Source organism: Streptomyces spectabilis (assembly GCF_008704795.1).
Taxonomy (GTDB): Bacteria; Actinomycetota; Actinomycetes; order Streptomycetales; family Streptomycetaceae; genus Streptomyces; species Streptomyces spectabilis.
In genome coordinates this window covers 6,839,846-6,897,516 of record NZ_CP023690.1, presented here as the reverse complement: position 1 = coordinate 6,897,516, position 57,671 = coordinate 6,839,846, and the positions used below count along the sequence as shown (strand labels likewise).

Annotated in this window: 41 protein-coding genes and 2 rRNA genes (2 of these 43 running past the window's edge); 13 read left to right on the top strand and 30 right to left on the bottom strand. The window is 71.6% G+C overall.

Annotation, left to right across the window (positions count from 1 at the left end):
- The 4 genes from CP982_RS30385 to dapA all read right to left on the bottom strand — a co-directional run.
- Positions 1 to 1,042 (bottom strand): 23S ribosomal RNA (locus CP982_RS30385); it reaches 2,081 nt to the left of the window's first position.
- Between the two features lie 313 nt (positions 1,043 to 1,355).
- Positions 1,356 to 2,881 (bottom strand): 16S ribosomal RNA (locus CP982_RS30380).
- Together the 16S and 23S rRNA genes form the textbook arrangement of a ribosomal RNA operon.
- 627 nt (positions 2,882 to 3,508) lie before the next feature.
- On the bottom strand, positions 3,509 to 5,194 hold the full coding sequence (locus CP982_RS30370; protein ID WP_150513385.1) for a ribonuclease J: 1,686 nt from the start codon (positions 5,192 to 5,194) through the stop codon (positions 3,509 to 3,511).
- Between the two features lie 129 nt (positions 5,195 to 5,323).
- Positions 5,324 to 6,223, bottom strand: a complete 900-nt coding sequence (gene dapA, locus CP982_RS30365; RefSeq protein WP_144321263.1) for a 4-hydroxy-tetrahydrodipicolinate synthase — start codon at positions 6,221 to 6,223, stop codon at positions 5,324 to 5,326.
- A 399-nt stretch (positions 6,224 to 6,622) separates the two neighbouring features.
- On the opposite strand from dapA, the gene CP982_RS30360 reads away from it, so the two are divergent.
- Both CP982_RS30360 and CP982_RS30355 read left to right on the top strand, forming a co-directional pair.
- Positions 6,623 to 6,862 (top strand): hypothetical protein, encoded by a 240-nt coding sequence (locus CP982_RS30360; protein ID WP_150513384.1) that lies wholly within the window; start codon positions 6,623 to 6,625, stop codon positions 6,860 to 6,862.
- A 144-nt stretch (positions 6,863 to 7,006) separates the two neighbouring features.
- The gene (locus CP982_RS30355; RefSeq protein ID WP_150513383.1) at positions 7,007 to 7,567 is read left to right on the top strand and encodes a hypothetical protein; all 561 of its coding nucleotides are present in this window, start codon (positions 7,007 to 7,009) and stop codon (positions 7,565 to 7,567) included.
- Here the strand turns inward: CP982_RS30355 and CP982_RS30350 are convergent.
- The 6 genes from CP982_RS30350 to CP982_RS30325 all read right to left on the bottom strand — a co-directional run bounded on the left by CP982_RS30350 (position 7,564) and on the right by CP982_RS30325 (position 15,042).
- Entirely contained in the window at positions 7,564 to 8,016 is a 453-nt protein-coding gene (locus CP982_RS30350) for a tetratricopeptide repeat protein (RefSeq protein ID WP_144321260.1), read from the bottom strand. The two genes, CP982_RS30355 and CP982_RS30350, sit on opposite strands and share 4 nt — an antisense overlap.
- A gap of 14 nt (positions 8,017 to 8,030) precedes the next feature.
- Entirely contained in the window at positions 8,031 to 8,783 is a 753-nt protein-coding gene (gene dapB, locus CP982_RS30345; RefSeq protein WP_150513382.1) for a 4-hydroxy-tetrahydrodipicolinate reductase, read from the bottom strand.
- Between the two features lie 61 nt (positions 8,784 to 8,844).
- Positions 8,845 to 10,224 carry a M16 family metallopeptidase gene (locus tag CP982_RS30340; protein ID WP_150513381.1) on the bottom strand — a complete coding sequence of 460 codons (1,380 nt, stop codon included), beginning with the start codon at positions 10,222 to 10,224 and terminating at the stop codon, positions 8,845 to 8,847.
- On the bottom strand, positions 10,221 to 12,440 hold the full coding sequence (locus tag CP982_RS30335; RefSeq protein ID WP_150513380.1) for a polyribonucleotide nucleotidyltransferase: 2,220 nt from the start codon (positions 12,438 to 12,440) through the stop codon (positions 10,221 to 10,223). The genes CP982_RS30340 and CP982_RS30335 overlap by 4 nt, the downstream gene beginning before the upstream one ends.
- 381 nt (positions 12,441 to 12,821) lie before the next feature.
- A complete protein-coding gene (gene rpsO / locus CP982_RS30330; RefSeq protein ID WP_150513379.1) occupies positions 12,822 to 13,112 on the bottom strand; it encodes a 30S ribosomal protein S15 in 291 nt (96 codons plus the stop codon).
- A gap of 274 nt (positions 13,113 to 13,386) precedes the next feature.
- The gene (locus tag CP982_RS30325) at positions 13,387 to 15,042 is read right to left on the bottom strand and encodes an outer membrane protein assembly factor BamB family protein (RefSeq protein WP_150513378.1); all 1,656 of its coding nucleotides are present in this window, start codon (positions 15,040 to 15,042) and stop codon (positions 13,387 to 13,389) included.
- A gap of 209 nt (positions 15,043 to 15,251) precedes the next feature.
- Here CP982_RS30325 and CP982_RS30320 point away from each other — a divergent pair, with 209 nt between their 5' ends.
- From CP982_RS30320 to CP982_RS30285, 8 genes are all read left to right on the top strand, one after another.
- Positions 15,252 to 16,100 (top strand): hypothetical protein, encoded by an 849-nt coding sequence (locus CP982_RS30320; RefSeq protein WP_150513377.1) that lies wholly within the window; start codon positions 15,252 to 15,254, stop codon positions 16,098 to 16,100.
- Positions 16,101 to 16,211: 111 nt separating this feature from the next.
- The gene (locus tag CP982_RS30315; RefSeq protein ID WP_150513376.1) at positions 16,212 to 16,520 is read left to right on the top strand and encodes a DUF397 domain-containing protein; all 309 of its coding nucleotides are present in this window, start codon (positions 16,212 to 16,214) and stop codon (positions 16,518 to 16,520) included.
- Between the two features lie 371 nt (positions 16,521 to 16,891).
- Entirely contained in the window at positions 16,892 to 19,582 is a 2,691-nt protein-coding gene (locus CP982_RS30310; protein WP_150513375.1) for an SCO5717 family growth-regulating ATPase, read from the top strand.
- Between the two features lie 372 nt (positions 19,583 to 19,954).
- A complete protein-coding gene (locus tag CP982_RS30305) occupies positions 19,955 to 21,835 on the top strand; it encodes an ABC transporter substrate-binding protein (protein ID WP_150513374.1) in 1,881 nt (626 codons plus the stop codon).
- 41 nt (positions 21,836 to 21,876) lie between these two features.
- Entirely contained in the window at positions 21,877 to 22,971 is a 1,095-nt protein-coding gene (locus tag CP982_RS30300) for an ABC transporter permease (RefSeq protein WP_150513373.1), read from the top strand.
- The gene (locus tag CP982_RS30295; RefSeq protein WP_150513372.1) at positions 22,968 to 23,894 is read left to right on the top strand and encodes an ABC transporter permease; all 927 of its coding nucleotides are present in this window, start codon (positions 22,968 to 22,970) and stop codon (positions 23,892 to 23,894) included. The genes CP982_RS30300 and CP982_RS30295 overlap by 4 nt, the downstream gene beginning before the upstream one ends.
- The gene (locus tag CP982_RS30290) at positions 23,783 to 24,967 is read left to right on the top strand and encodes an ABC transporter ATP-binding protein (RefSeq protein ID WP_372503438.1); all 1,185 of its coding nucleotides are present in this window, start codon (positions 23,783 to 23,785) and stop codon (positions 24,965 to 24,967) included. The genes CP982_RS30295 and CP982_RS30290 overlap by 112 nt, the downstream gene beginning before the upstream one ends.
- 55 nt (positions 24,968 to 25,022) lie before the next feature.
- Positions 25,023 to 26,063 carry an ABC transporter ATP-binding protein gene (locus CP982_RS30285; protein ID WP_150513371.1) on the top strand — a complete coding sequence of 347 codons (1,041 nt, stop codon included), beginning with the start codon at positions 25,023 to 25,025 and terminating at the stop codon, positions 26,061 to 26,063.
- Positions 26,064 to 26,088: 25 nt separating this feature from the next.
- On the opposite strand, the gene CP982_RS30280 is transcribed toward CP982_RS30285, so the two are convergent.
- From CP982_RS30280 to rimP, 9 genes are all read right to left on the bottom strand, one after another.
- Positions 26,089 to 27,048 (bottom strand): bifunctional riboflavin kinase/FAD synthetase, encoded by a 960-nt coding sequence (locus CP982_RS30280; RefSeq protein ID WP_150513370.1) that lies wholly within the window; start codon positions 27,046 to 27,048, stop codon positions 26,089 to 26,091.
- Between the two features lie 141 nt (positions 27,049 to 27,189).
- A complete protein-coding gene (locus tag CP982_RS30275) occupies positions 27,190 to 30,711 on the bottom strand; it encodes a serine protease (protein ID WP_229879759.1) in 3,522 nt (1,173 codons plus the stop codon).
- 291 nt (positions 30,712 to 31,002) lie between these two features.
- The gene (truB, locus tag CP982_RS30270; protein WP_150513369.1) at positions 31,003 to 31,911 is read right to left on the bottom strand and encodes a tRNA pseudouridine(55) synthase TruB; all 909 of its coding nucleotides are present in this window, start codon (positions 31,909 to 31,911) and stop codon (positions 31,003 to 31,005) included.
- A complete protein-coding gene (rbfA, locus tag CP982_RS30265) occupies positions 31,908 to 32,363 on the bottom strand; it encodes a 30S ribosome-binding factor RbfA (RefSeq protein WP_030686059.1) in 456 nt (151 codons plus the stop codon). The genes truB and rbfA overlap by 4 nt, the downstream gene beginning before the upstream one ends.
- Before the next feature lie 48 nt (positions 32,364 to 32,411).
- Positions 32,412 to 32,708 (bottom strand): DUF503 domain-containing protein, encoded by a 297-nt coding sequence (locus CP982_RS30260; RefSeq protein WP_150515774.1) that lies wholly within the window; start codon positions 32,706 to 32,708, stop codon positions 32,412 to 32,414.
- A 260-nt stretch (positions 32,709 to 32,968) separates the two neighbouring features.
- Positions 32,969 to 36,064, bottom strand: coding sequence for a translation initiation factor IF-2 (infB, locus tag CP982_RS30255; RefSeq protein WP_150513368.1), 3,096 nt, complete (start codon positions 36,062 to 36,064; stop codon positions 32,969 to 32,971).
- Between the two features lie 147 nt (positions 36,065 to 36,211).
- Positions 36,212 to 36,511: a YlxR family protein gene (locus CP982_RS30250; RefSeq protein WP_150513367.1), complete on the bottom strand. Its 300-nt coding sequence runs from the start codon at positions 36,509 to 36,511 to the stop codon at positions 36,212 to 36,214.
- A 141-nt stretch (positions 36,512 to 36,652) separates the two neighbouring features.
- A complete protein-coding gene (gene nusA / locus CP982_RS30245) occupies positions 36,653 to 37,651 on the bottom strand; it encodes a transcription termination factor NusA (RefSeq protein ID WP_150513366.1) in 999 nt (332 codons plus the stop codon).
- Positions 37,652 to 37,653: 2 nt separating this feature from the next.
- Positions 37,654 to 38,163, bottom strand: a complete 510-nt coding sequence (rimP, locus tag CP982_RS30240) for a ribosome maturation factor RimP (RefSeq protein WP_144321242.1) — start codon at positions 38,161 to 38,163, stop codon at positions 37,654 to 37,656.
- A 274-nt stretch (positions 38,164 to 38,437) separates the two neighbouring features.
- Here rimP and CP982_RS30235 point away from each other — a divergent pair, with 274 nt between their 5' ends.
- The 3 genes from CP982_RS30235 (at position 38,438) to CP982_RS30225 (ending at position 40,401) form a co-directional block, all read left to right on the top strand.
- Entirely contained in the window at positions 38,438 to 38,974 is a 537-nt protein-coding gene (locus CP982_RS30235; RefSeq protein ID WP_150513365.1) for a hypothetical protein, read from the top strand.
- Positions 38,971 to 39,435, top strand: a complete 465-nt coding sequence (locus CP982_RS30230; protein ID WP_150513364.1) for a DUF4439 domain-containing protein — start codon at positions 38,971 to 38,973, stop codon at positions 39,433 to 39,435. Before CP982_RS30235 ends, CP982_RS30230 begins: the two co-directional genes overlap by 4 nt.
- Before the next feature lie 63 nt (positions 39,436 to 39,498).
- Positions 39,499 to 40,401 carry an aminoglycoside phosphotransferase family protein gene (locus CP982_RS30225; protein ID WP_150513363.1) on the top strand — a complete coding sequence of 301 codons (903 nt, stop codon included), beginning with the start codon at positions 39,499 to 39,501 and terminating at the stop codon, positions 40,399 to 40,401.
- An 83-nt stretch (positions 40,402 to 40,484) separates the two neighbouring features.
- On the opposite strand, the gene CP982_RS30220 is transcribed toward CP982_RS30225, so the two are convergent.
- The 11 genes from CP982_RS30220 to CP982_RS30170 form a co-directional block, all read right to left on the bottom strand.
- The gene (locus CP982_RS30220) at positions 40,485 to 42,179 is read right to left on the bottom strand and encodes a proline--tRNA ligase (protein ID WP_150513362.1); all 1,695 of its coding nucleotides are present in this window, start codon (positions 42,177 to 42,179) and stop codon (positions 40,485 to 40,487) included.
- Positions 42,180 to 42,318: 139 nt separating this feature from the next.
- Positions 42,319 to 42,867, bottom strand: a complete 549-nt coding sequence (locus tag CP982_RS30215) for a GNAT family N-acetyltransferase (protein ID WP_150513361.1) — start codon at positions 42,865 to 42,867, stop codon at positions 42,319 to 42,321.
- A gap of 126 nt (positions 42,868 to 42,993) precedes the next feature.
- Positions 42,994 to 43,842, bottom strand: coding sequence for a GNAT family N-acetyltransferase (locus tag CP982_RS30210; protein ID WP_150513360.1), 849 nt, complete (start codon positions 43,840 to 43,842; stop codon positions 42,994 to 42,996).
- Between the two features lie 104 nt (positions 43,843 to 43,946).
- A complete protein-coding gene (locus CP982_RS30205; RefSeq protein ID WP_184926482.1) occupies positions 43,947 to 45,740 on the bottom strand; it encodes an alpha-L-fucosidase in 1,794 nt (597 codons plus the stop codon).
- A gap of 427 nt (positions 45,741 to 46,167) precedes the next feature.
- On the bottom strand, positions 46,168 to 47,322 hold the full coding sequence (ispG, locus tag CP982_RS30200) for a flavodoxin-dependent (E)-4-hydroxy-3-methylbut-2-enyl-diphosphate synthase (RefSeq protein WP_150513358.1): 1,155 nt from the start codon (positions 47,320 to 47,322) through the stop codon (positions 46,168 to 46,170).
- A gap of 219 nt (positions 47,323 to 47,541) precedes the next feature.
- Positions 47,542 to 48,843: a M50 family metallopeptidase gene (locus CP982_RS30195; RefSeq protein ID WP_150513357.1), complete on the bottom strand. Its 1,302-nt coding sequence runs from the start codon at positions 48,841 to 48,843 to the stop codon at positions 47,542 to 47,544.
- Positions 48,840 to 50,105: a 1-deoxy-D-xylulose-5-phosphate reductoisomerase gene (gene dxr, locus CP982_RS30190; protein WP_150513356.1), complete on the bottom strand. Its 1,266-nt coding sequence runs from the start codon at positions 50,103 to 50,105 to the stop codon at positions 48,840 to 48,842. The genes CP982_RS30195 and dxr overlap by 4 nt, the downstream gene beginning before the upstream one ends.
- A 121-nt stretch (positions 50,106 to 50,226) precedes the next feature.
- The gene (locus tag CP982_RS30185) at positions 50,227 to 52,185 is read right to left on the bottom strand and encodes an acyl-CoA dehydrogenase family protein (RefSeq protein ID WP_150513355.1); all 1,959 of its coding nucleotides are present in this window, start codon (positions 52,183 to 52,185) and stop codon (positions 50,227 to 50,229) included.
- A 210-nt stretch (positions 52,186 to 52,395) separates the two neighbouring features.
- Complete coding sequence (locus CP982_RS30180; RefSeq protein WP_150513354.1) at positions 52,396 to 53,841, bottom strand: aldehyde dehydrogenase family protein; 1,446 nt, start codon at positions 53,839 to 53,841, stop codon at positions 52,396 to 52,398.
- 215 nt (positions 53,842 to 54,056) lie between these two features.
- On the bottom strand, positions 54,057 to 55,631 hold the full coding sequence (locus CP982_RS30175; RefSeq protein WP_150513353.1) for a PucR family transcriptional regulator: 1,575 nt from the start codon (positions 55,629 to 55,631) through the stop codon (positions 54,057 to 54,059).
- 136 nt (positions 55,632 to 55,767) lie between these two features.
- On the bottom strand, positions 55,768 to 57,671 hold the 3' portion of the coding sequence (locus CP982_RS30170) for a type IV secretory system conjugative DNA transfer family protein (RefSeq protein ID WP_150513352.1). It continues 226 nt past the right edge of the window; only the last 1,904 of its 2,130 coding nucleotides appear in the window; the start codon falls outside the window, past its right edge — the gene reads right to left on this strand; it ends in the stop codon at positions 55,768 to 55,770.

Sequence of the window (57,671 nt, the reverse complement as noted above, 5' to 3'; positions counted from 1 at the left end):
CCGCGCTCTCACTTACCGGCATTCGGAGTTTGGCTAAGGTCAGTAACCCGGTAGGGCCCATCGCCTATCCAGTGCTCTACCTCCGGCAAGAAACACACGACGCTGCACCTAAATGCATTTCGGGGAGAACCAGCTATCACGGAGTTTGATTGGCCTTTCACCCCTAACCACAGGTCATCCCCCAGGTTTTCAACCCTGGTGGGTTCGGCCCTCCACGAAGTCTTACCTCCGCTTCAGCCTGCCCATGGCTAGATCACTCCGCTTCGGGTCTTGGGCGCGCTACTCAATCGCCCTATTCGGACTCGCTTTCGCTACGGCTTCCCCACACGGGTTAACCTCGCAACACACCGCAAACTCGCAGGCTCATTCTTCAAAAGGCACGCAGTCACGAGACACCAAGCAAGCTTGATGTCCGACGCTCCCACGGCTTGTAGGCACACGGTTTCAGGTACTATTTCACTCCGCTCCCGCGGTACTTTTCACCATTCCCTCACGGTACTATCCGCTATCGGTCACCAGGGAATATTTAGGCTTAACGGGTGGTCCCGCCAGATTCACACGGGATTTCTCGGGCCCCGTGCTACTTGGGTGTCTCTCAAACGAGCCGCTGACGTTTCGACTACGGGGGTCTTACCCTCTACGCCGGACCTTTCGCATGTCCTTCGCCTACATCAACGGTTTCTGACTCGTCTCACAGCCGGCAGACTGTGAAAGAGAGATCCCACAACCCCCAAGCGCAACCCCTGCCGGGTCTCACACGCTTGAGGTTTGGCCTCATCCAGTTTCGCTCGCCACTACTCCCGGAATCACGGTTGTTTTCTCTTCCTGCGGGTACTGAGATGTTTCACTTCCCCGCGTTCCCTCCACACCGCCTATATATTCAGCGGTGGGTGACAGCCCATGACGACTGCCGGGTTTCCCCATTCGGAAACCCCCGGATCAAAGCCTGGTTGACGACTCCCCGGGGACTATCGTGGCCTCCCACGTCCTTCATCGGTTCCTGGTGCCAAGGCATCCACCGTGCGCCCTTAAAAACTTGGCCACAGATGCTCGCGTTCACTGTGCAGTTCTCAAACAACGACCAACCACCCATCACCCCGAACCAGCGGTTCGAGTGCACTGGGGCCGGCATTGAGGTCAGGAACAAGTCCGTACCCTCAGATACCCAACAGCGTGCCCGACACCCTCACCGCTTCCCTCCGCGTTCCACACTCCGAAGAGCAGTACTAGCAGGACAAGACGGCCGAGTGTGCCGAGTAGTCAACGTTCCACCCATGAGCAACCAGTGCGAGACGTTCGCCCGCATGCTGGCCTCTGACCTCACCCCGAGGGGATCGGTAAGAAGTGCTCCTTAGAAAGGAGGTGATCCAGCCGCACCTTCCGGTACGGCTACCTTGTTACGACTTCGTCCCAATCGCCAGTCCCACCTTCGACAGCTCCCTCCCACAAGGGGTTGGGCCACCGGCTTCGGGTGTTACCGACTTTCGTGACGTGACGGGCGGTGTGTACAAGGCCCGGGAACGTATTCACCGCAGCAATGCTGATCTGCGATTACTAGCGACTCCGACTTCATGGGGTCGAGTTGCAGACCCCAATCCGAACTGAGACCGGCTTTTTGAGATTCGCTCCACCTCGCGGTATCGCAGCTCATTGTACCGGCCATTGTAGCACGTGTGCAGCCCAAGACATAAGGGGCATGATGACTTGACGTCGTCCCCACCTTCCTCCGAGTTGACCCCGGCGGTCTCCCGTGAGTCCCCAGCACCACAAGGGCCTGCTGGCAACACGGGACAAGGGTTGCGCTCGTTGCGGGACTTAACCCAACATCTCACGACACGAGCTGACGACAGCCATGCACCACCTGTACACCGACCACAAGGGGGCGACCATCTCTGGCCGTTTCCGGTGTATGTCAAGCCTTGGTAAGGTTCTTCGCGTTGCGTCGAATTAAGCCACATGCTCCGCCGCTTGTGCGGGCCCCCGTCAATTCCTTTGAGTTTTAGCCTTGCGGCCGTACTCCCCAGGCGGGGCACTTAATGCGTTAGCTGCGGCACGGACGACGTGGAATGTCGCCCACACCTAGTGCCCACCGTTTACGGCGTGGACTACCAGGGTATCTAATCCTGTTCGCTCCCCACGCTTTCGCTCCTCAGCGTCAGTATCGGCCCAGAGATCCGCCTTCGCCACCGGTGTTCCTCCTGATATCTGCGCATTTCACCGCTACACCAGGAATTCCGATCTCCCCTACCGAACTCTAGCCTGCCCGTATCGACTGCAGACCCGGGGTTAAGCCCCGGGCTTTCACAACCGACGTGACAAGCCGCCTACGAGCTCTTTACGCCCAATAATTCCGGACAACGCTCGCGCCCTACGTATTACCGCGGCTGCTGGCACGTAGTTAGCCGGCGCTTCTTCTGCAGGTACCGTCACTTTCGCTTCTTCCCTGCTGAAAGAGGTTTACAACCCGAAGGCCGTCATCCCTCACGCGGCGTCGCTGCATCAGGCTTTCGCCCATTGTGCAATATTCCCCACTGCTGCCTCCCGTAGGAGTCTGGGCCGTGTCTCAGTCCCAGTGTGGCCGGTCGCCCTCTCAGGCCGGCTACCCGTCGTCGCCTTGGTGAGCCATTACCTCACCAACTAGCTGATAGGCCGCGGGCTCATCCTGCACCGCCGGAGCTTTCCACACGGAGATCATGCGATCCCGTGTCATATCCGGTATTAGACCCCGTTTCCAGGGCTTGTCCCAGAGTGCAGGGCAGATTGCCCACGTGTTACTCACCCGTTCGCCACTAATCCACCCCGAAGGGCTTCATCGTTCGACTTGCATGTGTTAAGCACGCCGCCAGCGTTCGTCCTGAGCCAGGATCAAACTCTCCGTGAATGTGTACCCGTAATCGGGTGCAACACCACGAGAGCGGAACAACCAGGAGGAATAATCCCGGTCGTTCACAGCGTCCTCGCTGTGCGCCTCCCACTCAATGCGGGAGGACTTTTTCAAAGGAACCTCGCCACCGGACTGACGTCCGGCAGACGGGGTATCAACATATCTGGCGTTGACTTTTGGCACGCTGTTGAGTTCTCAAGGAACGGACGCTTCCTTTGTACTCACCCTCTCGGGCTTTCCTCCGGGCGCTTCCCTTCGGTATTTCGTGTTTCCGACTCTATCAGACTCTTTCCGGCTTCCCGGTCCGTTCCGACTTCCTCGGTGCTTTCCGGCCTTTCGGCCTTCCGGCGGTTCCGACTTTATCAGATCTTCTCGGCTTCCCGATCCGTTCCGATTTTCATCGGTGCCTTTCAGGTTTCCGCTTTCGCGTTTCCCTTTCCGGCGGCCCCGACTTTATCAGAGATTCTGAGTCGGGATTCCCGTCCCTTCGGAGTGACCCCGACACGTTGCCGTGTGCGGCGGGTTCCCCTCTGGCGGAGCCGTAAACATACGGGAGCGGGGCGCCTCGATGCAAATCGAGGCGCCCCGCTCCGGAGCTCGCGTCGTCAGGCCGGCCCGAGGGGCTCAGACCTCGACGACGACGGGCAGGATCATCGGGCGGCGGCGGTAGTTGTCCGACACCCACTTGCCCAGCGTGCGGCGGATGAGCTGCTGCAGCTGGTGCGGTTCGACGACGCCGTCCTGGGCCGACTTCTCCAGGACTTCCTGGATCCTCGGGACGACCTCGCCGAAGGTCCCGTCCTCGATGCCCGAGCCACGAGCCTGGATGTGCGGGCCACCGGTGATCTTGCCGGTCGTCGAGTCGACGACGACGAAGACCGAGATGATGCCCTCCTCGCCGAGGATCCGGCGGTCCTTGAGCGCCGGCTCGGTGACGTCGCCGACCGAGAGGCCGTCCACGTACACATAGCCCGCCTGGACCTTGCCGACGATCTTGGCCTTGCCCTCGACGAGGTCGACGACGACGCCGTCCTCGGCGATGACGATGCGGTCGTGCGGGACGCCGGTGAGGGCACCGAGCTCGGCGTTGGCGCGCAGGTGGCGCCATTCGCCGTGGACCGGCATCAGGTTCTTGGGCTTGCAGATGTTGTAGAAGTACAGCAGCTCGCCCGCCGATGCGTGGCCGGAGACGTGCACCTTGGCGTTGCCCTTGTGGACGACGTTCGCACCCCAGCGGGTGAGGCCGTTGATCACGCGGTAGACCGCGTTCTCGTTGCCGGGGATGAGCGACGACGCCAGGATCACCGTGTCGCCCGAGACGATGCGGATCTGGTGGTCCCGGTTGGCCATGCGGGACAGGGCCGCCATCGGCTCGCCCTGCGAACCCGTGCAGACCAGGACGACCTCGTGGTCCGGCAGGTCGTCGAGCGTCTTGACGTCCACGACCAGGCCCGGCGGCACCCGCAGATAGCCGAGGTCACGGGCGATACCCATGTTGCGGACCATCGAGCGGCCGACGAAGGCGACCCGGCGGCCGTACTCGTGGGCCGCGTCCAGAATCTGCTGGATGCGGTGGACGTGGCTGGCGAAGCTCGCCACGATGATGCGCTTGCGGGCGCCCGCGAAGACCTGACGCAGGACGTTCGAGATGTCCCGCTCGGGCGGTACGAAGCCCGGGACCTCGGCGTTCGTGGAGTCGGAGAGGAGGAGGTCGATGCCCTCCTCGCTCAGCCGCGCGAACGCGTGCAGGTCGGTCAGGCGCCGGTCGAGGGGCAGCTGGTCCATCTTGAAGTCGCCCGTGTGCACGACCATGCCCGCGGGGGTGCGGATCGCGACCGCGAGGGCGTCCGGGATGGAGTGGTTGACCGCGACGAACTCGCAGTCGAAGGGGCCGAGACGCTCCCGGTCGCCCTCGGCGACCTCGAGCGTGTACGGGCGGATGCGGTGCTCCTGGAGCTTCGCCTCGATCAGGGCGAGGGTCAGCTTGGAGCCGATCAGCGGGATGTCCGGCTTCTCGCGCAGGAGGAAGGGGACACCGCCGATGTGGTCCTCGTGGCCGTGCGTGAGCACGATGCCCTCGATGTCGTCGAGGCGGTCACGGATGGACGTGAAGTCCGGCAGGATCAGGTCGATTCCGGGCTGCTCCTCCTCAGGGAAGAGCACTCCGCAGTCGACGATCAGCAGACGCCCGTCGTACTCGAAGACCGTCATGTTCCGGCCGATCTCGCCGAGGCCGCCCAGCGGGGTGACCCGCAGGCCGCCCTTCGGGAGCTTCGGCGGGGCGCCGAGTTCAGGATGCGGATGACTCAAAAGACTCTCCTCACCACGCGCGCCACGTACCTCCGGGGCACGTGGCGCGCGTGACGTTCGTGCAGTAGCAGTTGTGGGTGCAGGCACCTGGCCTGCGATGTGTTGCGTATTGAGTTGTGAAGTCTGTGTTTAGAGCTGTACCCCGCCGGCCGCAAGATCGATCTTGAGCTGGGCCGTCTCCTCCGGAGAGAGCTCCACGAGCGGCAGGCGCAGCGGTCCCGCGGGGCGGCCCTGCAGGGCGAGCGCCGCCTTGGTGGTGATCACTCCCTGCGTACGGAACATGCCCGTGAACACCGGGAGCAGCTTCTGGTGGATCTCCGTGGCCTTCTGTACGTCGCCGTTGAGGTGCGCTTCGAGCAGGGCGCGCAGCTCGGGTGTGACGACGTGGCCGACGACGGAGACGAAGCCGCACGCGCCGACCGAGAGGAGCGGCAGGTTGAGCATGTCGTCACCGGAGTACCAGGCGAGACCGGAGCGGGCGATGGCCCAGCTGGCTCGGCCGAGGTCGCCCTTGGCGTCCTTGTTGGCGACGATACGCGGGTGCTCGGCCAGGCGCACGATCGTTTCGGTGTTGATCGGTACGCCGCTGCGGCCCGGGATGTCGTACAGCATCACCGGCAGCTCGGTGGCGTCGGCGATCGCGGTGAAGTGCCGGTAGAGGCCTTCCTGCGGGGGCTTGTTGTAGTACGGAGTGACGGTGAGCAGGCCGTGGGCGCCGGCGTCCTGGGCGGCGCGGGCCAGCTCGATGCTGTGGCGGGTGTCGTTGGTCCCGACGCCGGCGACGACGTGGGCGCGGTCTCCGACCGCCTCGAGGACGGCCCGTACGAGCTCGTTTTTCTCCGCGTCGCTGGTGGTCGGGGACTCGCCGGTGGTGCCGTTGACGATCAGGCCGTCGTTGCCTGCGTCCACCAGGTGGGCGGCGAGCTGCTGCGCGCCGTCGAGGTCGAGTGCGCCGTCCGCCGTGAAGGGCGTGACCATGGCGGTGAGGACCCGCCCGAAGGGGGTCTGCGGAGTCGAGGTCGGAGCCATGGGTAACACGCTACTCGCTGCTCAGCGCGGGGTCGCCCCTCGGGGGATGTGCTGGGTCTGACACTCATGGAGCCCGGCACTGCCTGCTCGGGGGTTCAAGCAGTGCCGGGTCCGTTTGATCAGGCTAGATGAACTTCTAGAAAAGCCGCAATACGGACACTTCCGTCGGCCCATCCGTACATCTGTGCCGTGCCGGGCCGGATGTGCCCGACTCCGGGGTTCGGCCAGCCCCTTGGGGCGCTCGGGGTCCCGCCCGGCGCGGCGCCGACAATCGGCCCTGCAGTGCCCTCTCATGGCAATCTTCGGCGAATTTGCCGAAACTGGGCACCTTTTGGTCGATTCGAGCGTCTGTCTAGGCAACAGAGTTCCGTTCGAGACTCGTGAGGAGAAGCGCGCCCCATGTTCCGTCGGCGAGAGCCCGTTCCGTTCGCCTTCATCGCCGAAGCCGACAAGTTCCGCAGCAACGTCACTCCCCCACCCCGTGAGCGCGCCACGGCCGGTCAGGTCGTCGGTCGTACGCTCATCGGGCTCACCGTGGTCGCCGGTCTCGTGGGTTCCGTGCTCTTCGGCATGCCCGCGATGTCCGCCGACCAGTCACCGGCGAAGACCCAGCAGTCCGAGGCCTCCGACGGCCGCTGACGGCCTCGTACGACACGGACGGGCGCCGAGGCACCCCCTTGGCCCCGTCGGGCACCCCCTTGGGCCCCCAACGCTGGTAGCGGGGGACACGGCTCGATAGCCTCACCGGGCACAACCCGTGCGTGGAGTGAGTGAGGACCAGCCGTGCCCCTGCCCTTCTTGACCGCGGACCGCGCATTCGACGACGCGGCCAAGGACGCCGCGCTCCCGTTCGACGACCGCGACCACTGGCGGCGGCCCTACCGTCCGGGGCCCTGGCGCGTCGCCGCATCGGCGGTCCTGCTGCTCCTCGCCTCGTACGTCCTCGTGGCCGCCGTGATCATCGCCTTCGCGGGCGCCCTGCCGGGGGCGGGCATCTGCGTGGGCGTGGCCGTCCTCGTCATCTGCGCCGCCATCCGGCTGCTGCGCGTGGGCACCTGGGTCAGCGCGCTCGGCCTGCGCCATGTGACCTTCCTGCGCACCCGGACCGTGCCGTGGGCGCGGGTCGCCTCCGTGCGCACCATCCAGCAGCCCGTGCGGTGGCTCGGCCTGCCCCGCACGGTGCAGGGGCAGGCCCTGATGCTCGTCCGCCTGGACCGGCCCGCGGACGAGCGGGCGACGCTGCTCACCGACCGCGGGGCGGACTTCCTCGCGCGCCGCACCGCCTTCGACCGGGCCGCCGACACCATCGAGGTGTGGGCCGACGAGTACCGCCGTACGGCCTAGGCGCTCAGCGGCCTTCCCTCGTGCAGGGCGATCGCCCGCTGCATGGCCTTCCGCGCGCGAGGGGTGTCCCGGGCGTCGTGGTAGGCGATGGCGAGGCGGAACCAGCAGCGCCAGTCGTCCGGGGTGTCCTCCGTCTCGGCCTTGCGCCGGGCGAAGACCTCGTCGGCCGAGTCGCGGTCGATGCGCCCGCCGGGCGTGCGCTTCAACTCGTCGACGGGCAGGCCGCCTTCGGCCTCGAGCTCGGCCGCGAGCCGGTTGGCACGCTGGACGAAGCGCGTGTTCTGCCACAGGAACCACACGCCGATGACCGGCAGGATGAGCACCGCGACCCCGAAGGTCACGGTGAGCACGGTGCCGTGCTGTATGAGCAGCACGCCACGGCTGCCGACCAGGACGAAGTAGACGACCAGGACGGCAGCCGTGACGGCGTAGGTGATCTTTGCGCGCATGGTGTCGGCTCGGCTCAGTCCAGATCCAGGAAGTGTTCCAGGCCGAAGGTAAGGCCCGGGGTCTCCACCACCCGGCGGGCGCCCAGGAGGATGCCCGGCATGAAGCTGCTGTGGTGCAGCGAGTCGTGGCGGAGCGTGAGGGTCTCGCCCTCGCCGCCGAGCAGGACCTCCTGGTGGGCCAGGAGGCCGTTCAGGCGCACCGCGTGCACCCGGACGCCGTCGACGTCCGCGCCGCGGGCGCCGTCGAGGGCGGTCTCCGTGGCGTCCGGCTGCGGGGCGCTGCCCGCGCGCTCGCGGGCGGCGGCGATGAGCTGGGCGGTGCGCGTGGCGGTGCCGCTGGGGGCGTCCGCCTTGTGCGGGTGGTGCAACTCGACGACCTCGACGGAGTCGAAGTAGGGGGCCGCGAGCTGCGCGAACTTCATGGTCAGGACCGCGCCGATGGAGAAGTTCGGCGCGATGAGCACACCGGTCTCCGGGGACGCGTCGAGCCAGGTCCGCAGCTGCGCGAGGCGCTCGTCGGTCCAGCCGGTCGTACCGACGACGGCGTGGATGCCGTGCCGGACGCAGAAGTCGAGGTTGCCCATCACGGAACCGGGCGTGGTCAGCTCGACGACGACCTGGGCGCCGGTCTCGACCAGCGCCTCCAGCTTGTCGCCGCGGCCGAGGGCCGCCACCAGTTCCATGTCGTCGGCCGCCTCGACGGCTCGTACCGCTTCCGAGCCGATCCGGCCCTTGGCGCCGATGACCGCCACGCGCAGCTTGCTCATCTGCCTGTTTCCTTAACCGAGTTATGAGTCGTACGGGGCCGGGGCCCGGGGAGTCCCGGGCCTAGGCCACCGCTTCGTGCAGGCGGGCGGCCTGCTTGTCCTTGAGCGGGCCTATCGCCGAGAGCGACGGGCGCTGCCCCAGGATGTCGCGGGCCACCTCGCGCACCTCGTCCGGGGTGACCTCCGCGATCCTGGCCAGCATGTCGTCGACCGACATCTGCTCGCCCCAGCACAGCTCGCTCTTGCCGATGCGGTTCATGATCGCGCCGGAGTCCTCGAGGCCGAGGACCGTGGAGCCCGCGAGCTGGCCCACCGCGCGCCGGACCTCGTCGTCCGTCAGACCGTGCTCGGCGACGTGGTCGAGCTCGTCGCGGCAGATCTTGAGGACGTCGTGGACCTGGCTGGGACGGCAGCCCGCGTACACGCCGAACAGGCCCGCGTCGGCGAACGCCGAGGTGTACGAGTACACGCTGTAGGCCAGGCCCCGCTTCTCGCGGACCTCCTGGAACAGGCGCGAGGACATGCCGCCGCCGAGCGCGGTGTTCAGCACGCCCATGGCCCAGCGGCGCTCGTCGGTGCGGGCCAGGCCCGGCATGCCGAGGATGACGTGGGCCTGCTCGGTCTTGCGGTCGACGACCTCGACGTGGCCCGAGGCGCGCACGCGGCGCAGGCCCGCGCGCGGGGCGATCGGCGTGGCGTCGGTGCGCGTGAGGGCGCCCGCCTTCTCGAACGCGGCCCGGACCTGGCGGACGACCTTCTGGTGGTCCACGTTGCCCGCGGCGGCGACGACCAGGTGGGTGGGGTCGTAGTGCCGCTTGTAGAACCGGCGGATGCGGTCCGCGGTGAGGGCGTTGATCGTGTCCACCGTGCCGAGGACCGGACGGCCGAGCGGGGTGTCGCCGAGCATCGTGTGCGCGAACAGGTCGTGCACGCAGTCGCCCGGGTCGTCCTCCGTCATCGCGATCTCTTCGAGGATGACGCCGCGCTCGGCGTCGACGTCCTCCTGGCGGATCAGCGAGCCGGTCAGCATGTCGCAGACCACGTCGATGGCCAGCGGCAGGTCGGTGTCGAGCACGCGCGCGTAGTAGCACGTGTACTCCTTGGCCGTGAACGCGTTCATCTCGCCGCCGACGGCGTCGATCGCGGAGGAGATGTCCAGGGCGCTGCGCTTCTCGGTGCCCTTGAAGAGGAGGTGCTCCAAGTAGTGCGTCGCGCCGTTCAGGGACGGCGTCTCGTCCCGGGAGCCGACGTTGGCCCAGATGCCGAAGGTGGCCGAGCGGACCGACGGGAGGGTCTCGGTGACGACGCGCAGCCCTCCGGGGAGGGTGGTCTTGCGGACCGTGCCGATGCCGTTCCGGCCCTTGATCAAGGTTTGGGTACGGGCGACGGCCCGCGCCTCCGAGGAGGTGCGGGCCGTCGCCTTGGAGCTACGGGACGTCACTTGGCGGCGTCGTCCTTCGCGTCCTCGGAGCCTTCCTCGCCCTCGACCACGGGGATCAGGGAGAGCTTGCCGCGGGAGTCGATCTCGGCGATCTCGACCTGGACCTTCTGGCCCACGCCGAGGACGTCCTCGACGTTCTCCACGCGCTTGCCGCCGGCGAGCTTGCGGATCTGCGAGATGTGCAGCAGACCGTCCTTGCCCGGGAGCAGCGAGACGAACGCGCCGAAGGTCGTCGTCTTCACGACGGTGCCCAGGTAGCGCTCGCCGACCTCCGGCATGGTCGGGTTGGCGATGCCGTTGATCGTGGCGCGGGCGGCCTCGGCGGCCGGGCCGTCGGCGGCACCGATGTAGATGGTGCCGTCGTCCTCGATCGTGATGTCGGCGCCGGTGTCCTCCTGGATCTGGTTGATCATCTTGCCCTTCGGGCCGATGACCTCACCGATCTTGTCCACCGGGATCTTGACGGTGATGATCCGCGGCGCGTTCGGGGACATCTCGTCCGGAACGTCGATCGCTTCCATCATCACGTCGAGGATGTGCAGGCGGGCGTCGCGAGCCTGCTTCAGGGCGGCGGCCAGGACGGAGGCCGGGATGCCGTTCAGCTTGGTGTCGAGCTGGAGGGCGGTGACGAACTCCTTGGTGCCGGCGACCTTGAAGTCCATGTCGCCGAAGGCGTCCTCGGCACCGAGGATGTCGGTGAGGGCGACGTAGTGCGTCTCGCCGTTGATCTCCTGGGAGATCAGGCCCATGGCGATGCCGGCGACCGGGGCCTTCAGGGGCACACCGGCGTTCAGCAGCGACATGGTGGAGGCGCAGACCGAGCCCATCGACGTCGAGCCGTTGGAGCCGAGGGCCTCGGACACCTGACGGATCGCGTAGGGGAACTCCTCGCGCGTCGGCAGGACCGGCATGATCGCGCGCTCGGCGAGCGCGCCGTGGCCGATCTCGCGGCGCTTCGGGGAGCCGACGCGGCCGGTCTCGCCGACGGAGTACGGCGGGAAGTTGTAGTTGTGCATGTAGCGCTTGCGCGTCACCGGGGACAGCGTGTCGAGCTGCTGCTCCATCCGGAGCATGTTCAGCGTCGTCACACCCAGGATCTGGGTCTCGCCGCGCTCGAACAGGGCGGAGCCGTGCACGCGCGGGATGGCCTCGACCTCGGCGGCCAGGGTGCGGATGTCGGTGACACCGCGGCCGTCGATGCGCTTCTTCTCCTTGATGACGCGCTCACGGACCAGGGACTTGGTCAGCGAGCGGTACGCGGCGGAGATCTCCTTCTCGCGGCCCTCGAACTCCGGGAGCAGCTTCTCGCCGGCCAGCGCCTTGACGCGGTCCAGCTCGGTCTCGCGCTCCTGCTTGCCCGCGATGGTCAGCGCCTGGGCGAGCTCGGGCTTGACGGCGGCCGTGAGGGCCTCGAGCACGTCGTCCTCGTAGTCGAGGAAGACCGGGAACTCGCCCTCGGGCTTGGCGGCCTTGGCGGCGAGGTCCGACTGGGCCTTGCACAGGACCTTGATGAAGGGCTTCGCGGCCTCGAGACCGGCGGCGACGACCTCCTCGGTCGGCGCCTCGGCGCCGCCCTTGACGAGCTCGATGGTCTTCTCGGTGGCCTCGGCCTCGACCATCATGATCGCGACGTCGCCGTCCTCCAGGACGCGACCGGCGACGACCATGTCGAAGACGGCGTCCTCGAGCTCGGTGTGCGTCGGGAAGGCGACCCACTGGCCCTTGATGAGCGCCACGCGGGTGCCGCCGATCGGGCCCGAGAAGGGCAGGCCGGCCAGCTGCGTGGAGCAGGAGGCGGCGTTGATCGCGACCACGTCGTACAGGTGGTCGGGGTTGAGCGCCATGATCGTCTCGACGATCTGGATCTCGTTGCGCAGGCCCTTCTTGAAGGACGGGCGCAGCGGGCGGTCGATCAGGCGGCAGGTGAGGATCGCGTCCTCGGAGGGCCGGCCCTCACGACGGAAGAAGCTGCCGGGGATCTTGCCGGCGGCGTACATCCGCTCCTCGACGTCCACCGTCAGGGGGAAGAAGTCGAGCTGGTCCTTGGGCTTCTTGGACGCGGTGGTGGCCGAGAGGACCATCGTGTCGTCGTCCAGGTAGGCCACGGCGGAACCGGCGGCCTGACGGGCCAGGCGGCCCGTCTCGAAGCGGATGGTGCGGGTGCCGAAGGTGCCGTTGTCGATGACGGCCTCGGCGTAGTGGGTCTCGTTCTCCACCAGCGGTTTCTCCGTTACGTAGCGTCTTTTCACCTCGGGCCCGTGTGGCCCGGGGTCCGCCCCTGCCCGTGTGGCGTGGGAGCGGTACGGAGAAGCGCGCCTTGGGTGCGGGCCGGTCTTCGATCGAAGCCCCCGGGACTCGTACTCGCGTATCCCGGAGACCACTACCGAGGACCGGCGGCGGCTGGGAGCGCTTCTCCTTATGTGGTTGTGCCCGTGGGCGTGCGTCGTGCCTGCGCGGGCGCGCTCGGCCCCGCGCACACGTCCGGGGCTGTGTCGGACGTCACCAGACTACAAAGCGTCGGTGACACCGCGCACGTACAGCAAAGGGAGCGGCCCCCTTCGAGTGCTTCGAGTGGGAACCGCTCCCTTCACGGCGTCTTACTTGGCGCCGCCGGCCGCACCGCGGCGGATGCCGAGGCGGTCGACCAGGGCACGGAAGCGCTGGATGTCCTTCTTGGCCAGGTACTGCAGCAGGCGGCGACGCTGGCCGACCAGGATCAGCAGGCCACGACGGGAGTGGTGGTCGTGCTTGTGCGTCTTCAGGTGCTCGGTCAGGTCCGAGATGCGGCGGGAGAGAAGCGCGACCTGGACCTCGGGGGAGCCGGTGTCGCCCTCCTTCTGGCCGAACTCGGTCATGATCTGCTTCTTCGTGGCGGCGTCGAGCGACACGCGTACTCCTTGTGATGTCTTGGTCGCCTCCGAGCGCCCCTGGTCTTCTTCTCAGGGGTGCTTCCGGTACTCGGGAGGCAGGGGGTCCACCTGGGAGAGGTGGGGTCCGCCTTGCGGCGGGATGCCGCGTCGCGCGGTCCACCGGCCGGGGCCTGGGGATGTGCGCAGACATGCGAGCGTTACACAGCGTACCAGCCTGGGCGTGTCGCCTCTCCGCCGTCGGTCCGACGGCGGTCCGACGGCGGACCGGCCGCTGCTCAGGGGCGGTCGCCGGTCACGCGCCCTCGACGCCGAGGGCGCCGTAGGCCGCGCCCTCCGCCCGCTCGCCCGGCTCGGCGCGGAGCTCCTTGGGGGCGATGAACACGCGGCCTCCCTCGACCAGCACGTCGGTCTCCCCCGGCTTCACGGGTCCGGCGCCTTCGGGGACGCTGAAAAGCAGGAACGGCGTCTCCCTGCCCGATTCCGGGTCCAGGCTCACCACGGCGTCCGGGGCGACGCCGTCGGCGCTCCCCCTGAAGGCGAGGAGCCTGCCGCCGCTGAGCTCCAGCGGGTACATCGCGCCGCGGCCCCGGGACTCGAACTTCCGCACGACCTTGCCCGTCGCGAGATCGAACGAGACGATCCGGTTCACCTCGGGGTCCTTGGGCTTGGTCGCGAGGAACAGCCGGTCGCGCTCCGCCACGATGGCGTCGCAGGTCTCCACGGTCCCGAAGCGCGCCGTGAAGCAGTCGTCGATGTAGCGGCCCTCCGGCATGTCGACCGTGGACCGGTAGGCGCCGAGGTCGTCGAGAGCGAGCAGCTTGTCCACTCCGGTGCCCCTGACCGCGACGGCCACCACGGCGGGCTCGGACGACACGAGGTGCACGCGCTGGACACCGCTGGCGACGCCGTACGTCCACAGCGCCTTGCCCGTACGCGGGTCGAGGCGCTGGACGCGGTACGTGCGGTCGGCGTCGGCTCCGCACTCGCGCAGGACGAGCAGCACGTTCCCGCCGGCCAGGCCCGCGTTGCCGCAGACCGAGGGGCGCGTGTCCTGCCAGAGCCGCTCGCCGCCCTTCATGTCGTACGCGGCGGAGCCCCGGCTCCAGGCGACGGTGACCGTCCCGCGGGTCATGGTCACGTTCGTGCTCGTCGGGGAGGCGTCCTTGGCGTCGGGGAGGGTGACCTGCCAGAGCTTCTTGCCGGTGTCGAGGTCGACGAGGGCGAGCTGGGTGCAAGGAGCCGGGGCGGGGGCGTCGGCGCGGTCCTTCTTGTCCTTGCCCTTGCCCTTGCCCTTATCCCTGTCCTTGCCCTTCCTCTTGTCGTCCTTCTTGCTCCCCTTCTTCTTGTTCTTGTCGTCGCCCTTCTTGCCCTTGGGCTTCTTGGCCCCCTTCTTGTCCTTCTCGCCGTCCTTCTTCTTGCCGTCCTTCTTCTTGTCGTCGTCGGGGGCCTTCACGGGCTCCTGGAAGAGGACGGCGGTGCGGCCGTCGGCGGTGACGTGGCGGGTCGTGCCGCAGACGGGGCCGCCGAGCTCGGTCGACCACACCTCCTTGGACGTACCGAACGCGAAGCCCTTGAGCGTGCCGCCCACACCGCGTACGAGCGTCTTGTCCGTCGCCCAGGTGCCGGGGGCCCGCACGGACGCGTCCCGGCCGAACCGCTGCGCGAACCTCTTCTCCTGGTAGTCGACGGCCAGGTGGCCCACGGGAGAGCTCGGGGCCGTCTCCACGGTGTTCCTGATGGCGTCCGGAGCCTGCTGGACGGCCTTGGCGCCCTGGTCCCCCGCCTCGCTGTCGTCGGCCGCGGCCCAGAGCATCCAGCCGCCCGCGCACAGCACGAGGGCGAGGAGCCCGGCCAGGCCCGCGAGCATGCGCGTGCGGCGCTGTTTGCGTGCGTTGTCCACGGCCAGCACGGACTGGGTGAACTGGGAACGGGGTGGGCCTTGGCTCACGCTGGGGCGCCTTTCTCCGGGTCGACCAAGAGGCGGGGTGACACTGGGGCGCCGCACGTCAACCGGTCGGCGCCGAAGGCAGAGTACGGAAGGGCCGCGCGACTCCGTACGCCGGTGTCCTCCTGCGGGCCGCCCACCGGTGACGCGGCGGACCGGCGGGGCCGCCGGACCGACAGGTTCCAGCACGGGTGTTGGGTACGTTGCCCACCATGTCCATACCGCCGCAGCAGCCCGGCCCGCAGCAGCCGAATCCGTACCAGCAGAATCCCTACGCCCAGCAGCCGCCGGGCCCGGTGCCCCCGAGTCCCTACGCGCAGCCCCCGGCTCCGGGGCAGCCACCGGCCTTCCCGCCGCCCGGTGCGCCCCTGGGCGCGCCACCCGCGGCGAAGAGACCCGTGCCCTCCTGGGTGTGGGGCCTCGGCGGGGCGTTGGTCGCCTCGGCGGTCTGGGCCGGGGTGCTGTTCGCCAACGGCACGCTCGGGGGCGGCGACGAGGCCGACCTCGCCGGGTACCGCTTCCAGAAGGACCTCTGTGACGCCGTCACCATCGACGCCTTCAAGGAGCGCTACGAGCCCCGCCTCGGCAGCGAACCGAACAGCCACTACGCCTCCAAGGAGCAGGCGCTCGACGCCAACAACTGCAGCTGGAGCCTCAAGGACAAGAACGCGAGCGCGAGCGACTACAGCAGCGTCTTCGTGAACAGCACGGCGCAGTGGCACAAGAAGACCGACCCGAAGGGGGAGTTCGCCTCCCTCTACAAGGGGTTCGAGGACCGGTCGGGAGACACGTACGCGTACACGACGAAGTCCGTCGGCGGCATCGGGGACGAGGCCTTCCTCATCGTGGAGAAGCGGTCCCCGACGGGCAGCAAGACGAGCCCCAAGGAGTTCGGCGGCATGACGCTGGGCGTGCGGGACGGCTGGTTCACCTTCGAGCTCCAGTGGAGTTGGTACGGGAGCAGTACGAGCGGCAGCGCCAAGGCGCCCTCCGAGCAGGAGGTCGAGAAGATGATCAAGTCCGACGCCCGGGACGCCCTGGCCGCGCTCAAGAAATCGTGACCCCGCGCGCGGGCGCGCACCCGTGACCGGTCGTATGCGCTCCGCGAGCGTCGGCCGCCAAGTAGGGTGTGCGCACAGCGCGTTCGTACGTCGGGAAGGGGCCGTTCCGCCATGGCCGAGGCACAGGACGAGGAAGTCAGGGCACGCAAGGAGCGCGAGAAGAACGAGCTCTACGCTCTCGACATCTCGGGGGTCGCATGGCAGAGCGCCCCCGGTACCGAGGCACACGAGGAGCGGGTGGAGATCGCCTATCTGCCGGAGGGCGCGGTGGCCATGCGGTCGTCGCTCGCTCCGGAGACCGTGCTGCGGTACACGAAGGCCGAGTGGGACGCCTTCGTACTGGGCGCGCGGGACGGGGAGTTCGACCTGGAGCCCGCGCCCCACAACGGCGGCGTGCCCGCCGCCGACTCGTCGGAGTGAGACCGGCCCGGCCGCGCGGCCGGGTTCGCCGGAAGCCCGGAAGGGGCGGAAGCGGTGTGGACCGCTTCCGCCCCTTCGCCGTTCCCGCAGGGGCATTTCATGGCCTTTGACGGTGTGCGACCGGTTTGCTCGTGATGCTGAGGAGTCGCTGAACGTCCTTGAATGAGACGTGGCGTGAAGGACGTCGTTCCGGGGGCGGACTTGCCTGCCGTGCTCGTGCTGTTGGTGATTAGGCTGGGACGGGGCGCGACGTCAGAACCCGCGAGTGGGGTGCACGCGTCCGTCACACGGGGAGAGCCAGGCGGATCGGACGACAGGAACGGTCGCCCCCCACCACGGCATGAGCGTGCTCGAGCACACCAGGAGGCATTGTGAGCAGCGATCGGGACAAGATCCGCGGCGGCTGGGACACACCCGTCGGCGATCAGTCCGACGCGGAGTCCGCTGCCGAGACGACGGGCGAGTTCACCATCGACTACGCGCCGCCCGCCTGGTACACGCAGAACGCCTCCGGCAGCAGCCAGGACACGTCGGCCGCGCCGCCGGTGTCGACGCCGCCTCCGCCCGTGTCCACGCCGTTCGCCGAGGGCGGGGAGCCCGATGCCGCCGCCGGTTCCGACTCCGGTGACTCCGGCAGTGCCCCCGCTCCGCTGACGGTGGTGCCCAAGCTTCCCGTCGGGAGCGGTTTCCAGCAGGACTGGACCGTGCCGCCGCCGCCCGCGGCTCCGCCCGCGACCGGCGGTGCGTCGGACTGGAGCGGGGCCGTCGCCGGGGACGGCGGTGGTGAGCTGGAGAGCGGCGCCACCATGCGCTTCTCGGCCGCCGCGCTGAAGCGGGAGATGGCTGAGCAGGAGGCCGCCCGGGCCGAGGACGAGGCTCCCGCCGCCGCGCCTGACGAGCCTGCCGACCCGGGGGTCAGCGCTGTTGCCGGTGAGGCCGAGGGGTCCACCGGTGAGGCCGGGGTCGAGGCGCAGGACGGCGACGACGCCGGGGCCGGGCCTGCGGTGGATGAGCCTTCTGCTTCGGAGGGTGATGCGCCTTCCGGTGACGTGACCCCGGCCGAGGTGGTCTCCGGTGACGTGGCTTCCGTCGACGCGCCTTCGGACGGTACGGCTTCCGAGGGGGCGGCGAGCGTTGCGGCTGGGGCCACGGAGGTGGCTGAGGCTGCCGAGGGGGCCAGGGCTGTCGAGGGGGCCGGGGCTGTCGATGCGCCTGTGGCGGCGCCTCCCGCCGTGGCGCCGGTGGATGCCACGGCGTCGACCGACGCTCCGCCGCCCACCGGCGCGCCCATCGATGTCCCGCCGCCCTCCGGCGCGGTCGCCGACGCCCCGCCGCCCACGGCCGCACCCGTCGACGCCCCGCCCCCGACCGGAACTCCGATCATCGCCCCGCCGCCCTCCGGCCCAGCCGTCGACGCCCCGCCGCCCACGGCCGCACCCATCGACGCCCCGCCCCCGACCGGAGCTCCGGTCGTCCCGCCGCCCGTGGCCGCCGCGCCCGTCACGCCAGAGGCCGACCCCCGTGGCGTACCGGACGCCGCGCCGCCCACGTGGGCCCCGCCGCCCGCGCCGCAGGGCGGGCTTCCGCCGCTGCCGCCCGCGTTCCAGCCCGCCGCGCCCACGGCCGCGCCGCAGTGGCCCGCGCAGGGCCAGGCCGCGCCCGGCGGCGAGGCCCAGCCGCCCGTCCCACCGCAGCCGCAGGCCCAGGCCCAGCCGCCGGTCGAGCCGCAGCCGCAGGCCCCCGCGCCCGTACCGCAGGCCTGGAACACGCCCGCCGTACCGCAGCAGCAGGGCTACGGCTTCCCCCAGGCCACTCCCCCGGCCCCGGCTCCCCAGCCGCTCCCGCCCGCGCAGCCCCTGCCCCCCGTCCAGGCCGCGCAGGCTCCCGTCGACCCGCGGACCGGGGCCGCCTGGCCGCAGCCCGTACAGCACGACCAGCGCGAGCGCACCAACCCGGGAGCGCCGCTCGGCTACACCGCCGCCGTGGAGCTCTCCTCCGACCGGCTGCTCAACAACAAGAAGCAGAAGACCAAGAGCAGCCGTCCCGTCGGCGGCTCCCGGTTCCGGCTCGGCGGCAAGAAGGAGGAGGCCGAGCGGCAGCGGAAGCTGGAGCTGATCCGCACCCCGGTGCTCTCCTGCTACCGCATCGCCGTCATCAGCCTCAAGGGCGGCGTCGGCAAGACGACCACGACGACCGCGCTCGGCTCCACGCTCGCCAGCGAGCGGCAGGACAAGATCCTCGCCATCGACGCCAACCCGGACGCCGGTACGCTCGGCCGGCGCGTGCGGCGCGAGACCGGGGCGACCATCCGCGACCTCGTCCAGGCCATCCCGTACCTCAACTCGTACATGGACATCCGGCGCTTCACCTCGCAGGCGTCGTCCGGGCTCGAGATCATCGCCAACGACGTCGACCCGGCCGTGTCCACGACCTTCAACGACGAGGACTACCGGCGCGCGATCGACGTCCTCGGCAAGCAGTACCCGATCATCCTGACGGACTCGGGCACGGGGCTCCTCTACAGCGCGATGCGCGGGGTGCTCGACCTCGCCGACCAGCTCATCATCATCTCCACGCCGTCCGTGGACGGGGCGTCCAGCGCCTCCACGACGCTGGACTGGCTCTCCGCGCACGGGTACGCGGATCTGGTGCAGCGGTCGATCACGGTCATCTCCGGGGTGCGCGAGACCGGGAAGATGATCAAGGTGGAGGACATCGTGTCGCACTTCGAGACGCGCTGCCGGGGGGTGGTCGTGGTGCCCTTCGACGAGCACCTCGCCGCCGGGGCCGAGGTCGATCTCGACATGATGCGGCCGAAGGTGCGGGAGGCGTACTTCACGCTCGCCGCGATGGTGGGTGAGGACTTCACCCGGGCGCAGCAGGCACAGGGGCTGTGGACGTCGGACGGGAACCCGCCGCCGCGGGTGGCTCCGCCGCTGCCGGGGCAGCAGGGGTATCCCGTGCCGGGGGCCCAGCCGTACGGCGGCGCCGCGGGCTACCCCCAGCAGCCGCAGCCGGGGGCTCCCTATCAGCCGGGGCAAGTGCCTCCGCAGCAGCCGTAGCGCTCCGTTCCCCCCCTTCGGGCCCGTGCCGATTTCGGTGCGGGCCCGACCCATTGGGGCCGATGCCAGGCTCCACGGTGACTCGGCACCCGGGGCTGTGCCCACTCGTTCCGCCCTCTGGGCGGACCAGCTGCCCACAGCGGGGACGGCCGGGTGCCCACAGCAGTTGACCTGGGCGCCACTCCCTGGCCTGGGGCGCGTCAGTGGTCTTGACCAATGCGGATGAAATCCCGGTCAACTCGTTATTTCCGCAGGCCACATGGGGTTCACCTGCCGTTGACGCGTGCAGACTGACGCTGGTACACGTACACCAGCCGTACTCAGTCGTAACCAGCCATCCCTGCGCGAGCGATGACGCGAGGTCACCGACCCATGGACACACGAGATCAGCACGGCAGAACCAGTACAGGGCGCCACTCGGCACCCCCCGCACGGACCCGGCTCCTCGTCGCGGGCGGCGCCCTCGCCGCCCTCGGCCTCACCGCCGGGCTCGCGACGCCGCTCAACCCGGCCCCGCAGCAGGCCCGGGCCGGGGACGACGGCAAGAAGACCCTCACCGTCGCGGTCGCGCAGAGCGTGGACTCGCTCAGCCCCTTCCTGGCCCAGCGGCTGCTCAGCACCAGCATCCACCGGCTGACGTACGAGTACCTCACGAACTACGACCCGAAGGACAACCACACCGTCCCCGGGTTCGCCACCAAGTGGGAGCCGTCGGCGGACAAGCTCACCTGGACGTACACCATCCGGTCCGACTCGAAGTGGTCGGACGGGAAGAAGGCCACCGCCGAGGACGCCGCCTGGACCTTCAACAAGATCATGTCCAAGGAGGGCACCGCCACCGCCAACTCGAACTTCGTCACCAACTTCAAGAAGGTGACGGCGCCCTCGCCCACCCGGCTCGTCATCGAGCTGAAGAAGCCGCAGTCGACCATGGCGGCCCTTGACGTCCCCATCGTGCCCAAGCACGTCTGGGAGAAGGTCGACGACCTCTCCGAGTTCAACAACGACAAGGACTTCCCCGTCGTCGGGAACGGCCCCTTCGTCCTCAGCGACTTCAAGGTCGACCAGTTCGTGAAGCTGAAGGCCAACAAGGACTTCTGGCGCGGCGCGCCGAAATTCGACGAGCTGGTCTTCAAGACGTACAAGGACCAGGACGCGGCCGTCGCCGCGCTCAAGAAGGGCGAGGTGTCCTTCGTCGCCGGGCAGCCCGCGCTCACGCCCGCGCAGGCCAACGGGCTCAAGGGCGAGTCCGACGTCAAGGTGAACAACGGCCCCGGACGGCGCTTCTTCGCCATCGCCACGAACCCGGGGGCGCGGACCCTGGACGGGAAGAAGTTCGGCGACGGCCATCCCGCGCTGCTCGACAAGCGGGTCCGGCAGGCCCTCTTCCTGTCCGTCGACCGCAAGACGATCGTCGACAAGGTCTTCCAGGGCAACGCCGTCGAAGGCGCCGGATACATTCCGCCGCGGTTCTCCGACTACGCCTGGCAGCCGTCCCGGAAGCAGCGGCTCGCGTACGACCCGAAGCGGGCCGCGGCCCTCCTCGACGAGGCCGGGTACAAGAAGAACAGCGACGGCAAGCGCGTCGGCAAGGACGGCAAGGCCCTCGACTTCCGCATCCTGTGCCACGCCACCGACCCCAACGACAAGGCCGTCGGGAAGTACCTCAAGGAGTGGTGGGGCGACCTCGGCATCGGGCTCAAGGTGAACTGCCTCGACGACGTCTCCGTGCCCTGGTACGCCGGTGAGTACGACCTCGCCTTCGACGGCTGGTCGGTGAATCCGGACCCGGACTTCGTCCTCGGCATCCACACCTGCGCCGCGCTCCCGGAGAAGGCGAAGGAGAGCGCCGCCACGGACAACTTCATCTGCGACAAGAAGTTCGACGAGCTGTACGACAAGCAGCTCGCCGAGTACGACCCGGCCAAGCGCGCGGCGATCGTCAAGCAGATGCAGTCCTGGCTGTACGACTCGGGCTACATGAACGTGATGGCGTACCCGAACGCCGTCGAGGCCTACCGCACGGACCAGATCAAGTCCATCACCACCATGCCGGAGGCCGCGGGCAACATTTACGGCCAGGACGGCTATTGGAGTTGGTGGTCGGCGACCCCGGCGAGTGGGAGCGGCGGTTCCGATGGCGGCGGCTCCACCGGTGTCATCATCGGTATCGCCGTCGCCGCGGCGGTGGTCGTGGGCGGCGGAGCACTGATCGCCCTGCGCCGACGCTCGACCGCAGAGGACCGCGAGTAACGGATGACGAAGAACCCCGCGACTGACATCGCGAGCAGCGCATGACCGCGGCAGACAACAACCCGGCGGCGATCCTCGCCGCCGAGGCCGAGGCCGGGGCACCCGGCGGACCGGCGGGGCCCGTCGGTCCGCGGGGCCGCGGCCCCCGGGCACGCAACACCACCGCCTATCTGACGTACGTCGCGGGCAAGCTCGGCGGCGCGCTCGTCTCCATGTTCGCCGTGCTCGTCACGAGCTTCTTCCTCTTCCGGCTCATCCCGGGCGACCCGGTGAAGCAGATGACCGGCGGACGCCGCGTGTCGAGCGAGCAACTCGCCGCGATGCGCGCGGAGTTCGGCCTGGACGACCCGGTGTGGAAGCAGTTCACGGACTACTGCGGCAACGTCCTCACCGGGGACTTCGGCACGTCGTACCAGTTCCACACGCCGGTCCTCGACAAGATCACGGACGCGCTCGGGCCGACGCTGTGGCTCACCGGGGCGGCGTACGTCCTCTACACGGTCATCGGCATCTGGCTCGGCACGCGCGCGGCGTGGCGCAACGGCGGCCTCGGGGACCGGTTCCACACCGGGCTCGCCCTGACCCTGTACTCGGTGCCGTCCTTCTGGCTCGGCCTGCTGCTCATCATCACCTTCTCGGTGGGCGCGGGCCCGCTGCCGGGCCTCTTCCCGACGGGCGGCATGGAGAGCGGTGACGAGAGCGGCGTCGCGTACGTCGTGGACGTGGCGCACCACATGGTCCTGCCGGTGCTCACGCTCGTGGCGGTCGGATACGCGCAGACGCTCCTCGTCATGCGCTCCTCGCTGCTCGACGAGATGGGCAGCGACTATCTGACGACCGCCCGCGCCAAGGGCCTCAGGGACGACCTGGTGCGCCGCCGCCACGCGGTGCCGAACGCGCTCCTGCCGACGGTCACGCTGATGTTCGTGAACCTGGGCACGGTGGTGGCGGGCGCGATCCTGGTCGAGACCGTCTTCTCCTGGCCGGGGCTCGGCAGCCTCTTCTACCAGGCGCTGAGCGTGCCGGACCTGCCGCTCGTGCAGGGCCTGTTCTTCGTCTTCGCCACCGCGGTGATCCTCATGAACACCGTCGCCGACGTGGTGTATCCGCTGCTCGACCCGAGGGTGGGCCGATGACGACCGAGACCAGCGCCGCGCAGGGCCCGGCGCCGAACCCGCGGGCGCTCACCTGGACGCGCAGACGGCACTCCGCGGCCCGCTTCTGGCGCGCGTACCGGGGGCACAGGGCCGGGCTCTTCGGCCTCGCCGTGCTCGTCCTGATCTCGCTTGCCGCGGTCTTCGCGCCGCTGCTCGTCGGCTCGGACGCGGACAGCGTCACGCACGCACCGGGGGACGCCATGGAGTCCCCGAGCACCGAATTCCCCCTCGGCACCGACCAGTTCGGCCGCGACCTGCTCGCGCTCCTGGTGTACGGGGCGCGGATCTCCCTCACCATCGGGCTGCTCGCCGCGTTCCTCTCCGTGGCGATCGGCACGGTCGTGGGCATCACGGCGGGGCACTACCGCGGCGTGTACGGGACGGTGATGATGCGCGTCACCGACTGGTTCCTGGTCATGCCCACGCTGGTGCTCGCGATCGCCCTCGCCGTCGTGATGTCCGGCTCCCTGAGCACGATCATCCTGGCCATCGGGGTGACCACCTGGCCCACCACGGCACGGCTCGTGCGCGCGCAGACGCTGGCCGTCGAGTCCCGCCCCTACATCGAGCGGGCCCGGGCCCTGGGCGGCGGGCACACCCACATCATGCTCCGCCACGTGCTGCCCAACGTCATGCCGCTTGTGCTCGCACAGACGACGCTCGTCATCTCCAGCGCCATCCTCACCGAGGCCACGCTCGCCTTCCTCGGCCTCGGCGACCCGACCGCGGTGTCCTGGGGCGGCCTCCTGCAGGACGCCCGCGAGGCGGGTGCCGTCAGCGCGGGCGACTGGTGGTACCTGGCGCCGCCCGGCATCGCCATCGCCGTGGTCGCGCTCGCGTTCACGCTGTGCGGGCGGGCCGTGGAGTCCGTGCTCAACCCCAGGCTGGGGGTGTCCCGTTGACCGCCGAACCGGAAGCCACCGTGACCACCGCGCACACCGCGACCGACGCCCCGGCCGCGGCCGGACAGGACGCCGGGCAGCCCCTGCTCGACGTCAGGAACCTCGAAGTGACGTACGCGTCCGGGGCCGCCGCCGTGCGCGGGGTCGACCTGACCGTGGGCGCCGGGCAGAAGCTCGGCGTGGCGGGCGAGTCCGGCTGCGGCAAGTCCACGCTCGCCCTCGCCCTGCTGCGCCTGCTGCCCGCGGGGACGAGGGTGACCGGGGAGGTCCTCCTCGACGGCGAGGACGTGCTCACCATGAAGTGGGGCCGGGTGCGCGCGGTCCGCTGGGCGGGCGCGTCCGTGGTCTTCCAGGGCGCCATGCACTCGCTGAACGCGGTGCACCGCATCGGCGACCAGATCGCCGAGCCGATCCTGCTGCACAAGAAGGCGACGCCCGCGGGCGCCAGGAAGAGGGCCCGCGAGCTGCTCGAACACGTGGGGCTCCCGGGCGCCCGCGCGGACGCCTACCCGCACGAACTGTCCGGCGGCCAGCGCCAGCGCGTGATGATCGCCATGGCGCTCGCCTGCGATCCGCGCCTGATCATCGCGGACGAGCCGACGACCGCGCTCGACGTGATGATCCAGGCGCAGATCCTGCGCCTGATCGAACAGCTCGTGGCCGAACAGGACCTCGGCCTGATCATGATCAGCCACGATCTGGCGGTACTCGCCGACACCTGTGACCGGCTCGCGGTGATGTACGCGGGCCGCGTCGTCGAGGAGGGCCCGGCCCGGGACGTGTACGAGCGGGCGCAGCACCCGTACGGCAAGGCCCTCTCGGCGGCGTTCCCGCGCGTCGGGGACCCCGCGTCGCGGTTCGCGCCGCGGGGGCTGCCCGGCGATCCGCCGGACCCGTCGGCGCTCCCGGAGGGCTGTACGTTCCACCCGCGCTGCCCGGTGGCGCTCGACTCCTGTGCCGCGCAGGACCAGGAGCTGCGCGCGGCGGGCCCGGCCCACCAGGCGGCCTGTGTGCACGTGGGCTCCCAGGTCCCCGCCCAGCAGGCGCCGGCGGCCGTGGACGGGGCGCCGTGACCGGGCCGCGCACCTCGATCCGCCCGTCCTGGCACCCGGCCGCGAGGAGACGCGCATGACCACTCACTCCCCCGTCACGTCGGCCGCGCCGCCCGCGGACGCGGCGCCGCTGCTCGCGGCCGAGGACCTGCACATCACGTTCCCCGGGCGGCACGGCGCGGATCCGGCGCGGGCCGTGGACGGCGTGGACCTGCACATCCGGCCGGGCGAGATCGTCGCGCTCGTCGGCGAGTCCGGCTGCGGCAAGACGACGCTCGCGCGCTCGCTGCTCGGCCTGGTGCCGCCCACGTCGGGCCGGGTCACGTTCGGCGGCAAGCCGCTCGGCTACCGGTCCCGCGCCCTCAAGGCGTATCGCAAGCGCGTCCAGCTGGTGCTCCAGGACCCGAGCGGCTCGCTCAACCCGCGCCACACGGTGTACGACGCGGTGGCCGAGGGCCTGCGCATCCACCGGTACCCGGGCGACGAGCGGGCGGCCGTCGCCCAGGCCCTGTCACGGGCGGGTCTGCGCCCGCCGGAGCGGTTCTTCCTGCGCTATCCGCACGAGCTGTCCGGCGGTCAGCGCCAGCGCGTGGTCATCGCGGGCGCGCTGGTCCTGGAGCCCGAACTCATCGTCGCCGACGAGCCGGTGGCCTCCCTCGACGCCTCCGTGCGCGGCGAGATCCTCGCCCTGCTCCTCCGGCTGCGCGACGAGCTCGGCCTCTCCGCCCTCGTGGTGACCCACGACCTGGGCCTCGCCTGGAACATCGCGGACCGCGTGGCCGTCATGTACCTGGGCCGGATCGTCGAGACGGGCGCGGTCGAGCAGGTCCTGACGGCCCCTCAGCACCCGTACACGAAGGCCCTGTTGTCGGTCCTGCCGGAGGCCGGGGGCGAGCCGGTGGTCCTCACGGGCGAGCCCCCGGACCCCTCGCGGGTACCCTCGGGCTGCCGCTTCCACGTGCGCTGCCAGGTGCTGGCGAGCGGCGACGCCGAGCGGGCCGGGGTGGCCCGGGACTGCCGGACGCGTGACCTGCCGGTGCTTTCGGGCGGCGGGGCCTCGCAGGTGGCGTGCCACTGGGCGACGGCGAGCAAGATCTCAAGCCCGTCCGGCGATTGAGGACGAGCCCGAAGGGCGATCGGCCTCAGCCCCGGTCGGCCTCGTAGCTCTCGATGAGCCCGCGGGCCTGCTTCACGTCGTCGCCGATGGCGACGAGCAGCGCGTCGATCGACTCGAACTTGGCCTGCCCCCGCACGAAGGCCAGGAAGTCCACGGCCACGTGCAGCCCGTACAGATCGAGGCCCACGCGGTCGATGGCGTAGGCCTCGACCGTGCGCTCCGTGCCGTCGAACTGCGGGTTCGTGCCGACGGAGATCGCCGCGGGCATGGCCTCGCCCTGGGCGTGCAGCCAGCCCGCGTACACGCCGTCGGCGGGGATCGCGGTGTGCGGGAGCGTCTCCACGTTGGCCGTGGGGAAGCCGAGTTCGCGGCCGCGCTGGGCGCCACGGACGACCACGCCCTCCACGCGGTGCGGGCGGCCGAGGATCTCGCGGGCGCCCGCGAGGTCGCCCTCGGCGATGAGGCGCCGGGTGAGCGTCGACGAGAACGGCTCGCCGCCGCCCGCCTCTCCGCTCACGTACAGGTCGACGACCTCGACGTCGTAGTCGTACGTCTCGCCGAGTTCGGCGAGGACCGCCACGTTGCCCGCGGCGCGGTGCCCGAAGCGGAAGTTGGGGCCTTCGACGACGGACTTGGCGTGCAGCTTGTCGACGAGGACCTTCACCACGAAGTCGGCGGGCGACAGCTTCGAGAACTCGGTCGTGAACGGCAGGATGAGCACGGCGTCCACACCGAGGTCGGCCATCAGCTCGGCGCGCCGGTGGTGCGGGGCGAGCAGCGGCGGGTGGCTGCCCGGGCGCACGACCTCGCTGGGGTGCGGGTCGAAGGTGACGACCACGGCGGGCACGCCGAGCTCGCGCGCGCGGGCCACCGCGCGGCCGATGATGAGCTGGTGACCGCGGTGCACGCCGTCGTAGGAACCAATGGTGACGACGCTGCGCCCCCAGTCCTGGGGAATGTCCTCCAAGCCACGCCAGCGCTGCACTGTCTTCGCTCCTCGCCGAACCCGTGTACGTCCCGTACGTGTGTACGTTCCCTTGCCGATTGCGCAGGTCTAAGAGTGCCATGCCGACAGGTTGTCGCTCGCATCGGCCGGGGTGGTGGTGCTCACGCCGACTTGGGGAGTTCACACCGACACAGGGACGGCGTCCGCGACCCCCTCGACGGTACGGCGGGCGCTCGGGCCGATGAGGGCCGCCCAGTCCTGCGGGGCGTCCGTCATCCAGCGGGCGAGGCGGGCGGCGAACCCCGGCGCGTGCCGCGCCAGGTCCACCAGGGCGCGGTCGAACCGGGTCGCGCCCTCCGGCGTGCGGCCGAGCAGCAGGCCCGCGCGCTGCACGAGGTGCCGGTCCCGCTCGGCGTCGCCGCCGCGCCCGGCGACCGCGCGCAGCACGGCCTCGACGACGTCCGGGTCCCGCTCCTGGGCGAGCAGCAGGTCGAGCAGCTCGGCGCGCAGCGGCCGCGAGGCCTGGCCGCCGGGCGCCGCGAGGACCGGCGCGAGGGCGCGGCGCACCTCCACGGCGCCGGTCCGCAGCAGCCCCGTGACCGTCGGGAACAGCACCGCCCGCACGCCGGGGCCGCGCTCCAGGAGCAGATCGACGTACGCGGCCACGGCGCCGGCGGACTCCGGGCACTGCTCGGCGTGCTCGCGCACCAGGGCCGCGACGCGGTGCGCCAGGGCGGGCGGGGTCACTCCCGCGAGGTCCCGCAGCAGGTCGCGGGGGGCCGTGCCGGGGCCGTGGAGGCGGGCGCGGAACGCCGCGAGCACCAGGTCGGGGTCGGTGGTCAGGGCGTCCGCGAGGGCGCTTCCCGGCAGCCACGGGTCGCCCGCCGCGAACGCCTTGAGCGCGGTCGGCAGATGCCGCGCGCGGGTCTGCGGGTCCCGCACGAGCAGGGCGAGCGCGGCGCCGTGCAGGGAGGCGTCGCCGGGCCGTGCGAGCAGCGCGTAGGCCGCGTACCGCAGGAGGGTGCGGTCGGCGTCGGCGGTGGCGTGCCGGGCCGTGCGCAGGCCCCAGACCACGGCGGCCACGCGGCGCGCCGCCCGGTCGTCGCGGGCCCAGCGGTCGACGGCGCGGCACACCGCGGACGGCTCGTCCTCGGCGAGCGCGCCGAGCAGTTCGTCGGCGCGGGTGTGCGCGCAGTCGGCCAGGGCCTCCGTGAGGTCGTCGATGGCGCGGTGCCGGTGGGTGTGCAGCAGGGCCTGCGCGGCGGAGGCGACGGTGGCGTCCGGGGTGGCCCGCAGCGGGCTCTCGTCGGTGAACCAGCGCGTCAGATGGCGCTGGACGGCGCCGGGGTCGGCGGCGAGGTCCTCGGCCACGGCGTCCAGGACGCGGCCCGCCGTGCCCGGCGGGCCGTCGTGGGGCACGACGGCCCGCAGGAGGTCGTAGCGGGTGGCGTCCGGCAGCGGGAGCGTCATCCAGAAGGCCGGGGGGAACTGCCGCCGCTCAGCGAGCGCGCGGAGCACGTCCAGATAGGGGCTGGCGTCGGGAATCCGCAGGAGGACCTCGCCCAGGAGGTGCCGGGCCCACCAGAGGGCGTCCTGCGCGCTGTCCGGCTGCTCGGCGCGGCGGGCGGCGGTCGTGTCGAGCGCCGCGAGGGCCGCCGCGAGTCGGCCCAGGCACACGGCCAGCTCCGCCGCCCCCTGCTGGCGTTCGACGAGCAGCAGGGCCTGGAGCACGGGGCCGATCCGGTGCCGGGGCACCGGCAGGGAGCGGGTGGCCGGTGCCGGGCCTTCGGCGTGGCGGTACACCAGGGACGCGAGCGCGCCCTCCACGTCCAGATGGGTGCCCTGGAGCCAGTCCGCCACCTCCTCGTGCGCGAAGCGGTACCCGGCGCCCGCGGGGACCAGCAGGCCCTCCGCGAGGACCGCCGACGCCCAGCCGGTGCAGGCGTCGTGCCCGGGCAGGGCGCCCCACGGGAAGACCTCCTCGAAGGCGGCCCGGTCGAGCTCGCCCTGGCCGGGCCCGAGGCACCGCCGCGCCGCCTCGTGGACCTGGCCCGCCACCCGCGCGGCGAGCCGCCGCACGGCCGTCCCGCGCAGCCCGTTCGCCGCCGCGAGGCGGACGGCGACGCGCAGGCTCATCAGGTCCAGATGGGCGGCGAGGATCTCCTCGCGTCCGGGCCGTCCCGGCGGCGCGCCGGGCAGCGCGGCCCGCACCTCGGAGAGCAGCCGCAGCGCGAGGGGGTGCCGGGCGTCGGCGGCGGCGAGGGCCTCGTCCGGGATGCCGTACCGCGCGCGGGCCCTGCGGGCCTGCGGCTCCGGCAGGTCGCCGAGCCGTACGCAGCCGGGCAGCGCGTCCCCGAGGGCTCCCGGTCCCGGGCGGCCGGGCGCGGCCTCCGACGGGGTGTGCAGCAGTGCGGCGGGGAAGTGTGCCCCGGCCCGCTCCCAGTACTCCGCGCGGCAGGCGACGACGAGCCGCGCCCCGGTGTCCCGCAGCCAGCCCGCGGTGCCCGTGCTCCATTCGGCGAGCCGGTGGGCGAGGACGGGAGGCATCTCCTCGGGCCCGTCGAGCAGCAGCAGGAGCGGCCGCCCGGCGTCCCGGACGAGCCGTGCGACCCGGCCCGGGGAGATGTCCCCGAGGCCCTCGCCCGCCGGGCGGGCCTCGTCCGACGCGGCGAGGATGCGGCAGGACCGCTCCAGAGCGCGCGCCACCGCGTCGGACACGGAGGTGTCGGCGTCGCGCAGGTCGGCGCCGCGCAGCCACAGGGTGGGCGCGGGCGCGCTGCCCCGGGCGCGGCGGGCGGCGAGCGCGGCCAGCTCCGTGGTCCGCCCGGTACCAGGGTCGCCGACGAGCCCGAGCACGCGTGCGCAGCCGCTGGTGAAGTCCGTGAACTCCCGTGCCGTGTCCGGCCGTTCGACGGGCTCGGGTCCTGGCGCGTCCGGCCCGTCGGAGCCCACCGACGTGGCGGTCAGCTGCAGGGCGCCCGCGAGGTTCAGATCGGGGCCGTACGCGGGCACGGTGGCCTCGTTGCGGGCGAGGAGCGCGGCGAGGGGGCCGCTCGGGTCCCCGGCGGCAGCGGCGCGCAGCGGCACCGCGAACCCGGCGGCGCGATGCGGGGCGTGCAGGGCGGTGGCGAGGACGGCGACCACCGCGCCGGACTCGGCGTCGAGGACGGGCCCGCCCGCGGCGCCGCCGCCGAGCCGCAGGGCGTCGGCGCCGTCCGTGCCGATGGCCAGCTCCATGGCGGTGTCCAGGACGTGGAAGCGGTCGGTCGCCGCGTACGTCACCGACACGGAGTCCAGGACCCGTGCCTGCCGCCAGCCGCCCGCGGCGATCCGTACGTACGAGCCCACCGGCGCGGCCTCGCGCACGGTGACGGGCAGCGGCTTGAGGCCGAGGCCCTCGGTGCGCACCAGGGCGAGATCGGCCTCGGGAAGGGCCGTCACGGCGTCGGCGGCCACCACGCAGGTGCGCTCGCCCGCCGCGTGCAGGACGATCCGGGCGAGGCCGTCGACGGCCTCGTGGCTGGTGATCACGGTGCCGAGCTCGTCGGCGGCGAACCCGGCGCCGCGCGGGCGCCCGGCCAGGTCGCAGATCCGCACCAGGGACCACTGGGGCGCGCCCCAGTCGGCCGGTCCGGCCGTCGCTCCCCTGCGGCCCCGGGCCCGGTCCCCGCCGCCCCGGGCCCGCGGGCCCCGTCCCGCCATGCGCGCACCTCCCCGCTTCCCGACCCCCGTTCCTCCGACCGTAGGTCGGCGGTGATCAGCGGGACAGAACGCGAGCCGAACGCGCCCCCTTCCGCTCCCGTGGTTCACTCCGAGCGCCTGCTCGTTGGGGTGAAAGCACGGACGAGCGTGGATACATCTTCCTTGGGGGGGATGTGGAGCGGCGGACGACTGTGCGCCGCTCCACAACACGAAGGGCCAAGCCCCGTCAGGCCGAGCGCAGTCGAGCAGCGCTCAAATCAACGTGCCACGGCACGCTCGGGCGGCGGCCGTTCAGACGAACACAGCGAGGCTCTTCGCCTTGCCGCGCGACTCCTCGGCCAGGACCAGGAACTGCCCCTCCGGGCCGAAGACGGCCACGGGCCCCTTGCCCGCGTACTCCTCGGGCATCTCGATCCGCACGCCGTTGGTGAGCAGCCGGGCCCGCTTGTCGTCCACGTCCCAGCGCGGGAAGGCCGCAGCGGCCGCGTCCGCCACCGGCATCACCGTCAGCTCCTCCTGGAGCTGGTCGAGGGTGCGTGCCGAGTCCAGCTTGTACGGCCCCACCCGGGTGCGGCGCAGCGCCGTGAGGTGCCCGCCGACGCCGAGGTCCGCGCCGAGGTCCCGGGCGAGCGCCCGGATGTACGTGCCGGACGAGCAGACCACGGACACGACCAGGTCGAGCACGGGCGTGCCGTCCTCGGCGACCGCGTCGCGGATGTCGTACACCTGGAAGGAGGACACCGTCACCGGCCGGGCCGGGATCTCGAAGTCCTCGCCGTCGCGGGCCCGCTTGTACGAGCGCTTGCCGTCGATCTTGATGGCGCTGACCTTCGACGGCACCTGCATGATGTCGCCGCTGAGCTTGGCGACGGCCGCGTCGATGGCGTCCCGCTTGACGCCGGAGGCGTCCGCGGAGGCCGTGATCTCGCCCTCGGCGTCGTCCGTGACGCTGGACTGGCCGAGCCGGATCGTGCCCAGGTACTCCTTCTCCGTCAGCGCCAGATGGCCGAGGAGCTTGGTGGCGCGCTCGACGCCGAGCACCAGGACGCCCGTCGCCATCGGGTCGAGGGTGCCCGCGTGGCCGACGCGGCGGGTCTTGGCGATGCCCCGCATCTTGGCGACCACGTCGTGCGAGGTGAAGCCGGACGGCTTGTCGACGATGACCAGGCCGTCCGGCGTGTCGGTGGTGCGCTTGGTCATGAGGCGGCGTCGCCGTCCGTCTCCTCGTCCTCTTCGGGCTTGCGGTACGGGTCCGCCCCACCGGCGAACTCGGCGCCCGCGGAGGCCTCGCGGACCTTCGCGTCCGAGGCGCGCGCCCGGTCGAGGAGGTCCTCGATCGCTCGCGCGTTGTCGGGCAGCGCGTCCGCCACGAAGGTCAGCGTCGGCGTGAACTTCACTCCCGCCGCGCGCCCGACCTCGGAGCGGAGGACGCCCTTGGCGCTCTCCAGGCCCGCGGCCGCGGCCGCGCGCTCCTCGTCGTCGCCGTAGACCGTGTAGAAGACGGTCGCCTCCCGCAGGTCACCGGTGACCCGGGTGTCCGTGATGGTGACATGCGTGCCGAGGCGCGGGTCCTTGATCCCGCGCTGCAGCTTCTGGGCCACCACCTCTCGGATGAGGTCCGCCAGCCTCTTCGCCCGCGCGTTGTCGGCCACTGCTCCGTCTCCTTCTGTGCTGTGCTCGTCGCTGGTCGTTCGAGCCGTTCAATCGTCGTCGTCACCGTGGAAGCGCCGTCGTACCGACAGCAGCTCCACTTCGGGCCGGGCGGCGACGAGCCGTTCGCACCGGTCCAGTACCTCGGTGAGGTGCGCCGCGTCCCCGGAGACCAGCGCCAGGCCGATCTCGCTCCTGCGGTGCAGCCCCTGGTGGCCGACCTCGGCCGCGCTCACCGCGTACTTCCGCTGGAGTTCGGCCACGATGGGCCGGACGAGGGAGCGTTTCTCCTTCAGCGAATGTACGTCGCCGAGGAGCAGGTCGAAGGACAGAGTCCCCACAAACATGTGTGTGCCGGATGTCCCGCCGGTCCGGGATCGCGCCCCGCCCGTGGTTGGCAGGGTCACCAGAACCGTACAACGAGCGGGTGGGCCGGTACGACGGGATTTCGCCCCCGCCGCCCCTGCCCGTTCCCGATCCTGGGGGCTCCGCCCCCCAGACCCCCGCTCCTCAAACGCCGGAGGGGCTGAAAGACGGCGCGGAGCGCCGAAACGCGGCCGGGGGCCGCCCGGGGTGGAACCCCGGGCAACCCCCGACGCTGCGAACGCTAGGCCCGCGGCTTCTCGCGCATCTCGTACGTCGCGATGACGTCGTCGACCTTGATGTCGTTGAAGTTGCCGAGGTTGATACCGCCCTCGAACCCTTCGCGGATCTCGGTGACGTCGTCCTTGAAGCGACGCAGGCCCACGATGTTGAGCTCCTCCGCGATGACCTTGCCATCGCGCAGCAGTCGGGCCTTGGTGTTCCGCTTGACCTCGCCGGAGCGGATGAGCACACCCGCGATGTTGCCCAGCTTGGACGAGCGGAAGACCTCGCGGATCTCCGCCGTGCCGAGCTCGACCTCTTCGTACTCCGGCTTGAGCATGCCCTTGAGGGCCGCCTCGATCTCCTCGATGGCCTGGTAGATCACCGAGTAGTAGCGGACGTCGACGCCCTCGCGCTCCGCCATCTGCGCGGCACGTCCTGCCGCGCGGACGTTGAAGCCGATGACGATGGCGTCGGAGCCCATGGCCAGGTCGATGTCCGACTCGGTGACCGCACCCACGCCGCGGTGCAGCACGCGGATGTCGACCTCCTCGCCGACGTCCAGCTGGAGCAGGGAGGACTCAAGGGCCTCGACGGAACCAGAAGCGTCACCCTTGATGATGAGGTTGAGCTGCTGGATCTCGCCGGCCTTGAGCACCTTGTCCAGGTCCTCGAGCGAGACGCGGCGGACGCGCTTGGCGAACGCGGCGTTGCGCTCGCGGGCGGCGCGCTTCTCGGCGATCTGACGGGCCGTACGGTCCTCGTCGACCACCAGGAAGTTGTCGCCCGCGCCCGGGACGTTGGTGAGACCGAGGACGAGGACCGGGGTCGAGGGACCCGCCTCTTCCACGTTCTCGCCCTTGTCGTCGAGCATGGCGCGCACGCGGCCGTAGGCGTCACCGGCGACCATCGTGTCGCCGACGCGGAGGGTACCGCGCTGGACGAGGACGGTCGCGACGGCGCCGCGGCCCTTGTCCAGGTGGGCCTCGATCGCGATGCCCTGCGCGTCCTGCTCCGGGTTGGCCCGCAGGTCGAGCGAGGCGTCCGCGGTCAGGACCACGGCCTCGAGCAGGGAGTCGATGTTGAGACCCTGCTTGGCGGAGATGTCGACGAACATCGTGTCGCCGCCGTACTCCTCGGCCACCAGACCGAACTCGGTGAGCTGACCGCGCACCTTGGTCGGGTCGGCGCCCTCGACGTCGATCTTGTTGACCGCGACCACGATCGGCACGTCGGCCGCCTTGGCGTGGTTCAGCGCCTCGATCGTCTGGGGCATCACACCGTCGTTGGCCGCGACCACGAGGATCGCGATGTCGGTGGACTTCGCACCACGGGCACGCATGGCGGTGAACGCCTCGTGACCCGGGGTGTCGATGAAGGTGATCGCGCGGTCCTCGCCGTTGACCTGGGTCGCGACCTGGTAGGCACCGATGTGCTGGGTGATGCCACCGGCCTCGCCCGCGACCACGTTGGTCTTGCGGATCGCGTCGAGGAGTCGGGTCTTACCGTGGTCGACGTGACCCATGACGGTCACGACCGGCGGACGGGCGATGAGGGCCTCTTCGCCGCCCTCGTCCTCACCGAACTCGATGGAGAACGACTCGAGCAGCTCGCGGTCCTCCTCCTCGGGGCTGACGATCTGAACCGTGTAGTTCATCTCGTCGCCGAGGAGCTGCAGCGTCTCGTCGGAGACGGACTGCGTGGCCGTGACCATCTCGCCGAGGTTCATCATCACCGCGACGAGCGACGCCGGGTTGGCGTTGATCTTCTCGGCGAAGTCGGTGAGGGAGGCACCGCGCGACAGGCGAACGGTCTCGCCGTTGCCGCGGGGCAGCATCACGCCGCCGACCGACGGGGCCTGCATGGCCTCGTACTCCTGGCGCCTCTGCCGCTTCGACTTGCGACCGCGACGCGCGGGACCGCCGGGACGGCCGAAGGCGCCCTGCGTGCCACCACGGCCACCGGGACCACCCGGACGACCACCGAAGCCGGGACGGCCGCCGAAGCCACCGCCGCCGCCACCGGGACCACCCGGACGACCGCCGCCGCCACCGGGACCACCGGGACGACCGGCGAAGCCGCCGCCGCCACCGGGACCACCCGGACGACCGGCGAAGCCGGGACGACCGCCGCCGCCACCGCCGCCCGGACGGCCACCGCCGCCGGGACCGCGGCCACCACCGGGGCCACCGCCGGGACGCGGGCCCGCGGCGGGACGCTGCGGCATCATGCCCGGGTTCGGACGGTTACCGGCGGGGCCGCCGCCGGGACGCGGGGCCTGCGGACGGGGCATGCCGCCCGGGGTCGGGCGGGGACCGCCCTGGCCCTGCGGACGCGGAGCGCCGCCGGGACCGCCCTGGCCGCCCTGCGGGCGCGGGGCGCCGCCGGGGCCGCCCTGACCGCCCTGCGGACGCGGGGCACCGCCCGGACGGGGCGCCTGCGGGCGCGCCATGCCGGTGGAGCCGCCGGACGTGAAGGGGTTGTTACCCGGACGCGGCCCTGCGGGACGGCCGCCGGGACGCGGGGCGCCACCCTGGCCGCCGGGGCGCGGGGCACCCTGACGGTCGCCGCCGCGCTGACCCTGGCCGGGCGCCGGACGGGCACCGGGCTTCGGGGCACCGGGACGGGCGCCGGGGCGCGGCGCGGTCGGGGCGCCGGAGGACGCCGCGGGGGCCGGAGCCGCCGGGGGCGCCGTGAACTCGGGCGCGGCCGGGGCCGGAGCCGCCGGGGCGGCGGGGGCCGGCTTGGGCGCGGGCGGCTTCGGGCCCGGCGTCGGACGCGGACCCGGGGTCGCCGGGGCGGCCGGCGCGGGCTTGTCCGCGCTCTCCGCGGGCGCCGGTCGGGGCGCCGCGGGCTTGGGCGCGGCCGGACCCGGACGGGCGGCCTGCGCGGGGGAGGGTGCCGCGGGCTTCGCGGCGGGCTTGCGCGGGGCGGGCTTGCCGGACTTGCCGGAGCCGTTGCCCTGCTGGAATGCGTCAGTCAGTTTGCGTACCACGGGCGCCTCGATCGTCGAGGACGCCGAACGTACGAATTCACCGAGTTCTTGGAGCTTGGCCATGACGACCTTGCTCTCCACCCCGAACTCCTTGGCGAGTTCGTATACCCGGACCTTAGCCACTTCGCTCCTTTTAGGTCCGGGTTACCGCCGGACCGTCGCTACTTCATGGGCGTACTCATCGCGTACTCATCGAGTGCTCATCGCAATCTCGACCTACTTCCAACTCGCGAGGTACCAGGACCGCACAGGGGCTCCGTGCGGCACGTTTTACGGTGTTGCCTGCTCGGCAACGGTCTCGGCTGTCTCGAGGTGCCCGCGCAGCTCCGCCGTGTCGAGCGGTCCCTGGAGCCGGAAGGCCCGTGGGAACGCCCGGCGGCGGACCGCGAGGTCGAGACAGACGAGGGCGGGATGTACATACGCACCCCGGCCGGGCAGCGTACCGCTTGGATCGGGGGCGCAAACGCCCTCGATCGCCACGATGCGCAGCAGCTCACTCTTGGCCGCTCGCTCCCGGCACCCCACACAGGTGCGCTCAGGGCATGCTCGGGCATGCGTCCGGCCAGACACGCTTAAGTCTACCTCCCCGTACCGACCTCACCCCTTTGGGGCAAAAATCGAACGGTTGTTGTCTTGATCAGTAACGTGACCAGGACGAGGGGGGTGCGCGCAACCGGTTTTCCGGACGACGTCACTCCCCCTCGGGAACGGTCACCTCTCGGCGTCCTGGCCCGGCTGCTCGGTGTCCGGACGGATGTCGATCCGCCAGCCGGTGAGCCGGGCGGCGAGGCGGGCGTTCTGGCCCTCCTTGCCGATGGCCAGGGACAGCTGGTAGTCCGGCACCGTCACGCGGGCGGAGCGTCCTGCCATGTCGACGATCTCGACCTTGCTGACCCGGGCCGGGGACAGCGCGTGGGCGACCATCTCGCCCGGGTCGTCCGACCAGTCGACGATGTCGATCTTCTCGCCGTTGAGCTCGCCCATCACGTTGCGCACGCGGCTGCCCATCGGGCCGATGCAGGCGCCCTTGGCGTTCAGGCCGGAGCGGGTCGAGCGGACCGCGATCTTGGTGCGGTGCCCGGCCTCGCGCGCGATGGCGGCGATCTCCACGGAGCCGTCGGCGATCTCGGGGACCTCGAGGGCGAACAGCTTCTTGACCAGGTTCGGGTGCGTGCGCGAGAGCGTCACCGACGGACCGCGCACGCCCTTGGCCACCCGTACGACGTAGCTGCGCAGACGCATGCCGTGCGGGTAGTCCTCGCCCGGCACCTGCTCCTGCGCGGGCAGGATGGCTTCCAGCTTGCCGATGTCCACCATGACGTTCTTCGGGTCGCGCCCCTGCTGGACGACACCGGTGACGATGTCGCCCTCGCGGCCCGCGTACTCGCCGAGCGTCGCGTCGTCCTCGGCGTCGCGCAGCCGCTGCAGGATGACCTGCTTGGCGGTGGTGGCGGCGATCCGCCCGAAGTCGGACGGGGTGTCGTCGAACTCCTTGGGCTCCTGGCCCTCTTCGAGGTCCGCCGGGTCCTCCGTCGCCCACACCGTCACGTGGCCGCTCTCGCGGTCCAGCTTCACGCGTGCGCGACGGAAGCTGCCGTCGGTGCGGTGGTAGGCGATGAGGAGGGCCGACTCGATCGCCTCGACCAGCAGGTCGAAGGAGATCTCCTTCTCCCGTACCAAGCCCCGCAGGGCACTCATGTCGATGTCCACGGCTACGCCTCCTCCTCTTCCTTCATGCTCTTGTCGTCCTTGCGGTTGAACTCGACTTCCACACGCGCCTTGACGATCTCGCCGAAGGTCAGCCTGCGGGCGGTGGGCTTGCGCCCCTTCACGCCGGGGACCTCCAGGTCGACGCCCTCGTCGTCCACCGTCACGATGCGCGCGACGAGCTCGGCGCCGTCGGCGGTCTGGATGCGGGCGAGGCGCCCGACGGCGCGCTCGTAGTGGCGCTGCTCCTTGAGGGGGCGCTCGGCGCCCGGGGAACCGACCTCGAGGGTGTACTCCCCCTCGCCCATGGCGTCGGTCTCGTCGAGCTTCGCGGAGAGCGCACGGCTCACATCCGCGATCTGGTCCAGATCCACGCCGTCCTCGGAGTCGACGACGACTCGCAGCACCCGCTTGCGTCCGACCGAGGCCACTTCGATCTCTTCGAGATCCAGGTCCTGGGAGCTGACGAGCGGTTCCAGCAGTTCCCGCAGCCTCTCGCTCTGGGTGGTGCTCATCCGGGTGACTCCTCGGCCGCGTGTGCTGTTGTGGGATCGTCGCGTGTCAGGTCAAAGGGTATCCGGTCCTGGAGGGTGTTGCCGTCCACCCGGCCGGGCGTCCGCCCCGGGCTTCCGTACGCGCGTGCGGGACCGAGCCGGTCACGCGTGCGAGGAGGGGGCGAAGGTACGGTGATCACCGGGCCTCGGCCCGTTCTGTGCCGCCGCCACCGTTCGCCGCCTTGAGGGCCCCCTGCCCCGTGCCCTCGCGGCCCGCCTCCCGAGGACGCCTGCCGTGCCGTCGTATCCCACCCTCTCGCGGTCCCGACCGGGGCCGCGCCGCAGAAGTCTGCTCGCCGGGACCGCCGGTGCGGTGCTGCTCACCGGCTGCTCGGACACCGGGTCCGGCGACGGCGACGGACGGTCGGCCGACGCCGAGCGGCTGCGCGCCCGCGCGGCCCGCGACAGCGCCGCGCTGCTGCGCCGCTACGACGCCGTGATCGCGGCCCACGCCCCGCTCGCCGGCCGGCTCCGGCCGCTGCGGGACGAGGTGGCCCGGCACGTGGAGGTCCTCGCGGACGGCGGGTCGACGCCGGTCCCGGCCTCCGCGACGCGCGCGCCGGAACCGCCCGTGCCCGGCGGGCCCAAGGACGCCCTGCGGCTGCTCGCCACGGCCGAGCGCGAGCTGGCCCGGCGGCGCGGGAAGCAGCTCCTGGACGCGCCGGGCGAGCTGGCCCGGCTGCTGGCGTCGGTCGCGGCCGCGGGCGCCGCGCACGCGTACCTGTTGACGGAGAAGGGCACCGAGGGCGACCGCGAGGGGGGCGACAAGTGAGCGCGCGCAAGGACGAGTTGGCGGCGGTGCAGGCGGCGCTGCGCGCCGAGCACGCGGCCGTGTACGGCTACGGCGTCGTCGGCGGCCGCGTCGGGGACGCGCGCCGGGCCGAGGCCCGCACGGCCTACGACGCGCACCGGGCGCGCCGCGACGAGCTGCGCCGCGCGGTGCGGGAGCTCGACGGCTCGCCGGAGCCGTCGGCGGCGGCGTACGCGCTGCCCTTCCCGGTGCCGGACGCGGCGGCGGCCGTGCGGCTCGCGGCGTCCCTTGAGGAGCGTCTCGCCGGGGTGTACGCCGATCTGGTGCGGGCCGCCGAGGGGGCCAGGCGGGCCGCCGCGGCCGAGGCGCTGCGGGAGGCGGCGGTCCGGGCGGCGCGGTGGCGCGGCGGGAGCGTAGCCTTCCCTGGGCTCGCCGAGCGGGCCCGCGGGGCCGGGGACCCGTCCGCGACCCCGCGGACGTGATCCGGCCACCGCACACGCACCCCGGCGGAGCTGGGACCTGGCTGGGAAAGGAACACCTCGCGCATGGCTTTCGAACCGCCGCCGCGCCTCCTCCGTGCGCTCGGCGAGACGCCGGGCGGCGCGGACACCGACGACTGGCTGCGCGGCCTTCCGGACCGCGCCGATGAGGCGGTCGCCGGGCTCGGCCTGACCGTCGAGCGGGTGCAGGTGCCCGGCGGGCGCAGCAGCCTCGTCCTGCTCGTGCGGCGGGCCGACGGGACCCCGGCCGTCCTGAAGCTGGTGCCGCCGCGCTCGCGGCCCGCGGGCGAGCGTGCCGCGCTCGCCCACTGGGGCGGGCTCGGCGCGGTGCGGCTGCTCGACGCCGACGCGGTCCCGGACGGCGTGCTGCTGCTCGAACGCCTCCAGCGGGACGTCTCCGTACGGTCCCTGCCCGAGGCCAAGTCCATGCTGGAGGCCGCGGGGACGCTGCGGCGGCTGTGGGTGGCGCCGCCCGCGGGGCACCGGTTCGAGACGGTGGCCGAGCGGACGGAGCGGCAGGCCGAGGCGATGCGGGCCTGCGCGGACCCGGACGTGACCCCGCTGGTGGACGCGGCCCTCGCGGCGCGCGCTGAGCTGCTCGCGGACGCGCCGGAGGAGCGGCTGCTGCACGGCACCTTCCGGCAGAGCAAGGTGCTCGCGGCCGAGCGGGTGCCGTGGCTGGCCGTGGGGCCCGATCCGGTGGTCGGCGAGTGCGCCTTCGACCTGGCGCGGCTCGTACGGGACCGGGTCGAGGACCTGATCGCGACGCCGTCGGGGGCGGCGGTGACGCGGCGGCGCGTCAAGCGGCTCGCCGAGTCCCTCGACGTGGAGCAGGAGCGGCTGCGCGGGTGGACGCTGTTCCGGGCCGTGGAGTCGGGCGTCCGGGCCCTGCGCGTGGGCCGCGACCAGGACGCGGAGCTGCTCCTGGAGTTCGCGGGCTGGCTGTAGCCCCCGGGGAACGCCGAGGCGCCGGACGGGCCGGACCGTGCCGCAAGCGGCACGGTCCGGCCCGTCCGGCGTTCGCAGGCCCGTTACGCCGAGAGGCGGGCGATCGCGTCCGCGACGGAGAGCTCCTCGCGCTCACCCGTGCGGCGGTCCTTCAGCTCCAGGACCCCCTCGGCGGAGCGGCGGCCCGCGACCAGGATCTTCGGGACGCCGATGAGCTCCGCGTCGGTGAACTTGACGCCGGGAGAGACGCCCGCGCGGTCGTCCACCAGGACCCGCACCCCGGCGGCGTTCAGCTGCTCGGCGACGTCGAGCGCCAGCTCGGTCTGGACGGCCTTGCCCGCGGCCACGACGTGGACGTCGGCGGGCGCGATCTCCTTGGACCAGCACAGGCCCTGCTCGTCGGCGGTCTGCTCGACGAGCGCGGCCACGGCGCGGGAGACGCCGATGCCGTACGAGCCCATGGTGACGCGCACCGGCTTGCCCTGCTGGCCGAGCACGTCGAGCTGGAAGGTGTCGGCGTACTTGCGGCCGAGCTGGAAGATGTGGCCGATCTCGATGGCCCGGTCGAGCTTGAGCCCGGCGCCGCAGGCGGGGCAGGGGTCGCCGTCCTCGACCACGACGACGTCCAGGTACTGGTCGACCTCGAAGTCGCGGCCGCAGACGACGTTCTTGGCGTGCGTGTCGGGCTTGTTGGCGCCGGTGATCCACGCCGTGCCGGGCGCCACGCGCGGGTCGGCGAGGTAGCGGACCTTCTGCAGGCCCTGCGGGCCGATGTAGCCGCGGACGAGGTCGTCGCGGCCCTCGAAGTCCTCGGCGGTGACCAGCTCGACCTCGGCGGGCGCCAGGTGCTCGGCGAGCTTGCCGAGGTCGACCTCGCGGTCGCCGGGCACGCCGACGGCGACGATCTCGCCGTCGACCTTGACGAGCAGGTTCTTGAGCGTCGCGGAGGCCGGGACGCCCAGGTGCTCGGCGAGGGTCTCGATCGTCGGGGTGTCAGGGGTGTCGAGGTCCTCGGCGGCGGGGTGCGCGGCGCCCTCGACCGGCTTCAGGGCGAAGGTCACGGCCTCCGTGTTGGCGGCGTAGTCGCACGCCGGGCAGTCGACGAAGGTGTCCTCGCCGGCCGGGGCCGGGGCCAGGAACTCCTCCGACGCCGAGCCGCCCATCGCGCCGGAGACCGCGGAGACGATGCGGTAGTCGAGGCCGAGGCGCTCGAAGATGCGCTGGTAGGCGGCGCGGTGCAGGGCGTAGGCCTCGGCGAGGCCCTCGTCGGTGGTGTCGAAGGAGTACGAGTCCTTCATCTGGAACTCGCGGCCGCGCAGGACGCCCGCGCGGGGCCGGGCCTCGTCGCGGTACTTGGTCTGGATCTGGTAGAGGATCACCGGCAGGTCCTTGTAGGACGCGCACTGGTCCTTGACGACCTGGGTGAAGATCTCCTCGTGGGTGGGGCCGAGCAGGTACTCGGAGCCCTTGCGGTCCTTGAGGCGGAACAGCAGGTCGCCGTACTCCTCGTAGCGGCCGCTCGCCTCGTACGGCTCCTTGGGCAGCAGGGCGGGCAGGAGGACCTCCTGGCCGCCGATGGCGTCCATCTCCTCGCGGACGACCCGGGCGACGTTCTCGTAGACCTTCTTGCCGAGCGGCAGCCAGGTCCAGATGCCGGCGGCGGTGCGGCGCACGTAACCGGCGCGGACCAGCAGCTTGTGGTTGAGCGTCTCCGCGTCCGCCGGGTCGTCGCGCAGTGTCTTGACCATCAACCGGGACATGCGCTGGACCTGGGCCATGATGAACTCCTGCGTTTTCCTGACGGGGGCGTCTCGTGCCGGGGATCGGCCTTCGGCCTCGTCCTCAAACGCCGGACGGGCTGAGTCCCCCGGGTGCTGGGCGCAGGTTATCCGGGGCACGGGCGCTCGTGGAAATCGGTCAGTGGGCGCCGGGCCGTCGCAGCGGCAGGGGCGCGCCCATCACGGCGTACGGCTTCGGGGCGCTGGGGAAGAGCACCTGGCAGGCCAGGTCCGCGTACCCGAGGGAGCGGTACAGGCCCCGGGCCGGGCTCTCGGCGTCGATCGCGGAGAGGATCGAGCGGGGCTCGGCGGCGCTGTCCGTGATGCCGGTGATCAGGGCGCGGCCGATGCCCCGGCTCTGGTAGCCGGGGCGCACGTGCAGTTCGGTGATCACGAAGGAGTGGTCGAGCCAGCCGTCCGTGCCCTGGGCCCGCAGATAGGGCTCGACGACGGTGGACCACCAGTGGGCGCGGTCGTTGGGCATGCCGTAGACGAAGCCGACGAGACGGCCGTCGGGGGTGGTGGCGCCGAGGGACCGCGCGCCCGGGTAGGTGAGGTGCCGGAGCACGATCTGCCGCCGTACGGCCACCTCGTCGTCGCCGAGTCCGAAGGCGAGCGCCTGCACGCGCAGCGCCTCGTCCACCCGTGCGGCCAGGTCGAGGGGGCCGATCACGACGTCGTCAGTCATGCGGGAACCCTACTTCGCGGCACGTCGCGGGAGCGCGGGGCGACGGGGCGGATCGAGCCGGGACGGCGGGTGCGGGGTGCCGCGCGTGGTCACCACGGCACGCTCGGGTCAGAACAGCACGCCAGGTCAGAACAGCACGCTCATGAACGCGCCGACTTCCTCGAAGCCGACCCTGCGGTAGGCCGCGCGGGCCGGGGTGTTGAAGTCGTTGACGTACAGGCTGACGACGGGCGCCACGTCCGCGAGGGCGTAGCGCAGGACGGCGGCCATGGCGGGGGCGGCGAGGCCGCGGCCGCGGTACTCGGGGGCCACCCACACGCCCTGCACCTGGCAGGCCCGGGGGGTCGCGGCGCCGATCTCGGCCTTGAACATGACCCGGCCGTCGCGGTCGAGGCGGGCGAAGGAGCGGCCGGAGCCGACGAGTTCGGCGACCCGGGCCTGGTAGAGCAGGCCGCCGTCGCCGGAGAGCGGCGAGACGCCGACCTCCTCGGTGAACATCGCCACGCACGCCGGCATGATCGTCTCCATCTCGTCCTTGCGGACGCGGCGGACGTACGGATCGGGCGTGACGTCGTCGGGGAGCCGGTCGGCGACCATGAGCGGCTGCTGGGCGCGGACCTCGCGGGCGGGGCCCCAGGAGGGTTCGAGGAGGCGCCAGAGCTGGGCGGTGGCCTCGGCGGGGCCGACGATGGAGGAGCAGCGGCGGCCGGTCCTGCGGGCCCGGTCGGCGAAGGCGCGCACGGCGCGCGGGGTGGCGCAGATCGGCACGAGGTTGGCGCCCGCGTAGCAGAGGGACTCCAGCATGCCGTCGGCGTACCAGCCCCACATCTCGCCGCCGAGGCGCCACGGGTCGAGGCCCGCGACCTGCACCCGGGCGGTCACGAAGGCGTTGGCGACCGGCTCGCGGTCGAGCACGGCGAGCGCTGCGTCCAGGTCACTCGGTTCGAGGACCCTGGTGGTGGTCTGGGTCAACACGGGCGGGGCCTCACCATACGGTCTGCTGATCTCCGCACTGTACCTGGCAAGGTTCCGTGACGCCGCCCGGTCACGGAGGGCGGCCGGGCGGCCGCGCCCGTCGGTCAGCGGCTCCGTACGTGGTCGTGGCCCACCTGGATCTCGTCGATCCTGAGGCGGCGGTGGAAGTTCGGGGCGCTGGGAGCGCTCCAGGTGGTGCTCACGTCGAGCTTCAGATAGCGGGCCTTCAGACCGTCCGGACCGTCGCCGAGGTCGATGAAGCGGATGCCGCGGGCGCTCTCCAGGACGCCCGCCGCGACCTGGCGCCACCGTCGGCCGTCGTCGCTCGCCGACACCGTGTAGTCCTTGATCCGGGCGGAGTCCTCGGGCCTGCCGAAGGTGGAGCGGTTGTGGGTGGGGGACCACTCGCGCTGGTTGACCCCGAGGTACGCGGCCTTCCTGCGGCCGCCGAGGTCGAGCGTGAAGGAGACGGGCAGGGTCCCCTGGTTGTCCGTGTACGTGGTGAAGTCGCCGTCGGTGAGCCGGGGTTCGTCCGCCGTCACCGAGCCGGTGGGGTAGACGCCGTAGCGGTCCTTCGCCGTCTCCACCTTCAGGACGGTGTCGTAGGCGTCCCAGTCCTCGATCGACCGGATGGTGAGGCGGCCGTCCCGCTGGTCGTACGGCAGGCGTGCGCCGGTGCGCAGGTCGCTGACGGCGGTGACGCGGTGGCCGTTGTCGCGCAGGCGGACCCGGTCGCCGGTGGTGGGCCGGGTGGTGACGTGGACGTACTGCGTGGTGGGCCGGGCGCGGCTGACGGTGACGTAGCCGTACGCGCCGTCGTTCCAGGCGCCGGGCTGCATGCCGCCGTGGGCGTAGCCGCCGCCGTGGACGCCGTGCAGGGACTCCCGGATCGGCGGCAGGTAGTCCTTCATGAAGTCGGTGAACTTCTGCTGCTGAGGCGGGAAGCGGCCGTCGACCATGGCCTGGAGGTCCATGAGGGACTTGATGGAGGTGCCCGCGTTGGCGACGTACCGGCCGACGTTGAGGCCCGTGTCGACGGGGCGGTCCTGGCCGTCGTACCACCAGGCGCCGGTGCTCGGCACCTTGTAGCAGGACTCGGTCAGGCGTGGCATCGGCGTCCAGATCGCCGACGGCTGGTCGTAGGCCGGGGTCATGCCGGTCTTCTGCTCGTGGGACACCATGTCCATGATCGGGGTGTCCTCGTTGTTGTTGCTGAGCGTCAGGTCCGGACGCCGTTCGCGGATCTGCTCGTAGAGCCGGTGCCGCTCCCAGTACTCGTTGTCGTTGTCGATCCAGAAGCCGGACAGCTTCGGCTGGTCCGCCATGACCTCGAAGAAGTTGTCGTACGAGAACTCGCCGAAGCCGGGGCGCGTGGTGAGGTCGACGTCGCGGCCCTTGTGGGCGGAGTACGCGGCCGAGTCGAGGGTCTCGACGCCCTGTTCGTCGTGCCACTTGGGGTCGTCGGTCATGTAGAGGATCGTTCTGACGCCCTTGGCCTCGCCCGCCGCGATCAGCTCGCCGAGGAAGTCGCGCCGCGTGGAGCAGCTGCCGGGGATCTTCGACGGCCAGGGGCGGGCGTAGCCGAGGCGGGAGTGGAAGGTGGCGAGGACGATGTAGCTCGCGTCGAGCTTCCTCGCCTCGTCGACCCAGTACTCGGGGGTCCAGCCGCTGTCGGTGACGGCCTTCTCCCAGGCCGCGCAGTCGTAGTGCTTGGGGCTCGTGAACATGCCCCAGTGCAGGAAGAGCCCGGCGGTGGCGTTGCGGAGCGGCTGCTGGCGGGGCGGGTCCGCGGCGGGCGGTGCCGGGCGGGCGGTGCCGGTGCCGGTGCCGACGAGCAGGAGACCGCTGAGCAGGGACAGGACGGCGGCCCACAGGGGCAGGGCGCCGCCGCGTCTCATGAGCGATTCGCTACGAGGCGCGCCCGTTTCATCGGATGAATCACCGTCGGCAACCCTGCGGCGGGGCGGTGGCGACGAGCGGCGGTTCCTCTGCTTCGCGCGGAACATGGCGGCTCTCCCGGGCGTCGACGGATACGGGAGCGCTACGAGAGCGCCTCACCGGCCGAGCTGCCCGAACAAGGTCTCGCTATACATCGGACCTGTCAAGGTGGCGGGCTCGCGGCCGGACGGCACCTGGGCTGTGCCCACCCGTCCCGCCCTGCGGGACGATTGCCCACAGCGGGGGGCGGGTTCCGCGCTTAGAGTGGGCCCGCCCACCCGCAGCGCTCCGCGTCGGGGCCGGGCTCGCGCAGCCGGGGAGTCACGGGTGGGTGGGTGGGAAGGGCAGTCGGGGGAAACCGGGGCCCGGCCTCGGCGGGGGCGGGGCTCAGCTGATGGTGACCTCAGGCTCGCCCGAAGGGATCCCGTCCTTCTCCATCTGCTCCGCGATCTTCATGGCCTCCTCGATCAGGGTCTCCACGATCTTCGACTCGGGCACCGTCTTGATGACCTCGCCCTTCACAAAGATCTGCCCCTTGCCATTGCCGGACGCCACCCCGAGATCGGCCTCACGCGCCTCACCCGGACCGTTCACGACACAGCCCATGACCGCCACCCGCAGCGGCACCTCCATGCCCTCGAGCCCCGCCGTCACCTCGTCCGCGAGCTTGTACACATCCACCTGCGCCCGCCCGCACGACGGACACGACACGATCTCCAGACGCCGCTGACGCAGATTCAACGACTCCAGAATCTGAATCCCGACCTTGACCTCCTCCGCCGGAGGCGCCGACAACGAGACCCGGATCGTGTCACCGATACCCTCGGCAAGCAGCGCACCGAACGCCACCGCCGACTTGATCGTGCCCTGGAACGCCGGACCCGCCTCCGTCACACCCAAGTGCAACGGGTAATCACACGCGGCCGCCAACTGCCGGTAGGCATTGACCATCACCACCGGATCGTTGTGCTTCACCGAGATCTTGATGTCCCGGAAACCGTGCTCCTCGAACAGCGACGCCTCCCACAGCGCCGACTCCACCAGAGCGTCCGGCGTCGCCTTGCCGTACTTCTTCAGGAGCCGCGCGTCCAGGGAGCCCGCGTTCACACCGATCCGGATGGGCGTGCCCGTCTCACCGGCGGCCTTCGCGATCTCCTTGACCTTGTCGTCGAACTGCTTGATGTTCCCCGGGTTCACCCGGACCGCCGCACAGCCCGCGTCGATCGCCGCGAACACGTACTTCGGCTGGAAGTGAATATCGGCGATCACCGGGATCTGCGACTTCCTGGCAATGACCGACAGCGCGTCCGCGTCGTCCTGCGTCGGGCACGCCACCCGCACGATCTGACAGCCCGAAGCCGTCAGCTCGGCGATCTGCTGAAGCGTCGCCCCGATGTCGGACGTACGCGTCGTCGTCATCGACTGCACCGACACCGGTGCGTCCCCGCCGACGGCCACCGAACCGACCTGGATCTTGCGGCTGACCCTGCGGTCGGCCAGCTTGGTCGGAACGGACGGGATTCCGAGAGAAACGGCAGTCATCTGGCGTGCATCCCCAAGTGTGGATCAAGGTCCCGAGTTCGGCGGGCTCCGGGCTTCGCGGCATCGCGCGGCAACGTCGCTTGTTCGCGGGTTCGAGATTACGGCACCCCACAGGCACCAAGCACATCCTGCCCCGATGTCCACCCATAGGCAGGCGGGACCGCACATACGAAGGCGGCCGGGCACACACCGTGCCCGGCCGCCGCAAACTTCGTACGCCTAGGAAATTCTGACCGGGTTCACCACATCCGCGATCAGGACCAGGATGGTGAAGCAGATGAAGATCCCCGCCACCACATAGGCCACGGGCATCAGCTTCGCCACGTCGAACGGGCCGGGGTCCGGTCGCCGCAGGACCTTCGCCGCGTTCCGGCGCAGCGACTCCCACAGTGCGCCCGCGATGTGACCGCCGTCCAGGGGCAGCAACGGCAGCATGTTGAACAGGAACAGCGAGAGGTTGAACCCGGCCAGCAGGAACAGCATCAGCGCGATCTGGTTCTGCGGCGGGATGTCCAGGGTGAACACCTCACCGCCGACGCGGGCCGCGCCCACCACGCCCATCGGGGAGTCCTGCTTGCGCTCGCCGTCGCCGAACGCCGCGTTCCACAGGTCGGGGATCTTGGAGGGCAGGGCGACGATCGACTCGACGCCGTTCTCCATCATGGTGCCCATGCGGTCCACGGACTCGCCGAAGGACTGCTGGACGATGCCGGAGGCGGGGGTGAAGCCGAGGAATCCGGCGTACACGTACTTGCCCTCGACGTAGCCGCCGTCGCCGTCCGTCTTGCTGACCTGGTTCTTGATCAGGTTGGCGTGCAGGTCGACGCGCTTGCCGTCGCGCTCGACGGTGATGGTGGCGGGGCCGATCGTGTCGCGGATCCTCGACTGGAGCGCGGACCAGTCGTCCACGTCCTTGCCCTGGAAGGCGACGATCTTGTCGCCCGCCTTGAGGCCCGCGGCCTTGGCGGGGGCGGGCTTGTCGCCCTTCTCGCACGTGTTGCGGTTCTGGCCGGCCTCGATGACGCAGTCGGAGACCTTGCCGACCGAGGTGGTCTGGGTGCTGATGCCGAAGGTCATCATCACGCCGAGGAAGATCACCACGGCCAGGATCAGGTTCATGAACGGGCCCGCGAACATGACGATCACGCGCTTCCACGGCTTGCGCGTGTAGAAGAGCCGGGACTCGTCGCCGGGCTTGAGCTCCTCGAACGCGGCGGAGCGCGCGTCCTCGATCATGCCGCGCCAGGGCGAGGTGGACCGCGCCTCAAGGCGCCCGTCGGGCCCCGGCGGGAACATGCCGATCATGCGGATGTAGCCGCCGAGCGGGATGGCCTTGATGCCGTACTCGGTGTCGCCCTTCTTGCGGGAGAAGAGCGTCGGGCCGAAGCCGACCATGTACTGCGGCACGCGGATGCCGAACATCTTCGCGGTCGACAGATGGCCGAGCTCGTGCCAGGCGATCGAGAAGAGCAGCCCGACCACGAAGACGCCTATGCCGAGGATCATCATCAAGGTCGTCATGCACGAGCCTCCGCGGTCGTCTGGGTCGAAGCCGTCAGTTCCCGGGCCCGGGCCCGGGCCCAGGTCTCCGCCTCGAGGACGTCCGCCACGGTCAGGGAGGTTCCCGTACGCGGTGTGCCGTGCTCGCCGACGACCCGGGTGACGGTCTCCATGATGCCGTTGAACGGCAGCGCGCCCGCCAGGAAGGCGTCGACGCACTCCTCGTTGGCCGCATTGAACACCGCCGGGGCCGTGCCCGCGAGCTCCCCGACGTGCCGGGCGAGCCCCACCGACGGGAACGCCTCGGTGTCGAGGGGGAAGAACTCCCAGGTGGAGGCCTTCGTCCAGTCGAACGCGGGCGCCGCGTCCGGCACCCGCTCGGGCCAGCCGAGCCCGATCGCGATGGGCCCGCCCATGTCCGGCGGGGTCGCCTGGGCGAGCGTGGAGCCGTCGGTGAACTCGACCATGGAGTGCACGTACGACTGGGGGTGGACGACGACCTCGATGCGGTCGAAGGGGATGTCGTAGAGGAGGTGGGCCTCGATCACCTCCAGGCCCTTGTTCACCAGGGTCGCGGAGTTCACCGTGATCACCGGGCCCATCGCCCACGTCGGGTGCGCGAGCGCGTCCTTCGGCGTGACGTCGGCGAGCTCCGCCTTCGTACGGCCGCGGAAGGGGCCGCCGGACGCGGTCACGACGAGCTTGCGGACGTCGGCGCGGGTGCCCGCGGCGAGCGCCTGGAAGAGCGCGGCGTGCTCGGAGTCGACCGGGATGATCTGGCCGGGCTTGGCGAGCGCCTTGACCAGCGGGCCCCCCACGATCAGCGACTCCTTGTTGGCGAGCGCGAGCGTGCGGCCCGCCTCCAGGGCGGCGAGCGTGGGGGCGAGGCCGATGGAGCCGGTGATGCCGTTGAGCACCGTGTGGCAGGGCGAGGCAGCGAGCCGGGTGGCCGCGTCCGGACCCGCGAGGATCTCGGGGAGCGGCTCCCCGGCCCCGTACTCCTCGCGCAGCGCCTCCCGCAGCGCGGGCACGACGTCCTCACGGGCGACCGCGACGGTCCCCACCCGAAGGCGCCTGGCCTGCTCGGCGAGCAGCGCGACGCGGCCGCCCGCAGCGGACAGGCCGGTGACCCGGAAGCGGTCGGGGTTGCGCAGCACGAGGTCGATCGCCTGCGTACCGATCGATCCCGTGGAGCCGAGGACGACGATCTCCCGCGGCCCGTCAGTGGTGACGGGGTCGAAGACGAGATGCGGGTCGGCGAGGGGTGCGGGGCTTTCGCTCATCCCCCCATTGTGGCCGTTGCGCCCCCGCGATCCGACAGCGCCTCTCGGCCCGCACCCCTGATCCGCACGCCTGTGCGCCCCTTCGGGCGGCCTTCTCCCGAAGGGGCGCACGCGGCGGGCGTCAGCGGATGGGGCGGTGGACGTTCTCCCGTTCGCTGGGACCCGGCGCCGCGTCGGCGATCCACGGTCCGTCGTCGCTGGGGTCGATCACGCCCTGCTCCAGCCAGGTGTACGTACCGGCGAGGACGCCCTTGACGACCTGGCGGTCCAGGTCGTCGGTGTTGGTCCACAGACGCCCGAACAGCTCGTCGACGCGGATGCGGGACTGGCGGCAGAACGCGTCGGCCAGCTGGTACGCCTCGCGGCCGTGGTCCTCGGTGGTGCGCAGGAGATCGGCGCGCACGCACGCCGCGCTGATCGCGAACAGCTCCGCGCCGATGTCGACGATCCGGCCGAGGAAGCCCTGCTTGGTCTCCATGCGGCCCTGCCAGCGCGACATCCCGTAGAACGTGGAGCGGGCCAGGCGCCGCGCCGCGCGCTCCGCGTACCTCAGGTGCCCGGACAGGTCGGGGTGACCGGGCGGGGCGAAGTCGGCGTACGCGCGCGGGAGCTGGCCGGGTCCCGCGACGAGCTTGGGCAGCCAGCGGGCGTAGAAGGCGCCGGCGGCGGCGCCGGCCCTGGCCTTGTCGGACAGGGTCTTGTCGGGATCGATCAGGTCGCCCGCCACCTTGAGGTGGGCGTCGACGGCCTCGCGGGCGATCAGCAGGTGCATGATCTCCGTCGAGCCCTCGAAGATGCGGTTGATGCGCAGGTCGCGCAGGATCTGCTCGGCCGGTACGGCCCGCTCGCCGCGGGCCTTGAGGGACGCGGCGGTCTCGAAGCCGCGGCCGCCGCGGATCTGCACCAGCTCGTCGGCCATGAGGCAGGCCATCTCGGAGCCGTACAGCTTGGCGAGGGCGGCCTCGATGCGGATGTCGTTGCGGTCCTCGTCGGCCATCTGCGAGGACAGGTCGAGTACCGCCTCAAGGGCGAAGGTCGTGGCGGCGATGAAGGAGATCTTCGACCCGACGGCCTCGTGGTAGGCGACGGGCTTGCCCCACTGCTCGCGGGCGCCCGTCCACTCCCGGGCGATCTTCAGGCACCACTTGCCCGCGCCCACGCACATCGCGGGCAGCGAAAGGCGGCCGGTGTTGAGGGTGGTGAGGGCGATCTTCAGGCCCGCGCCCTCCGGACCGATGCGGTTCGCGGCCGGGACGCGCACCCGGTGGAAGCGGGTGACGCCGTTCTCCAGGCCGCGCAGGCCCATGAAGGCGTTGCGGTTCTCGACCGTGATCCCCTCGGACGCCGCCTCGACCACGAACGCGGTGATGCCGCCCTTGTGCCCCTCGGACCGGGGCACGCGCGCCATCACCACCAGCAGGTCCGCGACGACGCCGTTGGTCGTCCAGAGCTTCACGCCGTCCAGTACGTAGTCCTCGCCGTCCGGCACCGCGGTCGTCGCGAGCCGCGCCGGGTCGGAGCCGACGTCCGGCTCGGTGAGCAGGAAGGCGGAGATGTCGGTGCGGGCGCAGCGCGGCAGGAAGGCGTCCTTCTGCTCCTGCGTGCCGAAGAGCTTCAGCGGCTGCGGGACGCCGATCGACTGGTGCGCGGACAGCAGGGCACCGAGCGAGGGGCAGGCGGAGCCGACGAGCGCGAGGGCCTTGTTGTAGTACACCTGCGTCAGGCCGAGACCGCCGTACTTCGTGTCGATCTTCATGCCGAGCGCGCCGAGCTCCTTGAGCCCGTTGACCACCTCGTCCGGGATGAGCGCGTCCCGCTCGATGCGCTCGCCGTCGATCTTCGTCTCGCAGAAGTCGCGCAGCTTGGCCAGGAACTCCTCGCCGCGCTGGGCGTCCTGGGTGGCGGGCAGCGGGTGCGGGTGGATCAGGTCGAGCCGGAAGCGGCCGAGGAACAGCTCCTTGGCGAAGCTCGGTTTGCGCCAGTCCTGCTCACGGGCGGCCTCGGCGACCTGGCGGGCCTCGCGTTCGGTGACGGAGGGCTTCGATGCGGGGGACGGGGGTGGGGTGGTTGGTGCGGACATGAGGCTCACCTCGCCGCGAGTCGGGATCGTGGACCGATCATGAATCGTCACAGAACCGGATCATGGTTACTCACCGGTGCTACTCGATCGTTGGTACCCGATTCCGCCCGTCCTCACCAGCCCTCGCGCAGCGAATGCACGGATACGGCCGGAGCCCCCGCACAGCGGGCTCCGGCCGTAGGTGTCTCCGTGTCGCCTTCCGGCGGGGCGTTACAGCGCCAGGCCGGTGAGGACCATGACGCGCTCGTACGTGTAGTCGTCCATGGCGTAGCGGACGCCCTCGCGGCCGACGCCGGACTGCTTCACGCCGCCGTACGGCATCTGGTCCGCGCGGTAGGAGGGGGCGTCGCCGATGACGACGCCGCCGACCTCCAGGGCGCGGTGGGCGCGGAAGGCGGCCTGCAGGTCGTGCGTGAACACGCCGGCCTGGAGGCCGTACTTGGAGTTGTTCACGGTGTCGAAGGCGGCCTGCTCGCCGTCCACCTTCGTGACCGTGAGCACCGGTCCGAAGACCTCCTCGCGGGCGAGGGTGACGTCGCCCGGCACGTCGGCGAGGACGGTCGGCGCGTACGTGGCGCCGTCGCGCTTGCCGCCGGTGAGCAGCGTGGCGCCCGCCCGCACGGCCTCGTCGACCCAGGACTCCACCCGCTTGGCCGCGTCCTCGCTGACCAGCGGGCCGACGTCGGTCTTCGGGTCGGACGGGTCGCCGGTCACCTGGCCCTCGACGGCCTGGACGACCTTCGCCACGAGCCGGTCGTACACCGAGGCGTCGGCGATGACCCGCTGCACGGAGATGCAGGACTGGCCGCCCTGGTAGTTGGAGAAGGTCGCGATGCGGCTCGCGGCCCAGTCCAGGTCCTGGTCGGAGGAGAAGTCGCCGAGCACGACCGCCGCGCCGTTGCCGCCGAGCTCCAGGGTGCAGTGCTTGCGCGGCACCGAGTCCATGATCTGGTAGCCGACCTTGTCGGAGCCCGTGAAGGAGATGACCGGGAGGCGCTCGTCCTGGACGAGGGCGGGCATCTTGTCGTTGGCGACCGGCAGCACCGACCACGAGCCCGCGGGCAGGTCCGTCTCGGCGAGCAGCTCACCGAGGATCAGACCGCTGAGCGGGGTCGCCGGGGCGGGCTTGAGGATGATCGGCGTACCGACGGCGATGGCCGGGGCGACCTTGTGGGCGCACAGGTTCAGCGGGAAGTTGAACGGCGCGATGCCGAGGACGACGCCCTTCGGGAAGCGGCGGGTGAGCGCCAGGCGGCCCTGGCCGCCCTGGTCGGTGTCCAGGCGCTGGGCCTCCCCGCCGTTGAAGCGGCGGGCCTCCTCGGCGGCGAAGCGGAACACCGAGATGGCGCGGCCGACCTCGCCGCGGGCCCACTTGACCGGCTTGCCGTTCTCGGCGGAGATCAGCTGCGCGATCTCCTCGGTGCGCTCCACCAGGCGCTGCGACACGTGGGCGAGGGCGGCGGCGCGGACGTGGGCCGGGGTGGCCGCGAACTCCTCGCGGACCGCGTAGGCCGCGGCGACGGCCTCCTCCACCTGGGCGTCGGTCGGGACGGCCGCCTTGCCGACGAGTCGCCCGTCCCACGGCGAGGTGACGTCGAGGGTGGTCTCACCGGTGGCCTGGCGACCGGCGACCCAGAAGGCGTGAATGGAAGTCATACGAATCCCGGCCCTTCGCGGAGGTTCGTCTACTGCGGATACGGGTCCCACCGTAGGGGTGGAGTTTGCGCCCGGGGGTTGTCCGAGTCGGCGTAGTGGCGACCGCCCGCGCACCGGAATGTCAGGGCGGCCCTCGCGGTGCGCCCCAGGCCCGCCCCTTCCCGAACAAGGGGGCTGCGCCCCCTTGGACCCCCGTCAATCGGCGCCGCGCAGGCCTAGTCCACCGGTGCCGTCGCCTTCAGGGAGAGCCAGAGCTCCATGCGGACGTCCGGGTCGTCCAGGGAGCGGCCGAGGATCTCCTCTACGCGCCGCATGCGGTAACGCAGGGTGTGCCGGTGCACCCCGAGGTCCGCCGCGGCGGCGTCCCACTGCCCGTGCCGCGACAGCCACGCCCGCAGCGAGGCGACCAGGTCGCCCCGCCCCGTCGCGTCGTGCTCGCGCAGTGCGCGGAGCAGCCCGTCCGCGAACGCCCGTACCGCGTCGTCCGCGAGCAGCGGAAGCACGGATCCCGCGGCCAGCTCCTCGTGCTCGACGAGGGCCTTGCCGCGCCGCCGCGCCACGGAGAGGGCCTGCTCGGCCTGCTTGTAGGCGGGCGCGGCCGCGACGGTCCCCGCAGGTGCGGAGAGCCCCATCAGGAGCCCGGGGCCCTCGGCCGCTTCGGGGCTCCCGGCCTCCACCCGCGCCACGTGCTCGACGGCGGCCCGCTGCGCCGCCCCGCCGTCGGCGACGAGCAGCACGAGCCGCTCGCCGTACGGCACCACGAGCAGCGCCTCGCCGAAGCGGGCGGCCGCCGACTCGACGGCGTCGACGAGCCCCGCGGACCAGGCGCCCTCCTCCCCGGCGGCCGGGGGCGCCGCGGACTCGGCCACCACGAGCCGGAAGGGCGCGTCGAGCAGCCCGCCGTACAGGTCCCCGGCCACGGCCAGCGCGTGGTCGGGCTCCCCCGCGAGCAGCATGCGCAGGACGGCGCCGCCGATGCGGGCCTCGGCGGCGTGCAGGGAACGGGAGCGCTCGGTGGTGAGGGTGAGCAGGGCGATCGCGGAGTGCACGGCGTACCGCTCGGCGGTGCCGAGGGTCGAGGCCGTGCCGACGGCGAGCGCGGCGCGCGGCCGCCGCCCGGTGCCCAGGGAGTGCAGCTCGACCCGGTCCTCGGCCCCGGCCACGACGAGGCTGGCGGGGGCGGTCCGCTCGCGCAGGCGGTCGACGTCCGGGGTGAGCCGGGCGGCGCGGCGGGCGGCCCACTCGGGCGCGGTGGCGACGACGGCACCGGAGGCGTCGTACAGCGCGGCCCAGCCGTCGACCTGTCCGGCGAGCGCGCCGAGCAGCCCTTCCGGGCCGTCTCCCAGTGCCTGCCGGGTCAGCTCGCGCTGGGCGGCGAAGCCCGCGGTGACGGCGCGGTACTGGTCGGCGGCGATGGCCGCCGACACGGCCTTGCTGATGGCGAGGAAGGGGGTGCGGCGCGGCACCTCGATGAGCGGCAGGTCCTCCTCGGTGGCCGCGGTGAGCAGGGCCTGGGGGATGTCGGGGTAGTTCACGCCGACGGCGAAGCCGAGGCCGACGACGCCGGCGCCCGCGAGCCGCTTCACGTACCGCCGCATCGTCTCGGGGTTCTCCGCGTCCAGCTGAAGCGCGGTGACGAGGAGCAGCTCGCCGCCCTCCATGTACGGAACGGGGTCGGCGAGCTCGCTGACGTGGGCCCAGCGCACGGGGGTGTCCAGGCGGTCCTCGCCCGCGCGCACGGTGAGCTTGAGCGCGGAGTGCTGGACGAGCGAGGCGAGCGTGGGGGGCATGGGACCTTCAGGTCGTACGGCGGTGATCTCTTGGCCGCCGCGTATCACGGCTACCGTCGATTCTGCCTCACCGTACGGTCGCCACGACCCGCCTTGCGGGTATATCCCCGCTCGGTTTCCGCGCCTCCCCGGGGCCTCAGCTCCGCAGATCCACGAGGAGCGGCGGCGCGTGCTCCCCCCGTACGTCCGTCAGCGAGAGGACCGCGTGCCCCGGCGGCACGGCGTGGGCCAGCTCGGAGGCGGACCAGCGCTCGCGCTCGACCTGGCGGACGGTGACCGCGCGGGCGGTGGGCGCGCGCCCCGTGATCACCCGGCGCAGCACGTGCAGGGCCTTGCCCGCGGGGGTCTCGGCGATGATCTGCCGGTCGGTGACGTCGCGCGCCTCGATCCACTCCTTGCCCCAGACCTCCGCGAAGTCCTGGCCGTCCCACGGGGTGAGCCCGGAGAGGGCCATGCGGCAGCCGACGGCGCCGAGCAGCGGTGTGCGCAGCGGCCGCGGTACGTCGTCGAGCGTCCGCAGGGTCATGACGACGCCCGCGTTGGCCGACCTGAGCCGCTGGATCCGGCGCACCGCCTCCGGGGTGACCGTGCCGGTCGCGTCGTCGAGGACGAGACAGGCGAAGAGCGAGCGGTCCTCGCGGGCGGCGGCGCTCGACGTGAACTGGGCGAGGACGAGCCGCGCGAGGATCCGCGAGGCGTCGGCGTGACCGCGCTCGGGCAGGTCGATGCGGACCCGCACCGGGTGGTCGAGGGCGCGCAGCGAGAAGGGCGTGCTCCGCCCCGACGTGTCGAAGAACGCGGCGAACGCGGGCCGGTCGAGCAGCGCGAGCCGGTCGGCGAGCGTGGCGCCGATGTCGCCCGGGTGCCCCGACTGCCGGGCGCGGGCGTCGAGCTCGCGCAGCATGACCTCGTGCCCGAGCTCCTGGAGCCCCTTGCGGAGGGCGTCGAGCGGCTCGGCGACGCCGTCGAGCAGGGCGCGCAGCCCGGGGACGGAGGGGAACCTGCCGTGGACCGTGTGGTACGGGCCGAGGAGCTGGGCGAGGACGGTCGTGGAGCGGCGGGTGTCGGCGCCCAGGTGCGGGTCGACGAGGTCGCCGACGAGCGCCTCGGCGAGCACGGCCGCGGCCTCGTCCGGGTCGGTGGCGCCGCCGTACAGGTCGAGGTCGTACACCGACTCGGGGTGGCCGATCCGGACGACCACGTCGTAGTCGTCACCGGGGCCGAGCCCGGCGCCCGCCGCCCCGACCACCACGACGGCGGCGCGCCCGGCGAGCGCCTGCAGACACAGGGCCTCGGCGATGGGCCAGACGACGCTGCCGGTCTTGCCGGAGCCCGCGGGGCCGACGGCGAGCAGCGAGGTGCCGATCAGGTTCGGGCCGACGGCGAGTCCGGCGCCCCGGTAGGCGTACGGGTTGCGCGGGTCGTCCACGGTGGTGCCGAGCCGCACCTGCGCGGTGGCGAGGTCGTGCCGCGCGGCCCGCGCGGGCAGGTCCCGGTCCCCCGAGGGGTGCGGGCAGGCGGCGGCGCCGTCGCGCACGACGGAGTCGGTGAACGCGGCAAGCGAGTTGTTCCCCGACCGCACGGAGCGCCACGCGCGGGCGATGCGGGCGGCGTCGATGTCCCGCATGAGCCCGGCACGGGCGTCGGCGGCGAGCCGGTCGGCGGCGGCCCCGGCGCCCCCGTCCCGCAGTTTCGGCCACTGGGCGGGGTCCTCCTCCGGCGCGGGCTCGGGGTCCTCCGGCGGCTTGACGCGCAGACGCGGGGCGACGAAGCGGCGCCAGATCTCGTCCCAGCGACCCACCTTGCCGACGCCGATCATGATGGCGAGCACGACGAGCAGGGTGTAGCCGTCCCAGACGAGGAGGTTGACGACCTTGCTGTCGCTCGTGCGCCAGGAGTCCGGCGTGAAGAGTTCCAGGGGAACGATCCACCAGCCGCCCAGGTACCCGTTGTTGAGCAGCGACCAGACCAGCCAGCCCACGAGGAACGCGATCGCCGCGCCCGTCAGGAGCTGGCGGGTCGGGATGACCTCCGGCTCCT

Bases quoted from the DNA above. Each gene is read 5' to 3' on its own strand.
- CP982_RS30305 (WP_150513374.1), top strand. From the start codon at position 19,955: ATGGACACACGAGATCAGCACGGCAGAACCAGTACAGGGCGCCACTCG.
- CP982_RS30350 (WP_144321260.1), bottom strand. From the start codon at position 8,016: ATGCGCGCAAAGATCACCTACGCCGTCACGGCTGCCGTCCTGGTCGTC.
- CP982_RS30275 (WP_229879759.1), bottom strand. From the start codon at position 30,711: ATGGCGGGACGGGGCCCGCGGGCCCGGGGCGGCGGGGACCGGGCCCGG.
- CP982_RS30175 (WP_150513353.1), bottom strand. From the start codon at position 55,631: ATGCCCCCCACGCTCGCCTCGCTCGTCCAGCACTCCGCGCTCAAGCTC.
- CP982_RS30315 (WP_150513376.1), top strand. From the start codon at position 16,212: ATGGCCGAGGCACAGGACGAGGAAGTCAGGGCACGCAAGGAGCGCGAG.
- CP982_RS30260 (WP_150515774.1), bottom strand. From the start codon at position 32,708: ATGTTTGTGGGGACTCTGTCCTTCGACCTGCTCCTCGGCGACGTACAT.
- CP982_RS30185 (WP_150513355.1), bottom strand. From the start codon at position 52,185: ATGTCCGCACCAACCACCCCACCCCCGTCCCCCGCATCGAAGCCCTCC.
- CP982_RS30195 (WP_150513357.1), bottom strand. From the start codon at position 48,843: ATGACGACCTTGATGATGATCCTCGGCATAGGCGTCTTCGTGGTCGGG.
- dxr (WP_150513356.1), bottom strand. From the start codon at position 50,105: ATGAGCGAAAGCCCCGCACCCCTCGCCGACCCGCATCTCGTCTTCGAC.
- dapA (WP_144321263.1), bottom strand. From the start codon at position 6,223: ATGGCTCCGACCTCGACTCCGCAGACCCCCTTCGGGCGGGTCCTCACC.
- CP982_RS30180 (WP_150513354.1), bottom strand. From the start codon at position 53,841: ATGACTTCCATTCACGCCTTCTGGGTCGCCGGTCGCCAGGCCACCGGT.
- CP982_RS30225 (WP_150513363.1), top strand. From the start codon at position 39,499: ATGGCTTTCGAACCGCCGCCGCGCCTCCTCCGTGCGCTCGGCGAGACG.
- CP982_RS30320 (WP_150513377.1), top strand. From the start codon at position 15,252: ATGTCCATACCGCCGCAGCAGCCCGGCCCGCAGCAGCCGAATCCGTAC.
- CP982_RS30285 (WP_150513371.1), top strand. From the start codon at position 25,023: ATGACCACTCACTCCCCCGTCACGTCGGCCGCGCCGCCCGCGGACGCG.
- ispG (WP_150513358.1), bottom strand. From the start codon at position 47,322: ATGACTGCCGTTTCTCTCGGAATCCCGTCCGTTCCGACCAAGCTGGCC.
- CP982_RS30205 (WP_184926482.1), bottom strand. From the start codon at position 45,740: ATGAGACGCGGCGGCGCCCTGCCCCTGTGGGCCGCCGTCCTGTCCCTG.
- CP982_RS30215 (WP_150513361.1), bottom strand. From the start codon at position 42,867: ATGACTGACGACGTCGTGATCGGCCCCCTCGACCTGGCCGCACGGGTG.
- truB (WP_150513369.1), bottom strand. From the start codon at position 31,911: ATGACCAAGCGCACCACCGACACGCCGGACGGCCTGGTCATCGTCGAC.
- dapB (WP_150513382.1), bottom strand. From the start codon at position 8,783: ATGAGCAAGCTGCGCGTGGCGGTCATCGGCGCCAAGGGCCGGATCGGC.
- CP982_RS30300 (WP_150513373.1), top strand. From the start codon at position 21,877: ATGACCGCGGCAGACAACAACCCGGCGGCGATCCTCGCCGCCGAGGCC.
- CP982_RS30360 (WP_150513384.1), top strand. From the start codon at position 6,623: ATGTTCCGTCGGCGAGAGCCCGTTCCGTTCGCCTTCATCGCCGAAGCC.
- rimP (WP_144321242.1), bottom strand. From the start codon at position 38,163: ATGAGCACCACCCAGAGCGAGAGGCTGCGGGAACTGCTGGAACCGCTC.
- CP982_RS30295 (WP_150513372.1), top strand. From the start codon at position 22,968: ATGACGACCGAGACCAGCGCCGCGCAGGGCCCGGCGCCGAACCCGCGG.
- CP982_RS30220 (WP_150513362.1), bottom strand. From the start codon at position 42,179: ATGGCCCAGGTCCAGCGCATGTCCCGGTTGATGGTCAAGACACTGCGC.